This is a genomic window from Pseudomonas sp. 8209, from assembly GCF_028682105.1.
GTDB classification, from domain to species: Bacteria; Pseudomonadota; Gammaproteobacteria; order Pseudomonadales; family Pseudomonadaceae; genus Aquipseudomonas; species Aquipseudomonas palmensis.
The window spans coordinates 1-55,353 of sequence record NZ_JANIAH010000005.1 but is presented as its reverse complement, the minus strand read 5'-3'; the positions used below and the strand labels follow the sequence as shown (position 1 = coordinate 55,353).

52 protein-coding genes and 1 pseudogene (1 of these 53 only partly in view) are annotated in these 55,353 nt (G+C 64.3%); 31 read left to right on the top strand and 22 right to left on the bottom strand.

Going from position 1 to position 55,353, the window contains the following annotated elements; genetic code table 11:
• Positions 1–75, top strand: the end of a protein-coding gene (locus tag NP552_RS11880; protein ID WP_054914729.1) for an OmpA family protein. The gene continues 903 nt to the left of window position 1, outside the view; only the last 75 of its 978 coding nucleotides appear in the window; its start codon lies off the left edge, out of view; it ends in the stop codon at positions 73–75.
• A gap of 18 nt (positions 76–93) precedes the next feature.
• Positions 94–741 (top strand): pyridoxamine 5'-phosphate oxidase, encoded by a 648-nt coding sequence (gene pdxH / locus NP552_RS11875; RefSeq protein WP_043862620.1) that lies wholly within the window; start codon positions 94–96, stop codon positions 739–741.
• On the opposite strand, the gene NP552_RS11870 is transcribed toward pdxH, so the two are convergent.
• Positions 738–974: a hypothetical protein gene (locus tag NP552_RS11870; protein WP_043862619.1), complete on the bottom strand. Its 237-nt coding sequence runs from the start codon at positions 972–974 to the stop codon at positions 738–740. The two genes, pdxH and NP552_RS11870, sit on opposite strands and share 4 nt — an antisense overlap.
• A gap of 147 nt (positions 975–1,121) precedes the next feature.
• Between NP552_RS11870 and NP552_RS11865 the strand changes: the two genes are divergently transcribed.
• Entirely contained in the window at positions 1,122–1,586 is a 465-nt protein-coding gene (locus NP552_RS11865; protein ID WP_043862618.1) for a glycine zipper 2TM domain-containing protein, read from the top strand.
• Positions 1,587–1,677: 91 nt separating this feature from the next.
• On the opposite strand, the gene nhaA is transcribed toward NP552_RS11865, so the two are convergent.
• The 4 genes from nhaA to NP552_RS11845 all read right to left on the bottom strand — a co-directional run bounded on the left by nhaA (position 1,678) and on the right by NP552_RS11845 (position 6,098).
• Positions 1,678–2,859 (bottom strand): Na+/H+ antiporter NhaA, encoded by a 1,182-nt coding sequence (gene nhaA, locus NP552_RS11860; RefSeq protein ID WP_078480555.1) that lies wholly within the window; start codon positions 2,857–2,859, stop codon positions 1,678–1,680.
• 169 nt (positions 2,860–3,028) lie between these two features.
• Positions 3,029–4,648: an NAD(P)/FAD-dependent oxidoreductase gene (locus NP552_RS11855; protein ID WP_054914727.1), complete on the bottom strand. Its 1,620-nt coding sequence runs from the start codon at positions 4,646–4,648 to the stop codon at positions 3,029–3,031.
• A 105-nt stretch (positions 4,649–4,753) separates the two neighbouring features.
• Positions 4,754–5,428 (bottom strand): COG3650 family protein, encoded by a 675-nt coding sequence (locus NP552_RS11850; RefSeq protein WP_274096754.1) that lies wholly within the window; start codon positions 5,426–5,428, stop codon positions 4,754–4,756.
• Positions 5,429–5,498: 70 nt separating this feature from the next.
• Positions 5,499–6,098, bottom strand: coding sequence for a short chain dehydrogenase (locus NP552_RS11845; protein WP_043862614.1), 600 nt, complete (start codon positions 6,096–6,098; stop codon positions 5,499–5,501).
• 103 nt (positions 6,099–6,201) lie between these two features.
• Here NP552_RS11845 and NP552_RS11840 point away from each other — a divergent pair, with 103 nt between their 5' ends.
• The gene (locus NP552_RS11840; protein ID WP_274096753.1) at positions 6,202–7,152 is read left to right on the top strand and encodes a LysR family transcriptional regulator; all 951 of its coding nucleotides are present in this window, start codon (positions 6,202–6,204) and stop codon (positions 7,150–7,152) included.
• A gap of 33 nt (positions 7,153–7,185) precedes the next feature.
• On the opposite strand, the gene NP552_RS11835 is transcribed toward NP552_RS11840, so the two are convergent.
• The 5 genes from NP552_RS11835 to NP552_RS11815 form a co-directional block, all read right to left on the bottom strand.
• Positions 7,186–7,887: an ABC transporter ATP-binding protein gene (locus NP552_RS11835; RefSeq protein ID WP_043862612.1), complete on the bottom strand. Its 702-nt coding sequence runs from the start codon at positions 7,885–7,887 to the stop codon at positions 7,186–7,188.
• Entirely contained in the window at positions 7,888–8,655 is a 768-nt protein-coding gene (gene livG, locus NP552_RS11830) for a high-affinity branched-chain amino acid ABC transporter ATP-binding protein LivG (protein ID WP_054914726.1), read from the bottom strand.
• Entirely contained in the window at positions 8,652–9,908 is a 1,257-nt protein-coding gene (locus NP552_RS11825) for a high-affinity branched-chain amino acid ABC transporter permease LivM (RefSeq protein WP_043862610.1), read from the bottom strand. Before NP552_RS11825 ends, livG begins: the two co-directional genes overlap by 4 nt.
• Complete coding sequence (gene livH / locus NP552_RS11820) at positions 9,905–10,828, bottom strand: high-affinity branched-chain amino acid ABC transporter permease LivH (protein WP_043862609.1); 924 nt, start codon at positions 10,826–10,828, stop codon at positions 9,905–9,907. Before livH ends, NP552_RS11825 begins: the two co-directional genes overlap by 4 nt.
• A gap of 223 nt (positions 10,829–11,051) precedes the next feature.
• The gene (locus tag NP552_RS11815; RefSeq protein ID WP_043862608.1) at positions 11,052–12,170 is read right to left on the bottom strand and encodes a branched-chain amino acid ABC transporter substrate-binding protein; all 1,119 of its coding nucleotides are present in this window, start codon (positions 12,168–12,170) and stop codon (positions 11,052–11,054) included.
• Between the two features lie 355 nt (positions 12,171–12,525).
• On the opposite strand from NP552_RS11815, the gene NP552_RS11810 reads away from it, so the two are divergent.
• The gene (locus NP552_RS11810; protein ID WP_043862607.1) at positions 12,526–12,831 is read left to right on the top strand and encodes a DUF2288 domain-containing protein; all 306 of its coding nucleotides are present in this window, start codon (positions 12,526–12,528) and stop codon (positions 12,829–12,831) included.
• Between the two features lie 204 nt (positions 12,832–13,035).
• Here the strand turns inward: NP552_RS11810 and NP552_RS11805 are convergent, their stop codons facing one another.
• Positions 13,036–15,222 (bottom strand): hypothetical protein, encoded by a 2,187-nt coding sequence (locus NP552_RS11805; protein WP_054914724.1) that lies wholly within the window; start codon positions 15,220–15,222, stop codon positions 13,036–13,038.
• A gap of 198 nt (positions 15,223–15,420) precedes the next feature.
• On the opposite strand from NP552_RS11805, the gene NP552_RS11800 reads away from it, so the two are divergent.
• Positions 15,421–16,308: an NAD(P)-dependent oxidoreductase gene (locus tag NP552_RS11800; RefSeq protein ID WP_043862605.1), complete on the top strand. Its 888-nt coding sequence runs from the start codon at positions 15,421–15,423 to the stop codon at positions 16,306–16,308.
• Here the strand turns inward: NP552_RS11800 and NP552_RS11795 are convergent.
• Both NP552_RS11795 and rapA read right to left on the bottom strand, forming a co-directional pair.
• Positions 16,208–18,460, bottom strand: a complete 2,253-nt coding sequence (locus NP552_RS11795; RefSeq protein WP_100633621.1) for a putative bifunctional diguanylate cyclase/phosphodiesterase — start codon at positions 18,458–18,460, stop codon at positions 16,208–16,210. The genes NP552_RS11800 and NP552_RS11795 overlap by 101 nt on opposite strands.
• A 215-nt stretch (positions 18,461–18,675) precedes the next feature.
• A complete protein-coding gene (rapA, locus tag NP552_RS11790) occupies positions 18,676–21,522 on the bottom strand; it encodes an RNA polymerase-associated protein RapA (RefSeq protein ID WP_054914722.1) in 2,847 nt (948 codons plus the stop codon).
• Between the two features lie 116 nt (positions 21,523–21,638).
• On the opposite strand from rapA, the gene NP552_RS11785 reads away from it, so the two are divergent.
• Positions 21,639–22,337, top strand: coding sequence for a M949_RS01915 family surface polysaccharide biosynthesis protein (locus NP552_RS11785; protein ID WP_058540983.1), 699 nt, complete (start codon positions 21,639–21,641; stop codon positions 22,335–22,337).
• 6 nt (positions 22,338–22,343) lie between these two features.
• Here the strand turns inward: NP552_RS11785 and NP552_RS11780 are convergent, their stop codons facing one another.
• A complete protein-coding gene (locus NP552_RS11780; RefSeq protein ID WP_210015169.1) occupies positions 22,344–22,958 on the bottom strand; it encodes a hypothetical protein in 615 nt (204 codons plus the stop codon).
• A 152-nt stretch (positions 22,959–23,110) separates the two neighbouring features.
• On the opposite strand from NP552_RS11780, the gene NP552_RS11775 reads away from it, so the two are divergent.
• The 7 genes from NP552_RS11775 to NP552_RS11745 all read left to right on the top strand — a co-directional run bounded on the left by NP552_RS11775 (position 23,111) and on the right by NP552_RS11745 (position 27,688).
• Positions 23,111–23,440, top strand: a complete 330-nt coding sequence (locus NP552_RS11775; protein WP_043862600.1) for a hypothetical protein — start codon at positions 23,111–23,113, stop codon at positions 23,438–23,440.
• Positions 23,441–23,510: 70 nt separating this feature from the next.
• The gene (locus NP552_RS11770) at positions 23,511–23,672 is read left to right on the top strand and encodes a hypothetical protein (RefSeq protein ID WP_088513942.1); all 162 of its coding nucleotides are present in this window, start codon (positions 23,511–23,513) and stop codon (positions 23,670–23,672) included.
• 133 nt (positions 23,673–23,805) lie between these two features.
• Positions 23,806–23,922 carry a cytochrome c oxidase subunit CcoM gene (gene ccoM / locus NP552_RS11765; RefSeq protein WP_043862641.1) on the top strand — a complete coding sequence of 39 codons (117 nt, stop codon included), beginning with the start codon at positions 23,806–23,808 and terminating at the stop codon, positions 23,920–23,922.
• A 243-nt stretch (positions 23,923–24,165) separates the two neighbouring features.
• Positions 24,166–26,154: an FUSC family protein gene (locus NP552_RS11760; protein WP_043862599.1), complete on the top strand. Its 1,989-nt coding sequence runs from the start codon at positions 24,166–24,168 to the stop codon at positions 26,152–26,154.
• Positions 26,141–26,347, top strand: a complete 207-nt coding sequence (locus NP552_RS11755; RefSeq protein ID WP_043862598.1) for a DUF1656 domain-containing protein — start codon at positions 26,141–26,143, stop codon at positions 26,345–26,347. The genes NP552_RS11760 and NP552_RS11755 overlap by 14 nt, the downstream gene beginning before the upstream one ends.
• Before the next feature lie 11 nt (positions 26,348–26,358).
• A complete protein-coding gene (locus tag NP552_RS11750; protein WP_043862597.1) occupies positions 26,359–27,216 on the top strand; it encodes an efflux RND transporter periplasmic adaptor subunit in 858 nt (285 codons plus the stop codon).
• Between the two features lie 52 nt (positions 27,217–27,268).
• Complete coding sequence (locus NP552_RS11745; protein WP_274096752.1) at positions 27,269–27,688, top strand: DMP19 family protein; 420 nt, start codon at positions 27,269–27,271, stop codon at positions 27,686–27,688.
• Between the two features lie 4 nt (positions 27,689–27,692).
• Here the strand turns inward: NP552_RS11745 and NP552_RS11740 are convergent, their stop codons facing one another.
• Entirely contained in the window at positions 27,693–28,451 is a 759-nt protein-coding gene (locus NP552_RS11740) for an SDR family NAD(P)-dependent oxidoreductase (protein ID WP_078480543.1), read from the bottom strand.
• Positions 28,452–28,566: 115 nt separating this feature from the next.
• Here NP552_RS11740 and NP552_RS11735 point away from each other — a divergent pair, with 115 nt between their 5' ends.
• Positions 28,567–29,484 (top strand): LysR family transcriptional regulator, encoded by a 918-nt coding sequence (locus NP552_RS11735; RefSeq protein ID WP_274096751.1) that lies wholly within the window; start codon positions 28,567–28,569, stop codon positions 29,482–29,484.
• Here NP552_RS11735 and NP552_RS11730 read toward each other — a convergent pair.
• Positions 29,423–30,637 carry a GAF domain-containing sensor histidine kinase gene (locus NP552_RS11730; protein WP_229589994.1) on the bottom strand — a complete coding sequence of 405 codons (1,215 nt, stop codon included), beginning with the start codon at positions 30,635–30,637 and terminating at the stop codon, positions 29,423–29,425. The two genes, NP552_RS11735 and NP552_RS11730, sit on opposite strands and share 62 nt — an antisense overlap.
• A 192-nt stretch (positions 30,638–30,829) precedes the next feature.
• Between NP552_RS11730 and NP552_RS11725 the strand changes: the two genes are divergently transcribed.
• Positions 30,830–31,153, top strand: coding sequence for a DUF2025 family protein (locus NP552_RS11725; protein WP_043862592.1), 324 nt, complete (start codon positions 30,830–30,832; stop codon positions 31,151–31,153).
• Between the two features lie 71 nt (positions 31,154–31,224).
• Here NP552_RS11725 and NP552_RS11720 read toward each other — a convergent pair whose 3' ends face one another.
• On the bottom strand, positions 31,225–32,301 hold the full coding sequence (locus NP552_RS11720; RefSeq protein ID WP_078480541.1) for a diguanylate cyclase: 1,077 nt from the start codon (positions 32,299–32,301) through the stop codon (positions 31,225–31,227).
• 154 nt (positions 32,302–32,455) lie between these two features.
• On the opposite strand from NP552_RS11720, the gene NP552_RS11715 reads away from it, so the two are divergent.
• Positions 32,456–33,523: an MBL fold metallo-hydrolase gene (locus NP552_RS11715; RefSeq protein ID WP_274096750.1), complete on the top strand. Its 1,068-nt coding sequence runs from the start codon at positions 32,456–32,458 to the stop codon at positions 33,521–33,523.
• On the opposite strand, the gene NP552_RS11710 is transcribed toward NP552_RS11715, so the two are convergent.
• Positions 33,520–34,422, bottom strand: a complete 903-nt coding sequence (locus tag NP552_RS11710) for a formate/nitrite transporter family protein (protein ID WP_043862589.1) — start codon at positions 34,420–34,422, stop codon at positions 33,520–33,522. The two genes, NP552_RS11715 and NP552_RS11710, sit on opposite strands and share 4 nt — an antisense overlap.
• 116 nt (positions 34,423–34,538) lie before the next feature.
• Between NP552_RS11710 and NP552_RS11705 the strand changes: the two genes are divergently transcribed.
• The 6 genes from NP552_RS11705 to NP552_RS11680 all read left to right on the top strand — a co-directional run bounded on the left by NP552_RS11705 (position 34,539) and on the right by NP552_RS11680 (position 41,092).
• Positions 34,539–35,732: a hypothetical protein gene (locus NP552_RS11705; protein WP_274096749.1), complete on the top strand. Its 1,194-nt coding sequence runs from the start codon at positions 34,539–34,541 to the stop codon at positions 35,730–35,732.
• An 81-nt stretch (positions 35,733–35,813) separates the two neighbouring features.
• A complete protein-coding gene (locus tag NP552_RS11700; protein WP_274096748.1) occupies positions 35,814–37,763 on the top strand; it encodes a flavin monoamine oxidase family protein in 1,950 nt (649 codons plus the stop codon).
• 127 nt (positions 37,764–37,890) lie between these two features.
• Complete coding sequence (locus NP552_RS11695; protein ID WP_054914714.1) at positions 37,891–38,787, top strand: nitrilase family protein; 897 nt, start codon at positions 37,891–37,893, stop codon at positions 38,785–38,787.
• A 9-nt stretch (positions 38,788–38,796) separates the two neighbouring features.
• On the top strand, positions 38,797–39,993 hold the full coding sequence (locus tag NP552_RS11690) for a hypothetical protein (RefSeq protein WP_210015163.1): 1,197 nt from the start codon (positions 38,797–38,799) through the stop codon (positions 39,991–39,993).
• Positions 39,994–40,050: 57 nt separating this feature from the next.
• On the top strand, positions 40,051–40,614 hold the full coding sequence (locus tag NP552_RS11685) for a UPF0149 family protein (protein ID WP_054914713.1): 564 nt from the start codon (positions 40,051–40,053) through the stop codon (positions 40,612–40,614).
• Between the two features lie 142 nt (positions 40,615–40,756).
• On the top strand, positions 40,757–41,092 hold the full coding sequence (locus tag NP552_RS11680; protein WP_043862584.1) for a low molecular weight protein tyrosine phosphatase family protein: 336 nt from the start codon (positions 40,757–40,759) through the stop codon (positions 41,090–41,092).
• Positions 41,093–41,277: 185 nt separating this feature from the next.
• Here NP552_RS11680 and NP552_RS11675 read toward each other — a convergent pair whose 3' ends face one another.
• Together NP552_RS11675 and NP552_RS11670 are read right to left on the bottom strand one after the other, a co-directional pair.
• Positions 41,278–42,525 (bottom strand): ribonucleotide-diphosphate reductase subunit beta, encoded by a 1,248-nt coding sequence (locus tag NP552_RS11675; RefSeq protein ID WP_043862583.1) that lies wholly within the window; start codon positions 42,523–42,525, stop codon positions 41,278–41,280.
• 249 nt (positions 42,526–42,774) lie between these two features.
• The gene (locus tag NP552_RS11670) at positions 42,775–45,663 is read right to left on the bottom strand and encodes a ribonucleoside-diphosphate reductase subunit alpha (RefSeq protein ID WP_043862582.1); all 2,889 of its coding nucleotides are present in this window, start codon (positions 45,661–45,663) and stop codon (positions 42,775–42,777) included.
• A 728-nt stretch (positions 45,664–46,391) separates the two neighbouring features.
• Here NP552_RS11670 and NP552_RS11665 point away from each other — a divergent pair.
• The 4 genes and pseudogenes from NP552_RS11665 (at position 46,392) to NP552_RS11655 (ending at position 49,247) form a co-directional block, all read left to right on the top strand.
• Entirely contained in the window at positions 46,392–47,117 is a 726-nt protein-coding gene (locus NP552_RS11665; RefSeq protein WP_054914711.1) for a response regulator transcription factor, read from the top strand.
• A complete protein-coding gene (locus NP552_RS11660) occupies positions 47,114–48,745 on the top strand; it encodes an ATP-binding protein (protein ID WP_274096747.1) in 1,632 nt (543 codons plus the stop codon). Before NP552_RS11665 ends, NP552_RS11660 begins: the two co-directional genes overlap by 4 nt.
• Positions 48,738–48,855 (top strand): annotated as a pseudogene (locus NP552_RS26060) (siderophore-iron reductase FhuF); the annotation flags it as partial. The gene NP552_RS11660 and the pseudogene NP552_RS26060, both read left to right, overlap by 8 nt.
• On the top strand, positions 48,828–49,247 hold the full coding sequence (locus NP552_RS11655) for a (2Fe-2S)-binding protein (protein ID WP_443201036.1): 420 nt from the start codon (positions 48,828–48,830) through the stop codon (positions 49,245–49,247). The pseudogene NP552_RS26060 and the gene NP552_RS11655, both read left to right, overlap by 28 nt.
• Positions 49,248–49,256: 9 nt before the next feature.
• Here the strand turns inward: NP552_RS11655 and NP552_RS11650 are convergent, their stop codons facing one another.
• Positions 49,257–49,958 (bottom strand): 4'-phosphopantetheinyl transferase family protein, encoded by a 702-nt coding sequence (locus NP552_RS11650; protein WP_088514031.1) that lies wholly within the window; start codon positions 49,956–49,958, stop codon positions 49,257–49,259.
• 101 nt (positions 49,959–50,059) lie between these two features.
• Positions 50,060–50,851, bottom strand: a complete 792-nt coding sequence (locus NP552_RS11645) for a dienelactone hydrolase family protein (RefSeq protein WP_100633638.1) — start codon at positions 50,849–50,851, stop codon at positions 50,060–50,062.
• Between the two features lie 132 nt (positions 50,852–50,983).
• Here NP552_RS11645 and NP552_RS11640 point away from each other — a divergent pair, with 132 nt between their 5' ends.
• The 4 genes from NP552_RS11640 to NP552_RS11625 all read left to right on the top strand — a co-directional run bounded on the left by NP552_RS11640 (position 50,984) and on the right by NP552_RS11625 (position 55,345).
• Positions 50,984–51,586 (top strand): membrane protein, encoded by a 603-nt coding sequence (locus NP552_RS11640; RefSeq protein WP_043862576.1) that lies wholly within the window; start codon positions 50,984–50,986, stop codon positions 51,584–51,586.
• A 111-nt stretch (positions 51,587–51,697) separates the two neighbouring features.
• Complete coding sequence (locus tag NP552_RS11635; protein WP_043862575.1) at positions 51,698–52,375, top strand: response regulator; 678 nt, start codon at positions 51,698–51,700, stop codon at positions 52,373–52,375.
• Positions 52,372–53,718: an ATP-binding protein gene (locus NP552_RS11630; RefSeq protein WP_043862574.1), complete on the top strand. Its 1,347-nt coding sequence runs from the start codon at positions 52,372–52,374 to the stop codon at positions 53,716–53,718. Before NP552_RS11635 ends, NP552_RS11630 begins: the two co-directional genes overlap by 4 nt.
• A 298-nt stretch (positions 53,719–54,016) precedes the next feature.
• On the top strand, positions 54,017–55,345 hold the full coding sequence (locus tag NP552_RS11625; RefSeq protein ID WP_054914705.1) for a dicarboxylate/amino acid:cation symporter: 1,329 nt from the start codon (positions 54,017–54,019) through the stop codon (positions 55,343–55,345).
• The last annotated feature ends 8 nt before the right edge of the window (positions 55,346–55,353 follow it).

Sequence of the window (55,353 nt, the reverse complement as noted above, 5' to 3'; positions counted from 1 at the left end):
CCGGCCGCCAAGAAAGCCGCCCCGGCCGCGAAGAAAGTCGTTGCCAGCAGCACCAGCCCTGCGAAGACCAACTGATCGTCAAGGAAACGCAGCATGACCCAGACCCTGGCCGATATGCGCCGCGACTACACTCGCGACGGCCTGACCGAAACCCAGGCGCCGGCAGAGCCGTTCGCGTTGTTTCACCAATGGTTCGAGGATGCCGTCAAGACCGAGCAGCCGCCCGTCGAAGCCAACGCCATGACGTTGGCAACGGTGGACGGCGAGGGGCGTCCGCATTGCCGTATCCTGCTGCTCAAGGGGCTGGATGAGCAGGGCTTCACCTTCTTCACCAACTACGAAAGTGCCAAGGGCCATCACCTGCGCGCCAACCCGTTCGCCGCCATGACCTTCTTCTGGCCCACCCTGGAACGCCAGGTGCGCATCGAAGGCAAGGTGGTGAAGGTCACGGCGCAGGAATCCGATGCGTATTACCAGGTACGCCCGCTGGGTAGCCGCCTGGGCGCCTGGGCATCGCCGCAGAGCCGGGTGATCGCCAACCGTGAAGAGCTGCAGGATCTGGTCAAGGCCACCGAGCAGCGCTTCAGCGATACCCAGCCGCACTGCCCCGAGCACTGGGGTGGCTACCGCCTGCTGCCGGAACGCATCGAGTTCTGGCAGGGCCGCCCGAGCCGCCTGCATGATCGTCTCAACTACCGGCTCAAACAGGGTCTGTGGCTGCGCGAGCGCCTGGCCCCTTAACCGGCGCGGTATTCGGCGGCCGCGCGTTCCAGCCAGGCCGCCAATTCCTTGCGTTTGACCTTTTGCGCCCTGGCGCTGTCCAGACGTTGTAGCATGAAGACGCGTTTGTGCTCGTCGTCCCCGGCCAGCGACAGGGCCAGGTCGCGGTCCATCCAGCGCTTGATGCGTACATACAGCCACCCGTGAAAATACAGACCCGCCAGGGTGGTTACGGCGATGATGAAGTAATCCATGTCTATCCTTGCCTGTTGAGTGTTGGGGTCATGGCGGGGATCAAGTGCCTGTACCGACGCTGAATGGAAGCAATTTTATACACCGTGTGTCGTGACAGTGGTCAACGCGCGGAGTCTAATGACTACCTGTCTTCTGGAGATGATCCTATGCGTAAATCAGTTTTGTTGGTGGCGTCGTTCACCACGATGTCGCTGCTGCTTGGCGGCTGTACCTCCAACCTGACCGGCGATTCCTATTCCCGCGATGAAGCCCGTCGCGTGCAGCAAGTGCGCATGGGTACCATCGAATCGCTGCGTCCGGTCAAGATCGAAGGCACCAAGACCCCGATCGGCGGCGGCGCCGGTGCCATCGTGGGTGGCGTGGCCGGCAGCGCGGTAGGCGGCGGTCGTGGCAGTATCGTCGCGGCAGTCATCGGTGCGGTAGCCGGCGGCCTGGCAGGTTCTGCAGCCGAGGAAGGCCTGACCCGCACCCAGGGTGTGGAAATCACCGTGCGTGAAGACGATGGCAGCATGCGCGCCTATGTCCAGCAGGTTCAGCAGAACGAAATCTTCCGGGTGGGCGAGCGCGTTCGCATCATGACCGTGGATGGCACCAGCCGGGTTTCTCACTGAACCTTGTCCTGCAGCCCTCTGGCTATGAGGGCGTGCAAACAAAACCCCGACTCGGCACCGCCGGTCGGGGTTTTTCATTGCCGGTTCGGCATCAACTGCCGACGGCCTTGCGGCTGGCCATGGCGGTTACCGCGTAGCCGATCACCGCTGCCAGGATGGAACCGGTGAGAATGCCCATGCGGTCCATGCCGGCGTACTCGCTGCTGCCCGGCACGAAGGCCAGCGAGCCGACGAACAGGCTCATGGTGAAGCCGATGCCGCACAGGATCGCCACACCCAGCACCTGGCCCCAGTTGGCGCCACTGGGCAGGGCGGCCAGGCCCAGCTTGATCGCCAGCCAGGTCAGGCCGAACACCCCGACGGTCTTGCCCAGCAGCAGGCCGACCGCGATGCCCATCGGCACATGGTGGGTAAAGCTCTCGGCGGTGACGCCGGCCAGCGACACGCCGGCATTGGCGAAGGCGAACAGAGGCAGGATACCGAACGCCACCCAGGGGTGAAGGGCGTGCTCCAGCGCCAGCAGGGGCGACGGCTCGGCGTTGCGAGTGCGCAGCGGGATGGTCAGCGCCAGGGTGACACCGGCCAGCGTGGCATGCACGCCGCTCTTGAGTACGCACACCCACAGGATCAACCCGATCACCATGTACGGCCCCAGCTTCACCACACCCATCCGGTTCATCGCCACCAGCGCTACCAGGCAGGCGGCGGCCAGCATCAGCGACAGGCTGGACAGGGCGCCGGAGTAGAATAGGGCGATGACGATGATCGCGCCCAGGTCGTCGATGATCGCCAGGGTCATCAGGAACAGCTTGAGCGACACCGGTACACGCTTGCCGAGCAGGGCCAGCACGCCGAGGGCGAAGGCGATGTCGGTGGCGGTGGGGATCGCCCAGCCGGCCACGGCGGCGGGGTTGTCCTTGTTGAGGAAGTAGTAGATCAGTGCCGGTACCACCATGCCGCCGATGGCGGCTGCGCCGGGCAGCACGATCTGCGAGGGCCTGGACAGGTGGCCGTCGATGATCTCGCGCTTGACCTCCAGGCCGATGAGCAGAAAGAACAGTGCCATCAGGCCGTCGTTGATCCACAGCAGCAGGGGCTTGGCGATTTGCAGCGCGCCCACCTGGGCCACCACGGGCACGTCGAGCAGGCCGTTGTAGAGGTAGGAGAGGGGGGAGTTGTTGATGATCAGCGCAAGGGCAGCCGCGGCAATCAGCAGCAGGCCGCTGGCTGATTCGAGCTGGAAGAAACGCGTGAATGTGCTGCGTAGAGGCAAGGGTGCTCCTCCATCCTGAAATTCGAAGAGGAACACCCTACCCTGTGGGGATATGCTTTAGAACAAAAACTATATTCTTTTTTGTTATATGCTATTGCGGCTTTTCCGCCGGCAAGGCCAACCCCTGCAGGGGCCGATCTTGCCGGCGAAACGGCCCGCAAGCCCTACCTCACGCTTCCAGGTCCAGCCCCAGCATGCTGCGCGCCACCGCCTCGGCCACACGAATTCCGTCCACGCCCGCCGACAGAATCCCGCCTGCATACCCAGCCCCCTCACCGGCGGGGAACAACCCCTTCAGGTTCAGGCTCTGCAAGCTGGCATCGCGGGTGATGCGCAGCGGCGAGGAGGTACGCGTCTCGATGCCGGTCAACACCGCATCGGGCAGGTTGTAACCCTTGATCTGGCGGTCGAACGCCGGCAGTGCCTCACGGATCGCCTCGATGGCAAAGGCCGGCAGGCTCAGCGCCAGGTCGCCCAGGCTCACGCCCGGCTTGTACGAGGGTTCCACGCTGCCCAGGGCGGTGGATGGCTTGCCGGCGACAAAGTCGCCCACCAGTTGCGCCGGTGCCTGGTAGTTGCTGCCACCCAGCTCATAGGCCAGGCTCTCCAGGCGTTCCTGCAGTTCGATGCCGGCCAGCGGGCCGCCCGGGTAGTCCTGCTCGGGGGTGATGCCGACCACGATGCCAGAGTTGGCATTGCGCTCGTTGCGCGAGTACTGGCTCATGCCGTTGGTCACCACGCGTCCCGGTTCGCTGGTGGCAGCTACCACCGTGCCGCCCGGGCACATGCAGAAGCTGTATACCGAACGTCCGTTCTTGGCGTGGTACACCAGCTTGTAGTCGGCCGCGCCGAGTTTCGGGTGTCCGGCATACTTGCCCAGGCGGGCCTTGTCGATCAGGGTCTGCGGGTGCTCGATGCGAAAGCCGATGGAGAACGGCTTGGCTTCCATGAACACGCCCCGCGCATGCAGCATGCGGAAGGTGTCGCGGGCGCTGTGCCCCAGGGCCAGGATCACGTGGCGCGAATGCAGCTGTTCGCCACTTTCGAGTACCACGCCGGTCAGTTGCTCGCCCTCGCTGATCAGGTCGATGACCTTCTGCTCGAAACGCACCTCGCCGCCCATGGCTTCGATCTGCTGGCGCATGTTCTCGACCATGCCGGTCAGGCGGAAGGTACCGATGTGCGGCTTGTTGACGTACAGGATCTCGTCCGGCGCACCGGCCTTGACGAACTCGTGCAGCACCTTGCGGCCGTGATGCTTCGGGTCCTTGATCTGGCTGTACAGCTTGCCGTCGGAGAAGGTGCCGGCACCGCCTTCGCCAAACTGCACGTTGGACTCGGGGTTGAGCACGCTCTTGCGCCACAGGCCCCAGGTGTCCTTGGTGCGTTGGCGCACCTCCTTGCCGCGTTCGAGGATGATCGGCTTGAAGCCCATCTGTGCCAGCAGCAGGCCGGCGAAGATCCCGCACGGGCCGAAGCCGACCACGATCGGGCGTTCGGCAAGCTCGGCCGGTGCCTGGCCAACCGGCTTGTAGCTGACGTCCGGGGCCGGGGTGATGTTGTGATCGTCGGCGAACTTCTGCAGCAGCTCAGCTTCGTTGCTGGCTGTCAGGTCGATGGTGTAGATGAACAGCAGTTCGGTGTTCTTCTTGCGCGCATCGTAGCTGCGCTTGAACAGCGTGAAGTCCAGCAGCTGGTCGTCGCTGATCCCCAGGCGCTGCACGATGGCTTCGCGCAGGGCTTCGTCCGGGTGATCCAGCGGCAACTTCAGTTCAGTGATTCGTAGCATGACAGGGTCCAGTATCCCGGCCATCAAAGGGCCGGCGGCTTTGCACAAACCGCCAAGTATAAGCTGTTCGCAGGCGCTTAAGGCAGCTTAAACGCGTGCGGCCGGTCAGTCGTTGCGCGAGCCGCCGTAGTAGCCGCAGCCACGCAGGGTCTGGCCATCGATGCGCAGTTCGGCGCTCAGGTGGCTGACCGCGCCGGTGGCGATGTCCACGCAGCGCTGCGGGGCGACCCACAGGTCGATGCGCTGGCCGTTGGCTTCGGTGCTCAGTGACAGGCGCCCGTCGGGCATCTGTTCTTCCAGGTACGGCACCGCCAACGAGGGCTGGCCAGGGCGGTCGAGCACCATGCCCTGGCCGCTGGCCTTGATGTTCCAGTCCGGCTCATGGCCGTTGGCGCGCAGGATCAGGCGCTTGAAGTTCGGGTCGCTGCAGGCGCTGGAGGAGTGCTCGACGCGGTACAGCTGTTGCACGTCGAGCTGGCCATCGTTGCCGGCCTGCTGGCTGCCGGCCAGCTTGCCGCGCACGTCGGCGAACAGGGTGCCGGGGGTTGCCGCCAGTGCCGAAGCTTCCTGCAGCAGGCCGGTGTTGCCGGTGTCGCGGACCACGAAGCGGCGGCTCTCCTCGCACGGCTTGAACAGCAACTGGCCGCCAGCGGCGGACAGCTCGCCCTGCAGGCGAGTCATGCCGACGGTGGACACCGTCTCGGGTTTGTCTGCCAGCATCTGGCAACCGGCGAACAGGGGCAGCAGGGCGGCTAACAGCAGCGAAGGGGCGGCACGCATCGGGGGGCTCCAGCATCGGGTCCAGAAAAGTGCCGTCACGTTACGCAGCCTGGGGCGCAATCACAAGGCCCTAGCCCACGTGATAGGTCTGCCCGGTCTGCAGCCCCTCCACGCTCTTGGCGTAGGCCAGCGCCACGTCGGCCGCCGGTACCGGCTTGAAGCCGCGAAAGTAGGGGGCATAGTCGGGCATGGCCTCGAGCAGCACGGTCGGACTGATGGCGTTGACCCGCAGCCCGCGTGGCAGCTCGATGGCGGCGGCGCGCACGAAGGCGTCGATGGCACCGTTGACCAGGCTGGCCGAGGTGCCGGTACGGATCGGGTCGTGGCTGGTGACGCCGGTGGTGAAGGTGAACGAGCCGCCGTCATTGATGAACTCGCGACCGATCAGCAGCAGGTTGACCTGGCCCATCAGCTTGTCGTTCAGGCCCAGGGCAAACCCCTGTTCGTCCAGTTCGTCCAGGGGCGCGAACACCACGTTGCCGGCGGCGCACACCAGGGCATCGAAGCGCCCGGTCTGCTCGAACAGGCGGCGAATAGAGGCACTGTCGCTGATATCGGCCTGCAGGTCGCCGCTGTTGCGACCGACCCGGATCACCTCGTGGCGCTGTTCCAGTTCACGGGCCACGGCCGAACCGATGGTACCGCCGGCGCCGATCAGAATGATTTTCATGGGGCTGTTCCTCGCGTGTGGGGTGAGGTTTCAGTCTAGGGTGGATTTTTGCGTGAATAAGCCTGCTAATAGGCAACCTTTGGTTTTCATGCGGAAACAATCCATGAGCGAGCTGGACGATCTGGCGGCCTTTGCGGTGTTGATGGATGCGGGCAGTTTTACCCTGGCCGCGGAGCAGCTGGGCTGGAGCAAGGGGCAGTTGTCCAAGCGCATCAGCCAGCTGGAGAGCAGCCATTCGGTCAAGCTGCTGCACCGCACCACGCGGCGCCTGAGCCTGACCGCCGCGGGCGCAGCGCTGCTGCCCCAGGCCCAGGCGCTGGTGCGCCAGGTGATCCAGGCGCGCCAGGCGCTGTCGCGGCTCAAGGATGACCTGTCGGGCCCGGTGCGGGTGACGGTGCCGGTGTCGCTGGGTGAAACCTTCTTCGAAGGCCTGCTGCTGGAGCTGGGCAACCAGTACCCGCAGTTGCAGATCGAACTGGAACTGGACAATGCCTACCGCGACCTTCTGCGCGACGGCTTCGACCTGGCCATCCGACAGATCCCGGGCAATGACGAGCGCCTGGTGGCGCGGCCGCTGCTGGCCATGCAGGAGCTGACCTGCGCCAGCCCGGCGTACCTGGAGCGCCACGGCACGCCGACCACGCCGCAGGCGCTGGCCGAGCATCGCTGCCTGCTCAACAGTCATTACAGCGGACGCGAGGAATGGCTGTACCACCAGCAGCATGAATTGCTGCGGGTGCAGGTGGCGGGGAATTTTGCCAGCAATCACTACAGCCTGTTGAAGAAGGCGGTGCTGGTGGGGGCGGGGGTGGCGCGGCTGCCGTCCTACATGTTGCATGCCGAGCTGGCGGACGGACGCTTGTGCTGGTTGCTGCGCGATTACCAGACACGCAGTACGCCGTTGTTCCTGGTGCACCCGTATCAGGGCGGGATGCCCAAACGCGTGCAGGTGGTGGCCGATTACCTGGTGCGCTGGTTCAAGCGTGGCAGCCAGGCGCTGGGTGCGTTGCCGGTACCGGCCCCTTCACCGACAACGCCGGCTCCTGCACTGTAGGAGCCGGCGTTGCCGGCGAAGGGGCCGTCTGGTTCAGCCCCCCAGGTACGCGTCGCGTACTTTCGGGTCGGTCAGCAGCGCTTCACCGGTGCCCTGCATCACCACCCGGCCGTTCTCCAGCACATAGGCACGGTCGGCGATCTTCAGGGCCTGGTTGGCGTTCTGCTCCACCAGGAACACCGTTACACCATCCTTGCGCAGCTGTTCGATGATGTCGAAGATCTGCTGGATGATGATCGGCGCCAGCCCCAGTGACGGTTCGTCGAGCAGCAACAGCTTGGGCTTGCTCATCAGCGCACGGCCGATGGCGAGCATCTGCTGCTCGCCCCCGGACATGGTGCCGCCACGCTGGCTGAAGCGCTCCTTGAGCCGCGGGAACAGGTGCAGCACCTTGTCCATCTGCTCTTGGTAGTCGCCCTTGTCGGTGAAGAACCCGCCCATGGCCAGGTTCTCCTCCACGGTCAGGCGTGCGAACACGCGCCGACCCTCGGGCACCACGGCAATGCTCTTGCGCATGATCTGCGCCGAACTTTGCCCCACCAGCTCCTCGCCCATGTAGCGGATGCTGCCGCTGTGGGCCTGGGGCGACCCGCACAGGGTCATCAGCAGGGTCGACTTGCCCGCGCCGTTGGCGCCGATCAGGGTGACGATCTCGCCCTGGCGAATCTCCACGTTGACGCTGTGCAGCGCCTGGATCTTGCCGTAGAAGGTGGAAACGTTTTCGAACTGCAGCATTTACGCTTCCCCCAGGTAGGCTTTGATCACTTCAGGGTTGTCCCGGATCTGTTGCGGGGTGCCATCGGCCAGCGGCGTGCCCTGGTTGATCACCACGATATGGTCGGAAATGCTCATGACCAGCTTCATGTCGTGCTCGATCAGCAGCACGGTCACCCCGTGTTCCTCACGCAAGGTGCCGATCAGCGCCTTGAGGTCTTCGGTCTCTTTCGGGTTCAGGCCTGCCGCCGGCTCGTCGAGCATGAGGATCCGCGGGCGGGTCATCATGCAGCGGGCGATTTCCAGCCGGCGTTGCTGACCATAGGCCAGGGTGCCGGCGTTACGGTTGGCGAACTCGACCAGGTCGACCTTTTCCAGCCAGTACTGCGCGTACTCCATCGCCTCGTGCTCGCTGCGACGAAAGCCCGGGGTCTTGAACAGGCCGGCGAAGAAGTTGGTGTTCAGGTGACGGTGCTGGGCGATCAGCAGGTTTTCCAGCGCGGTCATTTCCTTGAACAGGCGCACGTTCTGGAAGGTACGCACCACGCCCTTGCGGGCGATCTCGTGGCCGGCCAGGCCCTGGATGGGCTGGCCGTCGAGCAGGATGCTGCCGCCACTGGGCTTGTAGAAGCCGGTCAGGCAGTTGAACACGGTGGTCTTGCCGGCGCCGTTGGGGCCGATCAGTGCCACCACTTGTTTTTCCTTGACGGACAGGGCCACGCCGTTGACCGCCAACAGGCCGCCGAAGCGCATGCTCAGGCCGCTCACTTGCAGAATTTCGCGGCTCATCGACGCAGCTCCATGTGTGGACGTTGCATAGGCAGCAGGCCCTGCGGACGCCAGATCATCATCAATACCATCAGGGCACCGAACATCAGCATCCGGTATTCACTGAAGTCGCGCATCAGTTCGGGCAACAGGATCATCACGATGGCCGCGAGGATCACGCCCAGCTGAGAGCCCATGCCGCCGAGCACGACAATGGCGAGGATGATCGCCGACTCGATGAAGGTGAACGACTCCGGCGTCACCAGGCCCTGGCGCGCGGCGAAGAAGCTGCCGGCAAAACCGGCGAAGCAGGCACCGAGGGTGAAGGCCGAGAGCTTGATGATGGTCGGGTTCAGGCCCAGCGCACGGCAGGCGATCTCGTCTTCGCGCAGCGCTTCCCAGGCACGCCCGATCGGCATGCGCAGCAGGCGGTTGATCACGAACAGCGCCAGCAGGGCCAGCAGCAATGCCACCAGGTACAGGAAGATCACCTTGTTGATCGAGTTGTATTCCACCCCGAAGAACTCGTGGAAGGTCTGCATGCCTTCAGCCGCCCTGCGCTCGAAGCTCAGGCCGAAGAACGACGGCTTGGGAATGTTGCTGATGCCGTTCGGGCCGCCGGTGAGGTCGGTCAGGTTACGCAGGAACAGCCGGATGATCTCGCCGAAACCCAGGGTCACGATGGCCAGGTAGTCACCGCGCAGGCGCAGCACCGGGAAGCCCAGCAGGAAGCCGAACGTGGCCGCCATCATCCCCGCGATCGGCAGGCACACCCAGAAGCTCAGGCCGAAGTAGTGCGACAGCAGCGCATAGCTGTAGGCGCCCACGGCATAGAAGCCCACGTAGCCCAGGTCGAGCAGGCCCGCCAGGCCGACCACGATGTTCAGGCCAAGGCCCAGCATCACGTAGATCAGGATGAGCGTGGCGATGTCGACCGCACCGCGCGAACCGAAGAACGGCCACACCAGGGCAACCGCGATCAGGCCCAGGATGATGTAGCGCTGGGTGCGCGGCAGGGTCAGGAAGTTGCTGACCTTGGGCGATATCAGTGCACCCCGGGGGGCGGACCGCATCATCGCGCTCCATTGCTTGTCGAACAGCACGCGCAGGAACATCAGCACCGAGCACACCACAATCACGCTCAGGGCCAGGGGCCCCTGGCCATGCACCTGCAGGCTGATACCGACGATGCTGAGTTTCAGGCCCAGTACCGGGAATGCCACGGCCCAGACCAGCAAGGCGCTGAAAAACGCCGATTTGAGATTTCTGCTCATACTTTCTCGACCTCCGGACGGCCCAGGATGCCGGTCGGACGGAACAACAACACCAGAACCAGAAGACCGAATGCCACCACGTCCTTGTACTGGTCACCGAAGATATCGGCGCCAAAGGCCTCGGCCACGCCCAGCACCAGCCCGCCGAGCATGGCGCCCGGAATGCTGCCGATGCCGCCCAGCACCGCCGCGGTAAAGGCCTTCAGGCCCACCAGGAAGCCGGCGTTGGGGTTGATCACGCCGTACTGCATGCTCAGCAGTACCGCTGCCACGGCCGCCAGGGCCGCACCGATCACGAAGGTCAGGGCGATGATGTTGTTGGTGTTGATACCCAGCAGGTTGGCCATCTTGATGTCTTCGGCACAGGCGCGACAGGCGCGGCCCAGGCGTGAACGCGAGATGAACAGGGTCAGCCCGGTCATGGCCACCAGGGTGACGACGAAGACCAGGATCTGCATGTAGGAAATCAGGACTTCCTCGGCGCCGCCCGGCCCGAAGGAGATGCTCCCCGGAATCAGGTTGGGGATCGACTTGTCCTTGGAATCCTGGGCAAGCAAGACAGTGTTCTGCAGGAAAATCGACATGCCGATGGCAGAGATCAGCGGGATCAGCCGGTTGCTGTTGCGCAAGGGGCGGTAGGCGACCCGTTCGATGCTGTAGCCATAGGCGCTGGTGACCACGATGGTCGCGATGAACGCGGCGGTCATCAGTATCGGCAGTGAGTCGATGCCCATCATGGCCAGCCCGGCAAGGGCGATGAAGGCCACGTAGGAACCGATCATGTACACCTCGCCGTGGGCGAAGTTGATCATTCCAATGATGCCGTAAACCATTGTGTAGCCAATGGCTATCAAGGCATAGGTGCTGCCAATGGTCAGGCCATTAACCAGCTGTTGGAAGAAGTGATAGATCTCAGGCATTACAGCGCTCCTAAAAACCCGATACGCATTTCACTGGTGGGCTTGCGCCCGTCCCGGCTTGTGGTCTGAGGCCACTTCGCACGGGCACTGCCAGCGAACCGCTGGTGACGGTTTTAAGATTTTCAGGTGAACCTGCTCCCGGATCGCGGGAATCAGGCCCATGAACCTCGTAAAACAAAGCCCACTGCTCGCACAGTGGGCTTGTAGTCATGGAGTGACGGGATTACTGAGGGGAAACTTCGGTTTTAGGTTTGCCGAAATGCCATTCGTAGACGACGAACTTGAAGTCCTTCAGGTCGCCGTTCTTGTCATAGGACAAGTCGCCGGTAGGGGTCTTGAAGGTGCCGGTGTGCAGGGCCTGTGCGACCTTGTCGGTGTCTTCGCTCTTGGCCGCCTTGATGCCTTCGGCGATCAGCTCCACCGCCGAGTAGGCCGGGAACACGAACGGACCGCTCGGGTCCTTGCCGTCAGCCTTGATGGCGTCGACGATGGCCTTGTTCGCAGGGTCGGCGTCGAACGACTTGGGCAGGGTTACCAGCAGGCCTTCGGAAGCGCCCTGGGCGATCTGCGAGATCGAGTCGTTGCCCACGCCCTCTGGGCCCATGAACTTGGCCTTCAGGCCTTTTTCCTGAGCCTGGCGCAGGATCAGGCCCAGCTCTGGGTGGTAGCCGCCGTAGTACACGAAGTCGACGTTGGCTTGCTTGAGCTTCTGGATGATCGAGGAGAAGTCCTTGTCGCCGGCGTTCAGGCCTTCGAACACGGCAACCTTGGTGCCTTTGCCTTCCAGGGTCTGCTTGACCGCGGTGGCGATGCCTTCACCGTACTGCTGCTTGTCGTGCAGTACCGCAACCACCTTGGGCTTGACGTGGTCGGCGATGTAGTTGCCGGCGGCCGGGCCCTGGGCGCTGTCCAGGCCGATGGTACGGAAGATCAGCTTGTAGCCGCGGGAGGTGATTTCCGGGCTGGTGGCAGCCGGGGTGATCATGATCACGCCTTCATCTTCATAGATGTCGGACGCTGGTTGAGTGGAGCTGGAGCACAGGTGGCCGACCACGAACTTGACGCCATCGTTGACCACTTTGTTGGCGACTGCCACGGCCTGTTTAGGGTCGCAGGCGTCGTCGTATTCCTTGGCTTCGAGCATCTTGCCGTCAACGCCGCCCTTGGCGTTGATGTCCTTGATGGCCTGTTTTGCACCGATGAACTGCATGTCACCGTATTGAGTAACCGGACCGGTCTTCGGGCCGGCGATGCCGATCTTGATGGTATCGGCGGCAACTGCATGGCTGGCAACCCCGGCCAGAACCATTGCGGCGAACAGCTTGGAAATCTGCTTACTCATAGTGCTCCACTCATTCTGTTGTAATTTTTATAGTCCTGGTGCCCAGGGCTACGGACCGGGATACCGTGACGGCCACGCCGTCCCGCCTCTCCCGTGTTCCCCCGCAAAATGCCCTGGCAACTGTACCGGTACAGTGTAGAGCGCCGCTTGATCGATTGAAAAGCGGGCTTTTCGGGGCAAAATCCGGGGGTGTCGCCTAATCGACAGAAAGTTACATAAAGGCGCCGCCAATTTGCCAGCATGCTGCGGCGGGGCGTGATCTTCATGGCCTTGTCGATCAATTACTTATTTGAAACTGGGTTTTTCTGCAAAAATAGCGACCTTTCAGTGGTCGAATTATTTCTGGTAGGAACCCATGACAGATCAACCAAGCACCCTCTATGCCAAATTGCTCGGCGAGACTGCAATCATCGAGTGGAAAGCGCTGGAGCGTTTTTGGGCCAAGGGTGACCTGATTTGGGTCGACCCGTCGCTGGACCTGATCGAGGTGGCGTCGGCAATGGCCGAAAACCGCAGTGAAACCGTGGAAAAATGGCGAAATGATGGCACGGTCGTGCCGGTGACTGCCGAGCAGGCGCTAGACCTTTCGCACACGATTGCGCCGATCTGGGCAGTGGTGGTTTCGCCGTTTATCGTGATTCAGAAAAAGTCCGCGCCCTGATCTGGTGCGCAAAAACGAACAGCCGGAAGATTTTGGTGCGCGAGGGCGTTCAGGCGGGGTGGTTGTTGGTAACAGTGGGGCAGGGGTTAAAAAAACGCGGTAACAGTTCTTGCCTCATCGCGGGTCAAGCCCGCTCCCACAGGTTGGTGGAGACCTTGGTGGGAGCGGGCTTGACCCGCGATGGCCGCAAAGGCGCCGCGCAGATTACTCGTAGTCTGTCTTGCCCGTATGGCTGTTGAGCGAAATCACCCGCGTCTTGCCGATGCGGTGACGGTAGATCTCGCGCAGGTACTTCACCGCCTTCTTCACGCACTCGCGTGACAGGCGGATATCGTTGATCGACACGAACTTGCTCTTGTCGTTGATCAGCTCGCGGTACTTCTTCTCGTACATCGGCTTGATCGCGTACCAGTTGGTATCGAGGATCTTGGCCGGGTTCTCGAACTCGTTGAGCAGGTCGTCGATACGGTCCTCGTCGAACTCCTCACGGGTGATGAAGTCGAGGATGGCGTTGTCCAGCGTGTCGTCGAAACGGTACGGGGTGCGCGCGAAACAGCGCTTGATGAACGCCACAATCAGGGTCAGGAAGTCGTCCGACAGGCACGGGCTCTTGGCGATCAGGGTGGTCAGCGACAGGTTGGCCGAGGCGCCGATCACCAGCGCGTAGCGCTTGAGCGTGGTGTTGGGGAACAGGCTGTTGAGGTGGGTCTTGAGCCGGTTCAGGTCCATGTACGAGAGCTTGTAGTCCTTGGGCAGGGACACGATCGACACCACCGACGAGCAGTTCTTGAAGAAGTGCAGGTCATGCAGCGCCGCGGCGTCGTAGCCGGAGGTCTTGTACTGCTCCAGGGCCGCGCGATAGCGCTTGGACTCGATCGGCAGCAGGCTGATACCCTCGATCGCCTGGGTCACCTTGTTGAAGTGCGGCAGGTCGATGGAGCGGAAGAACAGGTCGTCGATGTTGAGCTGCGGCTTCTCTTTCTCGAACACCTTGAACTTGTCGTTGCCTGGCGTCGGCTGCTCGGGCACTACCGATTCGGCGTAGGCGATGGCCACCGGGCCGGCCAGGCTCATGAACAGGTCGTTGGCATCCAGGCGGATGGTCTCGCCGATGTCGATGCCGGCGCGCCGGAAGTAGTTCTGGTCGTAGTCGGTGGTCACCGCCTGGGCGGTGAGGATGTTGAAGATCTGCTGCGAGATGTACTGGTTGGCGTGCTTCTCCATGGCATTGACGTCAATGTCCTGGATGTTGCCGTCATCGTTCTCCTCGGCATAGCGCATGATGTCGTTGGAGATCAGCATCATCGCGTTCCACGGACGGATACGCCCCATCACGCTGGCTTCGCTGCTGTCCTCGTTGTCGAAGTTGTACGAGAAGTCCCATTCCTCCGACAGGTACTTGCACAGCAGGCGGCCGGCGTTGATGTGCAGTGCCTCGGACATCTCGCTGCGGTGGTCGGAGATGTTCGGCAGCACGCAGATGCCGCTGGTGAAGATCGGCTCGAAGACGAAGGAGTGCCCGCTCTTGGTGTCGTTCTCGTCGGCCGGCTTGGTGTCGAACGTCTTGTTCATGTACGAGAACTGCTGGGCCAGGCCGAACTCCGAAGCCATGCCCGAGCCGGTACCGCCACCGGCGCTGAAGATGTAGAAGTACAGGCGCGACTGGTTGGCCTTGATGCCGCACGAGTCGATCAGGTACGAGTGGATCAGCTTCCAGTCGGCACTGGAGAAGCGCTGGGTTTCCTTGTTGAGGATGATCTTGGCCAGGTACTGGCCCAGGATCGGCGCGTTGCCGGCGCCGCCCGCATGCACCTCGGACAGGTCCATGATCTTCATCTTGCTGTAGTCGCGCAGAAAGCCGCTCTTCTCGCCCTTGCGCGAAAAACGGATGCGCCCGGCGATGTCCTTGTCCAGGTCGCCCAGCATCACCAGCGGTTCCACCAGGAACACCGGCTTGGCGCCCTTGTTCTGCACCAGGCGCAGGTTGTTGCGGATCCAGCGGCCCGGGCTGTAGGGCTGCTCGCCGGCGTGGCGGTCTTCGTTGTTGAATTCGTTGAGGTAGAAGGTGCGGGCGTTGTACACCAGCTCCGCCACATCCAGGGCAATGTTCGAACCGCAACGACCCAGGCCGATCAGGCACACCGAAGGGAACTGCTGGTCCAGGCGCAACTGGGTGTCATCTTCGACATGCACACTGGGCGGGAACACCAGGTCGCGCAGGCCGTCGAGGTTGTCCAGGATGCGCTGGATATCGGTCTCGGTGTAATACAGGTACTGCTGCGGCGTAGCCGCGCGCGGGCTGTAGTATTCTCGAGGCGCCGGGGCGGTGAGCGCGGTGGAGGATGACATCAGCTCGGAAACCGCGGTGGCAGAAGTATTCTTTGAGGTCATTTTGCGCCATTTGCCTGGGTGGACGGCTGGTAAAAGTCGATATCATCGAGCCATCACGGGATAAGTTTCGCGACTGTATCAGTGCGCCTTTGGCGTGAGCGATAGGGTCCTGCCCTATAACCCTCTAAGGGTTTTCCTGTCACGTCTGAGAACTGAATCGTCCGCATCGCCAACTTCTTTAATTTGCCAGGAGCTGTCATGAGCATTGCACTACCTTCGCTGGGGTTCGCCGGTATCGGTCTGATGGGGTTGCCCATGTGTCGGCGCCTGCTGGCGGCCGGTTTTCCGTTGACCGTGTGGAACCGTTCATCGGACAAGTGCGCGCCACTGGTGGCCGCCGGGGCGAGCCAGGCGAACAGCCCGGCAGAGCTCTGCGCGGCGGCGGACGTGGTGATGCTGTGCCTGGCCGACACCCAGGTGGTGCACGAGGTGGTGTTCGGTGACGACGGTATCGCCGCAGGCGGCGCGGCCGGGCAGCTGCTGGTGGATTTTTCCAGCCTGGAGCCCGGCGCCACGCGGCAAATGGCCGCACAGCTGAGGCAGGCCTGCGGCATGCACTGGCTGGATGCACCGGTGTCGGGCGGCACCCCGGGCGCCGAGGCCGGCAGCCTGGCGATCATGGTCGGCGGCGAGGCGGCCGATCTTGAGCGGGTGCGCCCGGTGCTCCAGGTGCTGGGGCAGCGGGTCACGCACATGGGCGCGGTGGGGGCAGGGCAGGTGACCAAGGCCTGCAACCAGATGATCGTGGCCTGTAACGCACTGGTGATTGCCGAGGTGGTGGCCCTGGCCGAACAGTCAGGGGTGGATGCCAGCCTGATCGCCGAAGCCCTGGCGGGCGGTTTCGCCGATTCCAGGCCGCTGCAGATCCTGGCCCCGCAAATGGCCGAGCAGCGTTACGAGCCGGTTAAGTGGCACGTGCGCACCTTGCTCAAGGACCTGGATACGGCGGTCAAGTTTTCCCGCGAGCAGGGCTCGGCCACCCCGATCAGCGGCCTGGCGGCGCAGCTGATGCGCTTGCACGGCAGCCAGGGTTACCTGGAAAAGGATCCCGCAACCCTGGTCGAGCTGTTTCGCCGCAAGCCATAGGCAGGTCGCTGCACTGGTTGAGGCTGCCGAGCACCGCGTGCAGCTCGCCCATCGGTACCGGGCGGCTGAACAGGTAGCCCTGCAGAAAGTCGCAGCCCTGCTGGCGCAGGAACTGGTACTGCTCGACGGTTTCCACTCCCTCGGTCACCACCTTCAGGTGCAGGGTGTGGGCCATGATGATGATGGCCTGCACGATGTCCATGTCCTGCTCGGAGTGGGGGATGTCCTGGATGAACGAGCGGTCGATCTTCAGCGTGTCCAGCGGCAGGCGCTTGAGGTAGGCCAGCGATGAGTAGCCGGTGCCGAAGTCGTCGATCGAGAGTGAAACGCCCTTGGCCCGGATACGCTTGAGCAGGGCGATGGTGTTGTGGATGTTGCCCATCAGCGCGTTTTCGGTCACCTCCATTTCCAGGCGCCAGGCCGGCAGCCCCGCGCTGAACAGCGCATCTTCCACTTCGCTGACGAGTTCTTCGCGGCCCAGGGTCAGCGCCGAGCAGTTGACGGTGACCTTGAGTTGGTCGAAGCCATGGCGGCTCAACTGCGCCAGGTCCTGGCAGGCGCGGCGCAACACCCACAGGTCGAGCTCGCCGATCAGGCCGTTGGCTTCGGCAATGCCGATGAAGCGGTCGGGGCTGAGCAGGCCGTGCTGCGGGTGCTGCCAGCGGATCAGCGCTTCGAGCTTGGCCACCTGGCCGCTGGCCAGGTCGAAGATCGGCTGGTAGTGGATGCGCAGCCCGCGTTCTTCGAGCAGGGCCACGCGCAGCTCCTCCTCCAGTTGCAGCTCCAGGGTGGCGCGGGTTTTCAGGTTGCTGCTGAAGAAGTTCAGGTTGTTGCGCCCGCAGCCCTTGGACTGATACAGCGCCAGGTCCGCGTGCTTGAGCAGCTCGTCGCAGCTTTCGCCATCGTCGGGGAACACGCTGATGCCGATGCTGGTGGTCATCACCATGCGCCGGCCGCTCAGGTCGATCGGTTCCTTGACCTTGTGCATGATGCGCTGCGCCAGGTGGCGGGCCTCGTCGCGGTTGTGCAGGCCGATCAGAATGCAGAACTCGTCGCCGCCGAAGCGGGCCACCACGTCGTGGCTACGGGTGGCGCTCTTGATCTGCGCGGCGATCACCTGCAGCAGCTGATCCCCCGCGTCATGGCCCAGGCTGTCGTTGATGCGCTTGAAGTGATCGATGTCCAGGAACATCACCGCCAGCATCCCGCCGCTGGCCGCCTGTTCGGCCAGGCGCTCGGCGAACAGCTGGTTGAAACCGCGACGGTTGACCAGGTTGGTCAGTGCATCGTAGTGCGCCGCCTGTTGCAGCGAGACCCGTGCCTGGTCCAGCTGGCTGAGCAGCATGTTGACCCGGCGCAGGTCGTGCTCCTTGCTCTGCAGCTTCTTGTCCGACAGGGCGGCGCTGATGCAACTGGCGCTGATCAGCAGGGCGACGAAGGCGATGGCCAGGCTCAGGTGCAGGCTGTTGTCGGTGATCGGCAACTGCAGCGGCGCGTCCACGGGCAGTACCAGGGTCAAGGCCCACATGCCGGTGAAATGGGTAGCAATGATGCCGGTGGCCATCACCAGGCTGGCGACGTACCTGGGCCAGTTGCTGTGGGCCGGGCGGTAGCGGGTCAGCAGCAACGCCAGCAGGCTGACGCCGAAGGCGACCACCACCGAACTTGCCAGCAGGTCGGCGCGGTAGAACTGCGAGGCGTTGGAGCGCATGGCTGCCATGCCGGTGTAATGCATGGCGCCGATGCCCAGGCCGATGGCGATGGCCGCCAGCACATGCTGGTGCAGGCGCGGCTGGGGTGTGCCGAGCAGGTTCATCGCACTCCAGGCGGCGAGCAGCATCAGCAGCAGCGATACGGCCGTCAGGGCCAGGTCGTAGTGCACCTCGAGGGGGGCCTGGAAGGCGAGCATGCCGATGAAGTGCATGCCCCACACGCTGCAGGCCAGGCAGAAGGTGCCGAGCAGGCGCCATTGACGTTGGGCGGCGCTGTGCTCGGCATTGCCCACGCGTTCGATGATGTCGAGGGTGGCGAAACTGCCCGCGCAGGCGACCAGGTAGGCAAGTGCCACCAGGTAAGGGTTGTGCCGGCAATCGAGGAGCAATTGTCCGGTTGCGGGAAGTTCGGCGAGTACATGCAGCCCCTGCCACTCCATAGCATGCCTCTTGGTCCGGTGTGCACGCGGCCTCCAGCGGAGTGGAGACGGTTTTGGCTGAGTATAGGAAGAGAGCATTAACCCATCGGGATTAATGGCAGATTGACTTGTATGGATTGGAGATTGGGGCGATAGCGTTTGGTTCTAAAACCGAGTCGCGCCCTTCGCCGGCAAGGCCGGCTCCTGCATCGATCATGCAGGAGCCAGCCAGTGGGTCAGCCGGCGACCAGTACCCGAATTGCCTCAAGGCGCAGTGCGGCCTTCTCCAGCATGGCCAGGCCCTGCTCGCGTTGCGCACGCAAGGCCTGGATTTCGGTGTCGCGCACGGTCGGGTTGACCGCCTGCAACGCGGTCAGGCGCGCCAGTTCTTCATCGGTTTCGGCTGCCAGGCGGCGCTGCGCCTCGGCCACACGCTCGGCGTGGCGCGGCATGATCTTGGCCTCGCCGGCATTGATGCGCGGGGTCAGGACATCGCGCTGGGCCTGGATGAACTTGTTGGCGCTGGCCTTGGGCACGCTTTCGAGCTGGTCGTTGAGGGTCTCGAACGACACCCGCGCCGCCAGGTCGTTGCCGTTGGTGTCGAGCAGGCAGCGCAGCGCTGCCGGCGGCAGGTAGCGGCCCAGTTGCAGGGCGCGCGGGGCGACCACTTCGCTGACGTACAGCAGTTCGAGCAGCACGGTGCCCGGCTTGAGCGCCTTGTTCTTGATCAGCGCCACCGCGGTATTGCCCATCGAGCCGCTGAGCACCAGGTCCATGCCGCCCTGCACCATGGGGTGTTCCCAGGTGATGAACTGCATGTCCTCGCGCGACAGCGCCTGGTTGCGGTCGTAGGTGATGGTCACGCCTTCGTCGTCGCCCAGCGGGAAGCTGGCGTCGAGCATCTTCTCGCTCGGCTTGAGGATCAGGGCGTTTTCCGAGTGGTCCTCGCTGTCGATACCGAAGGCGTCGAACAGGGTTTCCATGTAGATCGGCAGCGCGAACTGGTCGTCCTGCTCGAGGATCGCCTCCACCAGCGCCTGGCCTTCGCCGGCACCACCGGAGTTGAGCTCCAGCAGGCGGTCGCGGCCGCTGTGCAGCTCCGACTCCAGGCGCTGGCGCTCGGCGCAGGCTTCGTTGACCAGCGCTTCCCACTCGCCGTCGTCGCCGCTTTCCAGCAGCGGCAGCAGGCGCGGGCCGAACTGGTGCTGCAGGGCGTTGCCGGTAGGGCAGGTATTGAGGAAGGCATTGAGTGCCTGGTGGTACCACTGGAACAGGCGCTCCTGCGGGCTGTTCTGCAGGTGCGGTACATGCAGCTCGATGGTGTGCTTCTGGCCGATACGGTCCAGGCGGCCGATGCGCTGTTCCAGCAGGTCGGGGTGGGCCGGCAGGTCGAACAGCACCAGGTGGTGGGCGAACTGGAAGTTGCGGCCTTCGCTGCCGATTTCCGAGCAGATCAGCACCTGCGCGCCGAACTCTTCGTCGGCAAAGTAGGCGGCGGCGCGGTCGCGCTCCAGGATGCTCATGCCCTCATGGAACACCGTGGCCGGAATGCCCGAGCGCACGCGCAGGGCGTCTTCCAGGTCCATCGCGGTTTCGGCGTGGGCGCAGATCACCAGCACCTTGACCCGCTTGAGCATCTTGAGGGTGTCGATCAGCCATTCGACCCGTGGGTCGAAGCGCCACCAGCGGCTCTCTTCGTCGCTGTCGCCCTGGGCCTGGAAGCTGACTTCCGGGTACAGGTCGGCATGCTCGCCCACCGGCAGTTCCATGTACTCGTCGGGGCACGGCAGCGGGTAGGCGTGCAGTTGGCGCTGCGGGAAGCCCTGCACCGCGGCGCGGGTGTTGCGAAACAGCACGCGGCCGGTGCCGTGGCGATCCAGCAGCTCGCGGATCAGGCGTGCGCTGGCCTGGGTGTCGCCATCGTTGACTGCGGCCAGCAGCGCCTCGCCTTCGGCACCCAGGAAGCCCTGGATGGTGGCGTGGGCCTTGGGCGACAGGCGGCCTTCATCGAGCAGCTCCTGCACCGCCTCGGCCACCGGGCGATAATTGTCGCTCTCGGCGCGGAACGCGGCCAGGTCATGGAAACGGTTGGGGTCGAGCAGGCGCAGGCGTGCGAAGTGGCTGTCCTGGCCCAGTTGCTCGGGGGTGGCGGTCAGCAGCAGTACGCCGGGGATGACCTCGGCCAGTTGCTCGACCAGCGCGTACTCCGGGCTGACCTGGTCTTCGTGCCACACCAGGTGGTGCGCCTCGTCGACCACCAGCAGGTCCCAGCCGGCGGCGAACAGCGCGTCCTGGGCCTTTTCATCCTCGGTCAGCCACTCCAGCGCCACCAGCGCCAGTTGCGCATCCTCGAACGGGTTGCTGGCATCGCTTTCGATGAAGCGCTCGGCGTCGAACAGAGCCACCTGCAGGTTGAAGCGGCGGCGCATTTCCACCAGCCACTGGTGCTGCAGGTTCTCCGGCACCAGGATCAGCACGCGGCTGGCGCGACCCGTGAGCAGCTGGCGATGGATCACCAGGCCGGCTTCGATGGTCTTGCCCAGGCCCACTTCGTCGGCCAGCAGTACGCGCGGGGCGATACGGTCGGCCACTTCGCGGGCAATGTGCAACTGGTGGGCGATCGGCTGGGCACGGGTGCCGCCCAGGCCCCACAGCGACGACTGCAACTGGCGGCTGGTGTGTTCCAGGGTGTTGTAGCGCAGCGAGAACCACGCCAGCGGGTCGATCTGCCCGGCGAACAGGCGGTCGCTGGCCAGGCGGAACTGGATGAAGTTCGACAGCTGGGTTTCAGGCAGGGTGCAGGCCTGGTTCTGGGCATCGAGGCCGTGGTAGACCATCAGGCCGTCGATGACCTCGACTTCGCGCACGGTCAGCTTCCAGCCTTCGAAGTGAGTGATCTGGTCGCCCGGCGAGAAACGCACGCGGGTCAGGGGCGCATTGCGCAGGGAGTACTGGCGGGTGTCGCCAGTGGCCGGGTAGAGCACGGTCAACAAGCGGCCGTCCTGTGCCAGAACGGTCCCTAGACCCAGCTCGGCTTCGCTGTCGCTGATCCAGCGTTGCCCCGGTTGATACTGCTGCGCCATACTGCCTGACTCCCGCCATTCAAAAGGCGACTATCTTAACGGATAGGGCTGCACAGACCAAAGCGTCTGGCGATTTCATCGACGAAAGCCGTCTTTGCCACCACAGGCCTCGACCCATGCTCCGACACCCTCTGCTGTCCCTCCCGTTACGCCACTGCATCGTACTGGCCAGCCTGGCCTCGCTCGGCGCCTGCGACCAGCAGGGTTTCGAACTGCTGCCACCACTGGAGCCCCCGGCGCTGGCGGCGCTGGGCGTGCAGGTGCCGGTGCAGAACGTGCACTTTCGCGACCGCGACGGCGAGGCGGTGCTGGTGCTCAGCCGTCTGGACGACCAGGTCAGCGACGAGGAAACCCAGCAGGAGGTCGACCGGGTGGTGCTCACCGCCACCCTGTATGGCCGCAGCCACGACGCCCAAACCTACAAGGCGCGCTGGACCATCGAGAATGAAACCACCTGCCCGGGGCTGGACCTGGACGTGGGCTTCTATACCGACGTCAGCGGCGCCAGCGACCTGAACAACGATGGTGTGGCCGAACTGACCGTTGCCAGCCATTCCTTTTGCGGCGGCGGTGTCGACCCGCAGGACCTGCATGTGGAACTGCGCGAAGGGGCCGCCAGCTACGTGATCAACGGCCAGTCGTTGATCGCCCCGGAAGGCGAGGATGCCTTTGGTGGTGAACGCGAAGACGGCCCCACCCTCAAGGACGCACCGCCGGTGCTGCGCGAACACCTGGAGAAGGTCTGGAACAGCGTGCTCAAGCGCCCGTGGAGCGAAGCGGCGCCCGAACCGGACGATGACGACCCCGATCAGTAGGGCACGTCAGTAGGTGGCGACGGGGACTTCCACCGTATAGCGGTGCTGCGGGTTGCGTGTGTCAGTCAGGGTGTACCGGCTCATCGAGCCGTTGTCGTTGGCCATCGGCTGGGTATCGATGTCGACGGTGAACGTCTGGCCACCGGTGTGCAGCGTGCCCTGGGGTGTGATTCGCGCATCGGCCGGGACGAGCAGGCCCCCCAGGTGGCCGTAGCCATTTTCATCGAAGTGATAGTCGACCAGGGCGTCGCGTCGTTGCAGGGCGAACACCTCGGGCAGGTAGGGCCGGTGGTCGATGTTCCAGTCATTGCGCAGGTCGCTCACCCAGACGCCCGGCAGGTCGAAACGGTGGCGCAGCAGGCTGTCTTCAAGCGGCACGCTGACCACCTCCAGGCAACACACGGTCTGCTTGCGCTGCTCGTCCAGCACGGCCATGCGCGTGCCGCGGGCAACCACTGCCGGCAGCATGGCGAATGCCATGTTCTCTTCGACATACCCGGCATCGGCCGCCGTGGCGAGGTTGCGCCAGCCACCGAACAGCACCGGAGCCGGGTCGGCCATGGCCGCAAGGCCGGCCGTGGCCAGGCCGATACTCGCCAGGAGGCGATAGGGGATGCGCATCGTAGGCTCCTGCCTTAATAGGGCGAAAAACGGGAAGCGCAGCGTACTATACTCAGGCACACCCCTGGCTGTGACGGGTGCCACACTTTTGCCATCGGCGCTCAAGGCTGCCGTTTGGCAGCCGACACATTGGCGACAGGAGAACAACAACCATGCTGCCGCCCATCATTCCCCTCAGTGCCGCCCCGGTCACCACGCAACACGACCCGGTCAAGCAGCCGCCGACCATCGCCCCCGTGGTGCCGGCCCAGCCCAGCGCCACCGACAGCAATATCGATTTCAAGAAGCGCGACCCGCAGGAGTCGGGGGTACTGCTGCGTGACGAGCAGCGCCGCCGCCAGGGTAAACGCCGCAAGGCCCCGGACGAAGAGCTGTACCAGGCCCTGCCGGGCGACGAGGTCAACGCCGACAACACCGTGCCGGTGGCGCCGTTGATGGGCGAACAGCCGCGCCAGGGCCTGCTGGTGGACATCGAAGTCTGAGCGGGGCTGTTCAGTGCGGGCGCGAGCCCTCATCATGGCGACTTCCGCAGTCCGTTCCACGAGCCTGAACATGAGCCAAGACGACAACCTGATCGATTTCGGCGCCGAGCGCGCCCGTCGCGTGCACGACCTCAAGGAAAAGCGCCTGAACGAAGTGCGTCAGGCGTTCGAGCAGGCAATGCCCCTGGGCAAGGGCAAGAAAAAGCCCAAGGGCAAGCCGAAGAAGCGCTGATTCTTGATGCAGGTCAACCCTGCACCCGCCTCGCGCGTCCGTTGATGGGCGCCATTGACCTCGGTCAATTTCCTCTCCCGCCCCATTCGCTACTGTTACCCCATCAGACAGGTGCAGGCGAATGGAGGCCGATATGTTCTTCGATAATGTGGTTATCGCTGGCGTTGTGACAGTCGGCCTGATGCTGCTGTTTTTCGCAGGCCTGGGTATTTTCATCTGGAAGGACTCGAACAAGCGCAAGCAGGGCTGATCCTTTCCGATACACGAGCACGCAAGGCATTTAGGGCAACTTCGGTTGCCCATTTTTTTTGCCTGGAATTTGGGGTGGCAGTACCGGAGCCTGCCGGGATGGGCCCTGTAGGCACCGGCCTTGCCGGCGCGGGAAGGCAGAAAAATTCTGGACTATAAGTAGTTAGCTAGCTAATAATTCGCATCTGACCTTTCCCGCGTATCTGTGTCTATCTTTACTTCATCGCTTCCCAAGGTTCGATCCGTGCCCATCACTCTGCAGGCCCTGCTGGCGCCCAACCGACTCGCTGTGCAATTTGCCGTGAAAACCCTGCTTGGCGGCGGGTTGGCGCTGTGGCTGGCGTTGCGCTGGGGGCTGGAGCAACCGGCCTGGGCGTTGATGACGGCCTTCATCGTGGCCCAGCCGCTGTCAGGCATGGTGCTGCAGAAGGGCCTGGCACGGCTGTTCGGCACGCTGGTCGGCACGATCATGTCAGTGGTGTTCATGGGCCTGTTCGCCCAGACGCCGTGGCTGTTTCTGCTGGCGCTGGCCCTGTGGCTGGCGCTGTGCACGGCCTGCTCGACCCTGCTGCGCAGCGCCTGGGCGTATTCCTTCGTGCTGGCCGGCTACACCGTGGCGATCATCGCCTTGCCGGCCATCAATCACCCGCTGCTGGTGTTCGACCAGGCGGTGGCACGCTGCACCGAGATCAGCCTGGGTATCATCTGCGCCACCTTGGTCAGCGCCTTGCTCTGGCCGATGCGGGTCGAGCAGCAGCTCAGCGGGCAGGCTCGCCAGGCCTGGCAAAGCGGCCTGCAGGCGGCCAGTGCGACCCTGACCGGCGAGGAGCAGGGGCGCAAGGGCCTTCTGGAGATTCTGGGGCGCATCGTCGCGGTGGATGCCCAGCGCGAACACGCCTGGTTCGAAGGCAGCCTGGGTCGCCAGCGTGCCCGGGCGATTCGCGGGCTCAGCCAGAAGCTGCTGATCCTGTTGCGCATCGCCCGTTCTGTACGCCGTCAGTGGCGCCAGCTCGACGACGAACAGGCGCAGCACATGGCCCCGTGGTTGAGCGAGGTGCAGGCCGCCCTGGCCGAGCCCGATCAGGCCGCACTGCTGGTGCTGCGCCAGCGCGTGTGGGATGCCGCCCATGACGAGCACAACAGCCCCGCGCAGCATTACTGCCTGGCGCGTCTTACCTTGCTGCTGGACAACGCCATGGCGGCGACCCTGGCCCTGCGCGCGGTGGAGGAGGGCAAGGCACCGGCCGACCTGCCCGACAGCCTGGCGGTGCACCGCGACGTGCCGCTGGCACTGCTGTTCGGCTCGCGCAGTGCGCTGGCGTTCCTGGCCATGGCCAGCTTCTGGCTGGCCACCGCCTGGTCGGCGGCGCCCGGCGGCCTGGTGCTCACCTGCGTGGTGTGCAGCCTGTTCGCCAGTCGCGAGAACGGCGCGCAGATCGGCATGAGTTTTTTGCGCGGCATCCTGCTGGCGGTGCCCGTGGCGTTCTTCGTCGGGCAGATCCTGCTGCCGCAGTGGAGCGGTTTTGCCTTGCTGTGCATGGGCATGGGGGTGCCGCTGTTCCTGGGCGCGCTGGGCATGGCCAACCCGAAAATCGGCGCCACAGCCACTTCGTACTGCCTGCACTTCATCGTGCTGGTGGCACCGCTCAATACCATGACGTTCGATGTGGCCAACTTTCTCAACAGTGCCCAGGCCATGCTGCTGGGGGTGGGCGCAGCGGTGCTGGCGTTCAAGCTGCTGGTGTTGCGCAACCCCGCATGGCACGGCCGGCGCCTGCGCGCCGCCACCCAGAACGACCTGGTACGCCTGACCCGGCGCGACCTGCGCGGCGCCGAAACCTGGTTTGGCGGACGCATGGCCGACCGCTTGCTGCAGCTGGCGCGCCATTACACCGCGCTGCCCGAGCAGGAGCGCGGCCACTGGGACGATGGCCTGCACGGGCTGGACATCGGCGACGAACTGCTGCACCTGCGCATGTGCCTGGCGGTGGCCCAGGTGCCACCGGACGCGGCGCAGCGTGCGTATTTCCAGCAGCTGGAAAACGTGCTGGCACAGGGCCCGGGTGCCGGGCGCGGGCAGCGCCTGGATGCTGCCAGCGAAGCCTTCATCGCGGCGTTGCAGCAACGCCCCGACAGCGACCCGCTACGTCTTGCCGTGGGCGCGGTACTGCAACTTCGACACAGCTGGGCCAAATGGTGCCGGCGACAGGAGGAACTCCATGGGGTTGCGTGAGTGGGCAATGGGCGGGGTACTGCTCAGCCCGTTTCTGATCTATGCGGTGCTGGCGCTGCTGCTGACCTTCGCGGTGCGGCTGCTGCTGCGTCTGACCCCGCTGGGGCGCTGGGTGTGGCATGAAGCCCTGTTCGACACTGCACTGTTCGTTTGTATTCTGGCCCTGGTCACCCGCGTACTGGGGCCCCTGTAAGGAGTTTGACCATGCGTACCTATGTGCGTGTTGCCGTAACCCTGTGCCTGGTGGTGGTGGCGGTGTTCGCCGGCCTCGAACTGTGGCGCTACTACATGCTCACCCCCTGGACCCGCGACGCGAAGATCCGCGCCGACGTGGTGATCGTCGCCCCGGATGTGTCGGGCTGGGTGCGCGAGCTCAAGGTGCACGACAACCAGGAGGTCAAGGCGGGGGACTTGCTGATGTCCATCGACAAGGACCGCTTCGAGGCCGCGCTGGAAAAAGCCAATGCCGTGGCCGAGACCCGCCAGCAGCAACTGCGCCTGCGCGAACACGAGGCCTCGCGCCGCGCTGCACTGGGCCCGCAGGCGATCAGCGCCGAGTTGCGCGAAAATGCCCAGATCAACGCCGCCGTGGCCCGTGGCGAGCTGCGCCAGGCCCTGGCCGAGGTCAAGGTGGCCGCGCTCAACCTGGCGCGCAGCCAGGTCAAGGCACCGCGGGACGGGCACATCACCAACCTGCGCCTGGCCGAGGGCAATTATGTGAATGCCGGGCAGCCGGTGATGGCGCTGGTGGACGACTCGACCTTCTATGTGCAGGCCTATTTCGAAGAAACCAAGCTGCCGCGCATCAAGGTCGGTGCGCCGGTCAAGGTGTGGCTGATGAGCGCCGGCGAGCCGATGCAGGGCCATGTGCAGAGCATCAGCCGCGGCATCACCGATCGCAACGCCACCCCCGACAGCCAGTTGCTGGCCGAAGTGGAGCCGACCTTCAACTGGGTGCGCCTGGCCCAGCGCATTCCGGTACGCATCCGGCTCGACGAGGTGCCGGCGGGGGTCAACCTCAGTGCAGGCATGACCGCCAGCGTGCAGGTGCGCGAGGACTGAGGCGGCGCCTATAATCGCGCCCATCGATTCGGCACGTGGGCGAGGGAAGTACATGAGCATCACCAACAGCCCCACCTGGGCGCAACTCGAAGCACGCTGGGGTCACGGTTTCGACACCTTGCTGGCGCAGGAGCAGGAAGCCATCGCGCTGTGGTGGCTGGAGGCCGAAACCATGAACGGGCGGCTGGACCAGTATTTCTGGAACAGTGCCGGCGACCAGGCCCTGATCGCCTTGCGCGGCCTGCATGCCCTGCACATGCCGGTCACTGCCAAGGCGTTCGGTGATGCCCTGGCGCTGTTCGGCCCGCACTACCCCGAGCGTCGTGACGCGCGCATGGAAGTGCTCGAGGCGCTTGAGGCAGCGCACGGCGAGGACCTGTTCGAGGCCCAGTCGCGATTGATCCAGAACCTGCCCGAGGACTTCGTGCAGGCCGCGCTGGACCGCCTCACCGAGCTGTACAGGCACCTCTGAGGTTTCACAGGAACATCCCGCCCGACACCTCCACCCGCTGGCCGTTGATCCAGCTGCCACCGTCGCCGAGCAGCACAGCCACCGCCGCGCCGATATCATCCGGCAGGCCGACGCGGCCCAGGGCGGTGTTGCTGGCGATAAAGCCGTTCACCTGGTCATTGTCGCGTACCACACCGCCACCAAAGTCGGTCTCGATGGCACCGGGGGCCAGGATGTTCACGCGAATGCCACGCGCACCGAGCTCCTTGGCCTGGTAGCGGGTCAGCACCTCCATTGCCCCCTTCATCGCCGCGTAGGCGGCAAAGCCGGGCAGGGCGAAGCGGGTCAGCCCGGTGGAGATATTGACGATGCGGCCCTGGTCGGCAAGCAGCGGCAGCAGCCGCTGGGTGAGAAAGAACGGGCCCTTGAGCTGGATGTTGAGCAGGGTATCGAACTGCGCTTCGGTGGTTTCGCTGAAGCTTGCGTTGATGCCGATGCCGGCGTTGTTCACCAGAAAGTCGAACTGCCGACGGCCGAAGGTACGCTGCAAGGTGTCATCGAGGGTGGCGGCGAACGCCTCGAAGCTGGCGCTGTTGCTCACGTCCAGTTGCAACATGGTGGCGCGCACGCCTTTTTGCTCAAGCTCGGCCACCAGCGCGTGGGCCTCGTCGGCCTTGCTGTGGTAGGTGCCGATGATGTCGATGCCCTGGGCTGCCAGGTGCAACGCGGTGTTCCTGCCCAGGCCACGGCTGGCGCCGGTAATCAGTGCGATCTTGCGGGTCATGGTCGGTTCCTCGGGGTGGCTGAAGTCGAGCACAGTCTATTGGTCGCTCCGGTACTGATAAATCCGCTGGATTCGGAAATACTGTTCGGCAGGGTCGAACAATGGAGGGGGCTGGATGAACACGCTGGAGCTGTTGCGCACCTTTGTGCGGGTTGCCGAACTGTCGAGCTTCACCCTGGCCGGTGAGAGCCTGGGGCTGCCGCGTTCTACCGTCTCGGAACAGGTGCGCCTGCTTGAGAGGCACCTGGGCACGCGCCTGCTCAACCGCACCACGCGGCGTGTACAGGCCACCCAGGATGGCCTGCAACTGTACGAGCGTAGCAAAGACCTGCTGTCGCGAATGGACGAGCTCGAAGGGCTGTTTCGGCCAGACCCGGCCCAGTTGCACGGTCGCCTGCGCATCGACCTGCCGACGCTGATGGCACGGCGCATCATTCTGCCGGCCTTGCCGGCGTTCATGCAGCAGCACCCGGGGCTGGCGCTGGAGATCAGTTGCACCGATCGCCAGGTCGACCTGGTGCGCGAGGGCTTCGACTGCGTGCTGCGCATCGGTGCGCTCAGCGATCTTGCGCTGGTCGCCCGGCCCCTGGGCAGCCTGCGCATGGTCAACTGCGCCAGCCCTGCCTACCTGCAGCGCATGGGGGTGCCGACACGGCTGGAGGCCCTGCGCGACCACCAGTTGATCCACTACGTACAGAACCTGGGGGCGCGCTGCCCGGGGTTCGAGTACCGACAGGGCGCCACGACGCGGTATCAGCCCATGGGCGGCGCAGTCACGGTGAACAATACCGATGCCTACGAAAGCGCCTGCCTGGCCGGGTTGGGCATCATCCAGGCGCCCTTTGCCGGTGTGCGCGAGTACCTGGAGAGCGGGCAACTGGTCAGCGTGCTGGACCAGCAGGTGCCCGAGCCGATGCCGGTGTCATTGCTGTTCGCTCGGCAGGTGCACCTGCCGTTGCGGGTGGCGGCGTTCATGGGTTGGCTGGAGCAGGCTCTGGCGGGGCAACTCGATCCAGTGGCAGACGCAGGCTGAACAGCGTGCCGGCCTCGCGGCTGGACACCACTTCCATGCGCCCGCCATGGGCCAGGGCAATCTGGTTGGCGATGTACAGGCCCAGCCCCAGGCCGCTTTGCGGGGTGCCGTCGAGCGGGCGCGAAAACGGCTGGAACAGTTGCGCCATCACCGCCGGGGCAATCGGCGCGCCCTGGTTGTGCACGCCCAGGGTGAACACCTGCTGCTCGATACGCGCCGATACATCTACCGGGCTGTTGGCGTCGCCATGGTTCAGGGCGTTGGCCAGCAGGTTGGAGAGCAGCTGGGTGATCCGCTCGCGGTCGCAGCACATGCCGCTGAGGTCATCGATATGCAGGCGTATCACCCGCTGCGGGTAGACCCGTTGCAGCTCGGAGGCCACCTGACGCAAGGCGGTGTCCAGGTCGGGGCAGGGCTGGATGTTCACCATGATGCCGTTGCCCAGGCGCCCGCGGGCGAAGTCCAGCACATCGCGCACCAGTTCGGTGGCACGGCGCCCGGAGGCGAGGATGTGCTCGGCGATGGTTCGCGAGCGTGCATCGCCCAGGCGCTTGACCAGCAGCTCGGCGCCGGCGGTGATGGCGAACAGCGGGTTGCGCAGGTCGTGGCCGAGCACCGCGATGAACTGTTCGCGCAGCTCGGCGATGGCCAGCTCCTTCTTCAGCGCCGCCTCGGTCTGCTGGGCGGCTTCCTCGCTCTCGATCTGGATCGTCAACAGCCGCGCGAAGGACTCCATCATCGGCTGGATGGCACTGCCGGTGAGGGCGGCCGGGGCCGGATCGAGCGCGCAGATGGTGCCGAAAAAGCTGCCGTTGGTACGGAACACCGGCACCGAGATATAGCTTTCGAAGCGGTACAGGCGCGGGGTGGGGTGGTGGCAGTAGCGGGCGTCCTCGCTGGCCTTGTCGATCACGATGGTCTGGTGGCTGCCGCGAATCTCGTGGCATAGCGTGGTGGCCACGTCCAGCTCGCCGCCCACTCCCAGGCCAAAGCCCAGGTTGTCGAGCACGGCGCAGGCGGTCCAGTTGTTCTCGGTGACACGGGCCACGGCCGCAAAGCGCATGCCGGTGGTTTCGCAGATCACCTGGAGGATGGCCGGCACGGCGTTGATCCGCGCAATCGTGGCAAGGTCGGCGGTGATGGCAGTACTCATGGAACGTCCACGTGGCTGGCGGCAAGGTGAGGATGTCTGGCAGTTTAGCGAAAAAAAGGGTGTCAGGCGCAGGCGGGTTTTTAGTAACCTCTGCCTGTCGAGCTTCTCCGTCAGAGAGGGCCGCAGACGACCCGCCCCGCGTGCCAATTCCATTCACCCCGCATCTTCGACGATGCTTCAGTGAGGTTTGACATGCACATCACTTCCCAGGATATCTGCGCCGCGGCCGACCAGCTCAAGGGCTTCGTAGGCTTCAACCACAAGCTGGGCCGGCATATCGTGCGCTTCAGCGAAGACTCGTTCGGCATGGACGTGGCCGACGACAGCATCATCCCCAGCCATGAATTCGTGTGGCAGGCGAGCGGCGGCGAGGTGATGACCTTGCGCCGCGAACTGATCGAGGTGCTGCTGGCGCAGAATGTCGACGAGCGGTTGAACATCACCGAGCCGTTGCGGGTGTACCTGCGTCGCAACGACCTGCCGGAGATCGCGGCCCAGCGCCGCTTGCGGGCGTGACACAGGGCCGCAAGCCCTCGCTGCAGGAGCCGGCCATGCCGGCGAAGGCGCCGGAACGTGGTGCCTGCATTTCAGTCCGGGTAGGCCAGGCGTAGCGGCACCACCTCGCCGCGGGCCACATTGACCTTGTTGCGGCCACTCTGCTTGGCCGCATACAGCGCCTTGTCCGCCTCGTTCAGCCACACCATGGAGTCTGCGAAGCCTGGCTGGAAGCTGGCCAGGCCGATGCTCAGGCTGATGCGCAATTGCGGGAGCTGCTCGTTGCGGTACTCGTTGACCCGCTGGCGCAGGCGCTCCATGACCTGGCTGGCATGCTCCAGGCTGCACCCGGGCAGGATCACGCCGAATTCATCCCCGCCGTAGCGCCCCGGCACGTCGTCCTCGCGCAGGTTGCGCTTGAGCTCGACGCTCAGCTGGCGCAGCACGCAGTCACCCACCACATGGCCATACACATCGTTGATGGTCTTGAAGTGGTCGATGTCGATGATCGCGATCACGGCCTGGGCCGGGGCCTGCTGGCACAGCTGAAAGCGCAGTTGCAGCAGGTCTTTCCATGAGCCGTGGTTGAACAGGCCGGTGAGGCTGTCGGTGCGGCTCAGCGCACTGAGGCTGCGCTTGTGCTCGGCCAGCTTGATCGCCAGGCGGTAGCACACCCAGCCCAGCGCCAGCGGATAGAGGGTCAGCATCGGCAGGCAGGCGTACACCTGCACGGTGCTGACCTCCAGTTGCAGGCTCGGCCCGAACAGCGCCACCGCCGCCACCATGCCCAGCCCCATGGCCAGCAGCCCTTGCACGAACAGGCGCTGACCACCGGCGGCGACGTTGTTCATGCCCATCATGGCCAGGATGGTGACGCTGATCAGCGGGTTGAACTGCACGGTGCCGGCCCAGAAGCCGCCCATCAGCGAGTCGACCATCAGGTTGCGCTGTTCGGCGCGATAGGGGGCTTGCGAGCGCAGGCCGAGCTGGTAGGCCAGGTGCGGCCAGCCCAGGCCGTTGAACACCAGCAGCGCTACGACCCAGTACGGCAGCTGCAGGGGCAGCACGCCTGAGAGCACGCTGAACAGGCCGATACCCGAGCCGATGATACGCGGCAGGTAAATTCTTCTGACAAATGATAGTCCCTTGCCGTTGCTGATTTGAGTCATGATTTGCCGATCTGCCTGACGCCGTTCATCGCATAATTTGCGTGAATATTGTTGAACAAAGCCGGGCTGTTCAAGAATGGCCTTGCAGGCCATTTCACAGTTGGTACGGGCAATGGGCATGCACCTGAAACGGTTAGTCGGAGTATTTGCATTCATGGCTTCCCTTGCAGCACAAGCCACCGAAACCCCCGCGCAGCCGTCGCTGCAGCAGGATGGGCGGTACCGCAACCAGGCGCAGTTGCCCCGCGACGGGGTGCTGAAAAAACTGCGCATCGGTTTCAAGTTCCTGTTTCTGAGCAAGCCGGCCGACACCCGGCCAACCCTGCCGATACCGGTGCACCCCCTGAGCCAGGCCCAGGTGCTGGCCGCGCCGGACCGCAGCCTGTGGCGCCTGGGCCATTCCACGGTGCTGCTCAAGCTGCGCGATCGTTTCTTCATCACCGACCCGGTGTTCGCCGAGCGCGCCTCGCCGGTGCAGTGGGCCGGCCCGCAGCGCTTTCACCAGCCGCCGCTGGCGCTGGAGCAACTGCCGCCGATCACGGCGGTGATACTGTCCCACGACCATTACGACCATCTGGATGAACGGGCGGTGCTGGCCCTGGCCGAGCGCACCGAGGTGTTCCTTGCCCCGCTTGGGGTGGGCGACACCCTGGTCGGTTGGGGCGTGCCTGCGGCCAAGGTGCGCCAGCTCGACTGGTGGCAGGCCACGGAGGTTGCGGGCATCCAGTTCGTCGCCACCCCGGCGCAGCACTTCTCCGGGCGCGGGCTGTTCGACAGCAACCGCACCCTGTGGGCGTCATGGGTGGTGCTCGATGAGGACCTGCGCCTGTTCTTCAGCGGCGATACCGGCTATTTCGAGGGCTTCAGGCAGATCGGCGAACGCTACGGGCCATTCGACGTGACCCTGATGGAAACCGGCGCCTACAACGTCAACTGGCCCAATGTGCACATGCAGCCCGAGCAGAGCCTGCAGGCGCACCTGGACCTGCGCGGGCGCTGGTTGCTGCCGATCCACAACGGCACCTTCGACCTGTCCACCCACGCCTGGCATGAACCCTTCGACCGCATCATGGCCCTGGCGGCCAACGCACGGGTACCGCTGAGCACCCCGCAGATGGGGGAGCGGGTCAGCCTGGTGCAACCGCAGCGGGGTACCGCGTGGTGGCTTCCACTGGAGCAACAGCAGGCTCAGGCGGGCGTGTTGGCCACCGGGCAGCGTTAAGGTGCGTCGCTAGGGTCGCGCCGGCCGGGCAAGGGGCGCTCGCGGCCCTTGCTCAGGGTTTCATCGGGCAGGCCGGCGTCGCTGCGAATCTGCGCATGGCTGATCAGCGCGAAGATGAAGCTGCCGCCCACGATGTTGCCCGCCAGGGTCGGCGCGGCAAAGTGCAGCCAGAACTGCTGCCAGCTCACTTCCCCGGCCCACACCAGGTACGACACCTCGACCGAGCCGACCACGATATGGGTGAAGTCACCCAGCGCCATGAGATAGGTGATCAGCAGGATGATCCAGATCTTGGCGTTCTCCATCGACGGGATCATCCACACCATGGTCGCGATCATCCAGCCCGAGATGATGCCCTTGGCAAACATCTGGCCCACCTCGTTTTCCATGACCTTGCGCCCCACTTCAAGAAAGGCGAGATCGGTCTTGGTGTCGAAGATCGGCAGGTGCAGCATCACGTATGACACCAGCACGGTGCCCACCAGGTTGCCGAACAGCACCACGCCCCACAGGCGCAACAGGCGCCCCACATTGTTGAACGTGGGTTTGGTCATCACCGGCAGCACGGCGGTCAGGGTATTTTCGGTAAACAGTTGCTGGCGCGCGAGAATCACCGCCAGAAAGCCCGCCGAGTAGCCCAGGCTGGCGATCACCTGGCTGCTGTCGCCCTCGGGCAGGCGGGAATAGAACAGCCCCATCGCCATCAGCGACAGGCCCATGCTCAAGCCGGCCGCCAGTGCCGACCACCACAGCGCCGCGATGGTGCGCTGCAGTTCCTTGTCGCCCTGGGCGCGGATGATCTCGTGGAGCACAGCGGCACGTGGCGGCTGGTTGTGGCTGACCTCCTGCTCTTCGTCCGCTGACAGGCCCGGGGTCTTGCCGCTTTTCTGCTCGTTCATGGGGGAGGTTTCCGTGGGGGGCTCTGAGTAAAGATCCGCCGCCGTTCAATTAGTTGCCTTGTGCCGCAGGCTTTGTCGGCATAATTCACCCCTCTTGAATAGCGGACGTTTTTCCCATGAAACATGGATGTTGCGTCGCACTGCTGGCCGCGCAGGCCTTGACCGCAGCCATGCCCGCCCAGGCGGGCTTGGACAGCGACGTGTTCACCGGTACCCTGGGTACCCAGTCGATCGTGCTGGAGCTCGACCGCGCCGTGCCCGAGGATGTCAGCGGGCGTTACTTCTACGTGAAGCATCACCACGACCTGCAGCTCACCGGCAGCATCCAGGGCACGCGGATTCAACTGGTGGAGGGGCATGAGCCGGCCCCGGAGGCAGGCATCGACTCGCTGCCAACACTCGCGCTGTGGCCGGCTGCCCAGGGCGGCCTGCAAGGTGAGTGGCAAAGCCCCCAGGGCAAACGCCTGCCGATCACGCTGCTGCCGGCACGACTGCCGCAGGTACCGTCGGGTGCCGATCCGTTCCTGGCCCGCCAGTACACCGACTCACCCTATGAATACCTGAGGCTGATGCAACTGCCGTTGAAGCCGGGCGAGCTTGAACACTTTCAAGGCTACCCGCTGCGCTGGCTGAGCGAGCCGTCCTCGGGGATAAGCCTGTTCGTGATCGAGGACGGTTACCCTGCGCAGCAGCTCACACGCCTCAACCAGTTGCTGCGCGCGCGCCTGTCCAGTGATGTGGTGGCCTACCACCAGTGCATGCTGCTGGGGCGCCCTGGCGGGTACTACCGGCAGACGGTGACGCCGCGGTTCATGAGCAATGCGCTGCTCAGTGTCAGCATCGTGCAGGACTACAGCTGCGACGGCACGCCGATGCTGCCCACCGATGCGCCGCTCAACCTGGCGGTGGAGTCGGGCAAGGAGCTGACCCTGGACGATGTGCTGTGGGTGGGCGAGGGCAAGCCGTTTCACTACGAGTACCAGCCTGGCCCCAACCCCGAGCAGTTCGCCACCGTGAGTTTCGGTGCCTATGTGGACTACCGTTCGCGCACCTTTGCGCCGTGGTTGCTGGCGCAGCTCAAGCAGCTTTATCCGCAGCACATGTTGGGCGAGGTGGGCGAGGACGGCTGCGATTATGCACAGGCGCAGGTGTGGCAGATGCCCACATGGCGCTTTACCCCCGAAGGCATCCAGTTCGACCCGGTGTTCGACAGCGTGCAGCGCCATTGCCGTGGGGTGGGCTGGGCGGTGCTGCCGTATCGGATCGTGAGGCAGCATGCAGGTGGAGTGGCGCTCGAACTGCCGGAGTGAGGGCGTTCAACTATGTAGCACCGCTGCAGCCGGCAGCGACTTCAAGCTCTCTGCTCCGCCACTTCAAGCAGAGAGCAGCCCATGACTATCGGTTCCACCTACAACCATCCCGCTGATGTTGCGACCCCCTTGGCGGGTAATGCCGAAGGCTGGTCGGCGCGGTTCCCCAACCCGCCCGATCTGTGTTTCGACTACCGCAGGTTGCTCGAGCAGGTCGGTGGTATCGCCCAAGCCCGTCGCGCCGAGCACCGCATTTGCATCATCGGTGCCGGCGTTACCGGTTTGACTGCCGCCCGCGAGCTGCTGCGTTGCGGCTTCCAGCACATCACCCTGATCGAAAAGTCGCAACGGATCGGCGGTCGGCACATGACCATCGTCGACCCTGGCCCAGGCGACAGGGAGCCTTCGACGCCGTTCGAAATGGGCGCCATGCGCATGCCGTTGTTCAATCGCAGTGGCGAAGCGCCGAAAGAGGGGCGCTCGTTGATGGCGTACTACGCTAGTCAGTTCGATCTGCGCTTGTCCGACTTTCCCAACCCGGGTACGCCTGCCGTACGCTCGACAGGCATCTACCTGCGTGAAGGTCTGCTGGACGGCGAGGGCGAGCCGACGCTGTTGATCTGGGACAACGCTGGCGGCCGGACACCGCCACCTACGGCCACCTTGCAACAGGTACATGAAAAGTGGCGGGTGTTTGCCGACCGGATGACCGAAACCGTGGCGCAAGCCTATGGCGGCGAGCAGTGGGAAGACCTGTGGGCCGCCATTGTTGAACGCTATCAGGCAATGTCGTTTCGGGACCTGGTCAGGTTGCCGGCAATTGATGTGTGGAACCCCGAAACGCCCGGCGACTTCGGCGGCCTGGGCATGAGCGCGGCAGAGTCCGCGGTGTTCTATGCCATCGGTATCGGCGACGGCAGTTGGGGAGCTTTCTATGATGTCTGCAGCCTGTATCCGCTGCGAACGGCGATCTTCGGCTTCAGCAGCCACCTGCAACTGGTGCATGGCCGCGTGGACGAGCAGGGTGACCCGCTGGACGCGCCGCTGGTTGCCAATCAGCCTGTATACGACAGCAGAGGTCTGCCGTTCGCGTCACCTACCTACCTGGGGCTGGCCGCTCTGGATGAATGCCTGTTGTTCATGCCGGTGGCGCCAACCGGTGCATCTCCCTACCAGCACCACAGTGCCCTGCCCAACGGGCTGCTCACCGACAGCCCGGTTACTGGCCTGCGCAAGCTGGCGAACCAGCAGATTCGCGTGCAGTACCAGTGGCATGCCAGCGACCTGCAGTCGAGCACGTTGCAGAGCGAAGACTTCGACGCAGTGATCGTCACCTTGCCTTCCTGGCTGATCGAGACATCGGTGCGTCTTGAAGGCTTCACTGCGGCAATGCTGCCTCAGCAGATCATCGATGCGTACAAGACGGCGCACTGGGAAACCAGCTGCAAGGTGTATGCGCCATTGCAGAAAAGTTTTTTGCAACGTAATCAGGCCATCCCGCAAATTCTCGTTACTGACAGCTTTATCCACGATGTTTATGCCTATCGCTACAACGACCGCTATGCCAGCGACTGCATCCTGCTCAGCTACACCTGGGAGGACGACGCGACCAAACTGGCCGCGTTCAGCGATGAGCAACTGGTGGAAAAGTGCGTGCAGGAGCTGGACCGGATCCTGTTGCGGTGCAGCAATGTGCAGGCACCGCTATCGCCGTATGTCGATACCCGCAATGCGCGGGTGCAGCGTTGGGTCACCGACCGCAATGCCCTGGGCTGCGCCAGGCTCTACCGGGCCGGCACCTACTACGATGCGCTGAGCCTGATGCGATACAGCCGTGAGCATGCCCGTCACAGCGGGTTGTACCTGGCAGGCGAGTCGTTCTCGGTGGATGCAGGCTGGACCGAGCCCTGCCTGCGTACCGCGATCGACGCCGTGATCAACCTGTGCAACGACACCGGGGCACTGTTCAACGGCGGTTTCAGCATGGCGGTCTATCCGCACTATCGCATTCAGCCCCAGGCGTCCCGGTAGGCCTTTCCTACAGGCGCAGAGCGGCCTTGCAGCATTGTCGGAAGGGGCCGACTTGTCCCTCTTGAGGGTTGTTTTGTCCACTGGAAAGCCTCCAAACGACAACTCGAACAACAAAAAGGACACTTCCATGCCTGCACCCTCTGTCCCGGTCAGCCCCGTGCGTATTGCCGTGATCCAGTTCGACCCTCAGGTCGGGCTGGACCAGTGCGACAACAACTTGTGCAAAGGTCTGCAGCTCGCCGAAGAGGCGGTGCATGACGGCGCCAACCTGATCGTGCTGCCCGAGCTTGCCAACACCGGCTACACCTTCGAGACCCGAGCAGAAGCCTATGCGCATGCCGAAACCCTCGATGAAGGTCCCAGTATCAAGACCTGGCGTGCCTTCGCCCGGGAGCATCAGGTGTACCTGGTGGCAGGATTTGCCGAGCGCGATGGCCTCAAGCTGTATGACAGCGCGGTGCTGTTCGGCCCCGACGGCCTGCTGGGGCATTACCGCAAGGCACACCTGTGGAACCAGGAAAAGCTCTGGTTCAGCCCCGGTGATCTGGGCTTTCCGGTGTTTGAAACCCCGATCGGGCGGATCGGCCTGATGATCTGCTGGGACGTATGGTTTCCCGAGGTGCCACGCCTGCTTGCGTTGCAGGGTGCAGACATCATCTGCAGCCTGAACAACTGGGTGTGGACACCGCCCCCGCTGTTCGATGCCAGCGGCAGGTGCATGGCCTCGTACCTCACCATCACTGCGGCCCACGTCAACAATGTCTACATTGCCGCCGCCAACCGCATCGGCAGCGAGCGTGGCGGGCGTTTTCTGGGGTGTTCGCTGATCGCGGGCACCAATGGCTGGCCGTTGGGCAAGGTGGGGGGCGCCGAGGACGAGTGCATCCTGTATGCCGATGTCGACCTCAGCACTGCACGCAGCGCGCCGGTCTGGAACAGCCTGAATGACCTGCCACGGGACCGTCGCACCGATTGCTATGGCGCGATGCTGGGTTATGACCAGCATCCAGCGCTGCCGCGCTGAGGAGTCGCCATGGACAAGTCAATCGACAAGGTGGAGGCAGGCTTTCTGCCTTTGCTGCTGATGTGCGTGTGTGTGTCGCTGGGCACCGGGGTGTTCATCGAGGTCATCAGCGGGCGTGCGGCATCCTGGGTCGGGGTATGGCCCGATTACGCGCACATGGTCGCCAACCTGCACGAGCCGCTGGCGCGGTTGCGCTGGATCGTCGGCGATATCAGCGAGGTAGCGTTTTACAAGCATGAGCTGCCGGCGATCGGGTTGCTGCTGGGCGCCGCGCTGGCCCATTGGGCACACCGCACGGGCCGGGCATGGCAGGGCTTTGCGATCTGCTATGGCACCGGGTTGTGGCCCTGGCTGGTGACCAGTTCGCTGCTGGGGCTGGTGTTCAGCCATGTGCTGTGGGGCTGGACGCTCAGCGCCAGCACCTGGCAACCCACCTTCGTCGCGTTCGTCTCGCTGCCGGCGGCGATGGTGCTGCTGTTCGGCGGCGGCTGGAAGGTCGCGATCAATGGCGCGTTGCTGGGTGCACTGCTGGTGACGCCAGCGAGCCTGCTGCTGGTCAACTACCTGTGCTACCCACTGGGCTTGCCGGTGGTGATCGGCAATGTTGGCGGCATGGCCGTGGCGAGCGTGCTGGCGTTCATGCTGTGCCGGCGGTTTGCAGGCCTGGTGCGCTCGACGCCGCCTGTCGATGCGCCGCCACCGGCACCGGTCGTCGAGAGAGCGACACCGCACCACGGCGTTGGCTGGACGCTGCGACGGGTGCTGGCCGACTTCAGCGAGGCGCCGTTCTTCGGCAATGAGCTGGCCAGCCTGGGCTTGTTGCTCGGCGTGCTGGCGGCCTACCTGCTGTCGCCGGCCGGGCCGGCCTACGGCTCCCAGCTGGTGCTGGAGATGGTGGGCGGGCAGGCGCTGGCGTCGCTGATCGGCGTGCTGTTGTGGCGCAGGCAATGGATACAGCGGGGGTGGTACCCGACCTACATCCCGATCGTGTCCGTGGTGCCGGCGGCGGTGCTGACATTGGGTGGCACGTGGGAGGTGGTGGTGCTCAGTGCCGGCCTGGGCGCGGTGATGGCACCGCCATTGGCGGTCGCAATCAGCCAGCGCCTGCCCAGCCATCTGCATGGGTACATTGGCAACGTGCTGTCGATGGCTGCCTGCACGCTGATGATCCTGCCACTTGTGGGGTGGCTGACGGGCGCCGGGTAAGCGCTGAAGGGCGGGGTGATGTAGTGTTACGGCAGGATCCCGCCTTGAGGCTATGCCATGACAGCTTTTGTACAGCCTTTGAACGATAAGGAAATGACCCGTCTTGATGGTTTTCTGCTCAAGTACGGTAACGATGAAGCCATCCTCACGCTCTCGGAGCTGGATGGCTTTCTGGTGGCGCTGGCCAGTTCGCCCGTGTTGTTGACGCCCAACGAATGGCTGCCCGAAGTGACCGGCGGCAGAGCGCCGCGGTTCAAGAAGCCGGCCGAGGCCGAGGCGTTTTCGGCATTGTTGATGCGCTACATGAACAACGTGGCGGGCGAGCTCAGTGAGGCGTGTGATGCCTTCGAGCCGTTGTTTCTCGAAGACGAGTCCGAGCCTGATCCGCAGCTGGTGGTCGAGGAGTGGTGCTTCGGCTATTTGCGGGGTGTGCAGGTAGCGCGCTGGCCGGCGCTGCCGCCGGTGCAGGTACGGCACCTGGAGGCGATTGCGCTGCATGGGCTGGACGAGAACATCGAAAAAGTCGAGGCGTTGCAGCCGCAGGAGCATGCGGCTTCGGTCGAGGCCGTCGTGATCGGTTTGCGGGCGTTGTATCGGTTTTTCGATTCGCAACGCGGGTAGCCATCGCGCGACCCTCTGATTTGCCGACGCCATCGCGGGTCAAGCCCGCTCCCACAAAGTGTTCGCGCCCTCCTGTGGGAGCGGGCTTGCCCCGCGATGGGCTGTCTGCCAACCCTAATCTTGTTGTAATTCCAGGTAATCAATGACACTGCATGTACTGTTCGTGTGTACTCAGAACCGCTTGCGCAGCCCCACGGCTGAACAGGTGTTTGCCGACTGGCCGGGGGTGGAGACGGCCTCTGCCGGTGTGGGCAATGATGCGGACGTGCCGGTGGGCAACGAGTTGCTGGCGTGGGCAGACCTGGTGATCGTGATGGAACAGGCGCACCGCAAGAAACTGTCGGCGCGATTCCGCTCGGTGCTGGGCGACAAGCGCATCGTTTGCCTGGGCATCCCGGACGACTATGGGTTCATGGCGCCGGAGTTGGTTGAACTGTTGAAGGCCAGGGTGCCGCAGTTTTTGCCGGATCAACTGTAGTAGTGCGCAAGGTCTGCTGGCCTCTTCGCCAGCAAGGCTGGCTCCTACCGGGTTCCAGCGTGACCCTGGCTGACTGACGCCAGCAGGCGCAGCGACCAACAGCATGCGAAAACCTCTGAAAAAAGCCAGGCACAAAAAAGGCCGCCTTGCGGCAGCCTCTTTTTGCAGCATCCACGCGCGGGAAATCAATCCCAGCTCAACGCGCCGCCAGTCTGATACTCGATAACCCGCGTCTCGAAGAAGTTCTTCTCTTTCTTCAAGTCCATGATTTCGCTCATCCATGGGAACGGGTTGGTGGTACCTGGGTACTCTTCCTTCAGGCCGATCTGCGACAGGCGACGGTTGGCGATGAACTTGAGGTAGTCCTCCATCATCGCCGCGTTCATGCCCAGCACGCCGCGTGGCATGGTGTCGCGTGCGTATTCGATTTCCAGCTGAGTACCCTGCAGGATCATCTGCGAGGCCTCTTCCTTCATCTCGGCATCCCACAGGTGCGGGTTTTCGATCTTGATCTGGTTGATCACGTCGATACCGAAGTTCAGGTGCATCGACTCGTCACGCAGGATGTACTGGAACTGCTCGGCAACGCCGGTCATCTTGTTGCGACGACCCATCGACAGGATCTGGGTGAAGCCGCAGTAGAAGAAGATGCCTTCGAGTACGCAGTAGTAGGCGATCAGGTTGCGCAGCAGCTCCTTGTCGGTCTCGACGGTGCCGGTGTCGAACTCCGGGTCCGAGATGGCACGGGTGTAGCGCAGGCCCCAGGCGGCCTTTTTCGCGACCGAAGGGATCTCGTGGTACATGTTGAAGATCTCGCCTTCATCCATGCCCAGCGATTCGATGCAGTACTGGTACGCGTGGGTGTGGATCGCCTCTTCGAACGCCTGGCGCAGGATGTACTGGCGGCACTCGGGGTTGGTGATCAAGCGGTACACGGCCAGTGCCAGGTTGTTGGCAACCAGCGAGTCGGCGGTGGAGAAGAAGCCCAGGTTGCGCATGACGATGCGACGCTCGTCGTCGGTCAGGCCTTCGGGGGTCTTCCACAGGGCGATGTCCGCGGTCATGTTGACCTCTTGCGGCATCCAGTGGTTGGCACAGCCATCCAGGTACTTCTGCCAGGCCCAGTCGTACTTGAACGGTACCAGCTGGTTGAGGTCGGCGCGGCAGTTGATCATGCGCTTCTCGTCGACCGCTACACGGGCAGCTGAGCCTTCCAGCTCGGCCAGGCCTTCGGCGATGTCGAGATCGTCCAGGGCCGCCTTGGCGCGCTTGACCGCGTCGGAGTCGGCGGCGGTCACTGCACGGGCTTCCTGCGCGGCCACACCGCCAGCGCTGTCGAGCTTGTCGATGCCCGCTTCAGCCACCTGAGAGGCGGTTTGACCTTTGGCGGCGACTTCGCCGTCTTCGTTTTCGAATTCGTCCCAGCTCAGCATGATGGGTCTCCTGCTTGAGGGCCATGAAAGAGTATGGCCGGTTGGATCTAGGGTTGCGCTGCTCGCGGTTAAGGTGTGCACGCAAAATCTTGGAATGCTTCCGGGGGCGCAGCCCCTCGGGGAGGGCGGGGTGACCCGCACCTGGGTGTTCGGCGATAGAGGCCGGTGGTTGTGCCGACCTCTTCGCTGGCAAGGCCAGCGCCTACAGGGTAGGCGCAAGGCGCCGCTTGCAAGCGGCGCCTTCAGGCCTTACTGGCAGGCTTCGCAGTCTGGCTCGTCGATCGCGCAGGCTTTTGGTACTGGGGCAGGGCCGGCTGGCGCTGCTGCCTGGACCGGGGCGCTGTCGCCACCGCTGGACACGGCGTTGAGCTTGCCGGTGCTGATGGTCGACTTCTCGGTGCTGGTGGCGGCCAGGGCACGGAGGTAGTAGGTGGTTTTCAGGCCACGGTACCAGGCCATGCGGTAGGTCACGTCCAGCTTCTTGCCCGAGGCGCCGGCAATGTACAGGTTCAGCGACTGGGCCTGGTCGATCCACTTCTGGCGACGGCTGGCTGCATCGACGATCCATTTGGTCTCGACTTCGAACGCGGTGGCGTACAGGTCCTTGAGCTCCTGCGGAATACGCTCGATCTGCTGCACCGAACCATCGTAGTACTTCAGGTCGTTGATCATGACCGAGTCCCACAGGCCGCGGGCCTTCAGGTCGTGGACCAGGTACGGATTGATCACGGTGAACTCGCCCGACAGGTTCGATTTCACGTACAGGTTCTGGTAGGTCGGCTCGATCGACTGCGAAACGCCGGTGATGTTGGCGATGGTCGCGGTCGGTGCGATGGCCATGATGTTCGAGTTGCGAATGCCTTTCTGCACACGGGCACGTACCGGTGCCCAGTCCAGGCTCTCGTTCAGGTCGACATCGATGTACTGCTGGCCACGTTGCTCGATCAGGATCTGTTGCGAGTCCAGTGGCAGGATGCCCTTGGACCACAGCGAGCCCTGGAACGTCTCGTAGGCGCCACGCTCATCGGCCAGGTCGCAGGAGGCCTGGATCGCGTAGTAGCTGACCGCTTCCATCGACTTGTCGGCGAACTCGACCGCAGCGTCCGAACCGTACGGGATGTGCTGCAGGTACAGCGCGTCCTGGAAGCCCATGATGCCCAGGCCCACAGGGCGGTGCTTGAGGTTCGAGTTGCGCGCCTGCGGCACGGAGTAGTAGTTGATGTCGATCACGTTGTCGAGCATGCGCACGGCAGTGTTCACGGTGCGTTGCAGCTTGGCGGTGTCCAGCTTGCCGTCGACGATGTGGTTCGGCAGGTTGATCGAGCCCAGGTTGCAGACCGCGATCTCGTCCTTGTTGGTGTTCAGGGTGATCTCGGTGCACAGGTTCGAGCTGTGGACCACGCCCACGTGCTGCTGCGGCGAACGCAGGTTGCACGGGTCCTTGAAGGTCAGCCACGGGTGGCCGGTCTCGAACAGCATCGACAGCATCTTGCGCCACAGGTCTTTGGCCTGGACGGTCTTGAACACCTTGATCTTGTTGTACTCGGTCAGGGCTTCGTAGTACTCGTAGCGCTCTTCGAAGGCCTTGCCGGTCAGGTCGTGCAGATCTGGTACTTCGCTTGGCGAGAACAGGGTCCACTTGCCGTCATCGAAGACACGCTTCATGAACAGGTCGGGGATCCAGTTGGCGGTGTTCATGTCGTGGGTACGACGACGGTCATCACCGGTGTTCTTGCGCAGCTCGATGAATTCTTCGATATCCAGGTGCCAGGTTTCCAGGTAGGCACAGACCGCGCCCTTGCGCTTGCCGCCCTGGTTGACCGCAACAGCGGTGTCGTTGACCACCTTGAGGAAGGGCACGACGCCCTGGGACTTGCCGTTGGTGCCCTTGATGTAGGAGCCCAGTGCACGCACAGGGGTCCAGTCGTTGCCCAGGCCACCGGCGAATTTCGACAGCATGGCGTTGTCGTGGATCGCGTGGTAGATGCCCGACAGGTCGTCCGGCACGGTGGTCAGGTAGCAGCTCGACAGCTGCGGACGCAGGGTGCCGGCGTTGAACAGGGTCGGGGTCGAGGCCATGTAGTCGAACGACGACAACAGGTTGTAGAACTCGATCGCACGGGCTTCCTTGTCTTTCTCTTCCAGCGCCAGGCCCATGGCCACGCGCATGAAGAACACCTGTGGCAGCTCGAAGCGCACGCCATCCTTGTGGATGAAGTAGCGGTCGTAGAGGGTCTGCAGGCCCAGGTAGGTGAACTGCTGGTCGCGCTCGTGGTTGATCGCCTTGCCCAGACGCTCCAGGTCGAAGTCGGCCAGGGCAGGGTTGAGCAGTTCGAACTGCACGCCCTTGGCCACGTAGGCAGGCAGCGCCTTGGCGTACAGCTCGGCCATTTCGTGGTGGGTGGCGCTGTCGGCCACTTCGAGGAAGCTCAGGCCTTCGGCACGCAGGGTGTCCATCAGCAGGCGGGCGGTGACGAACGAGTAGTTCGGCTCGCGCTCTACCAGGGTACGGGCGGTCATCACCAGGGCGGTGTTGACGTCCTTGATGGCCACGCCGTCGTACAGGTTCTTCAGGGTTTCGCGCTGGATCAGCTCGCCATCGACTTCGGCCAGGCCTTCGCAGGCCTCGGTGATGATGGTGTTCAGGCGGTTCATGTCCAGCGGCGCGAAGCTGCCGTCGGCCAGGCTGATGCGGATGCTCGGGTGCGGCTGTACCGAGGCGTCGGCCGGAGTGCGGGTGGCACGCTCCTTGGCACGCTGGTCACGGTAGATCACGTAGTCACGGGCGACTTTCTGCTCGCCGGCACGCATCAGGGCCAGTTCGACCTGGTCCTGGATCTCTTCGATATGGATGGTGCCGCCCGAAGGCATGCGACGCTTGAAGGTGGCGGTGACCTGCTCGGTCAGGCGGGCGACGGTGTCGTGGATGCGCGACGAGGCGGCAGCGGTGCCGCCTTCAACTGCGAGGAACGCTTTGGTGATGGCCACGGTGATCTTGTCGTCGGTGTAGGCGACGACAGTGCCGTTACGCTTGATCACGCGCAGTTGGCCGGGGGCGGTGGCAGCCAGATCCTGGTTCGAATCAGCGGCCTGCGGCGCCAGCGCCTGCGGGTTCTCGCGAGTTGTGTCGGTTTGCATGGGTGTCTCCACGTTCTCTATGTTTGTTCAGATGCCTTTTGGGCACCTACCGTTCCGTCCGAAAGCTCGCCAACTTGCCCACCGGCGCATGCGCGCCTGGCCGGGCAGGGTCTACCGACTTCGGGACAGATCAGGAAAAAAAGGGGCAATCGCTTGCCGCTCCCTGGCCGAAGTCAAAGGTTCTGGGCCACGGCCCAAAAACTGTTGCTGACGGGGTTGCACTTGCAACACCCGTACCCGAAACAAGGCCCGTCGCGGGCTTGCACCGGTCGCCTTCCGCAGGAGCGGTTTGGCTGCGAATTTCAATCAAAGTTCAAGCAAAAAAAGCGCCTCTGAAGGCTTGAGTTCTCTGCTCCACTTGTGCTTGGATTTTTGTTCAAAACCCAACATGTAGTGTTTTGTCGCGCTGGGGATACAAGATAATGCGGTATCGGGGGTATTGCAAGGCAGTGGCCTGTGGATAACGTGTGGGTAGATTGTGCGTGATTATGGGCAAAGCCTTGTAGGCCGCGTCCCACCGCCATTCCACCGCTCGTCACTCTTTTTTTGCCCGGGCAAAGCGTCGCAGGGGCATTTTTGAGGGCGCGAACCCTATCACAAAAAACACACTTGTCCAGCGACTTTGGCGCGGCTTTTTCCGGCGCCCGGCAGTGGTAGTATCGCGGGCCAATGTTGCCCTTTATTGAAGGGCTTCACTCCAACAATAAAAAGCCCAGCCGAGGTGATCCGTGCAGCAGCCCAACAGTCAGGTGTTGATCGTCGAGGATGACGAGCGTCTAGCCGAGCTGACCCGTGACTACCTGCAAGCCAATGGCTTCGACGTGGCGGTGGAGGGCGATGGGGCGAAGGCGGCGGCGCGCATCGTGGCCGAGCAGCCAGACCTGGTGATCCTCGACCTGATGCTGCCCGGCGAGGACGGCCTGAGCATCTGCCGCAAGGTGCGCACGCAGTACAACGGGGTCATCCTGATGCTCACCGCGCGCAGCGAGGACCTGGACCAGGTGCAGGGCCTGGACCTGGGCGCCGACGATTACGTGTGCAAGCCGGTGCGCCCGCGCCTGTTGCTGGCGCGGATCAACGCCTTGCTGCGTCGCACCGAGGTGCCGGCCACCACGGGCGAGCGCCAGAGCCTGCAGTTCGGCCCGCTGCGGGTGGACAACACCCTGCGCGAAGCCTGGCTCGGCGACAACGGCATCGAGCTGACCGCTGCCGAGTTCGACCTGCTGTGGCTGCTGGTGAGCAACGCGGGGCGCATCCTGTCCCGCGAAGAGATCTTTACCTCCCTGCGCGGGGTGGGCTATGACGGCCAGGACCGCTCCATCGATGTGCGCATTTCGCGCATCCGCCCCAAGATAGGCGACGACCCCGACCACCCGCGCATGATCAAGACGGTGCGCAGCAAAGGCTACCTGTTCGTGGGCGAGGCTGCCCAGGCGCTGGGCCTGGTTGAATGAACTCGATCTTCCTGCGCATCTACGGCGGCATGCTGGCCGCCCTGGTGCTGGTGGCGTTGCTGGGCGCGCTCAGCCTGCACCTGCTCAACGAGGTGCGTGCCGAGCAGTACCGCGAGCACCTGGCCCACGGCACCTTTACCCTGATGGCCGACAACCTGGCCCCCATGAGCGATGTGGAGCGTACCCGGGCGCTGGCGATATGGGGGCGCCTACTGGGCATTCCGCTGGCCCTCACCTCGATCGATCAGGCCGCCCTCGACGGCAGCCAGCGCACCCGCCTGCAACGCGGGCATGTGCTGGTGCAGCGCACCGGCCCCCATGCGGCGCGAGTGCTGCGCCAGGTGCGCGGGCAGAACCTGTTGCTGACCGGCGAGGTGCAGCAGATCAGCGAGCAACTGGCCCGCGCCACCATCTACCTGCTGGCCGACGAACTGGTGCGCTACCCGGTGGGCGAGCAGCCGCAGCGCCTGGCCGAACTCAAGCAGAGCAAGGGGTTCGGCTTCGACCTGCGCCTGCTCAGCCTCGACCAGACCGACATGGACGGCGACCAGCGCCGTCGCGTCGACGAAGGCGACACCGTGATGGCGCTGGGCAAGGACGGCAACTCGATCCGCGTGTTCGCCGGCATGGTTGCCACGCCCTGGGTGCTGGAGATCGGGCCGCTGTATCAGATGAACCCGTATCCACCGCAGATGCTGCTGGTGATCGCGGCGCTGGGGCTGTGCCTGATCGGCCTGATCGTGTACCTGCTGGTGCGCCAGCTGGAGCGGCGTCTGTCGGGCCTGGAGGCGGCAGCCACGCAGATTGCCCAGGGTAGCCTGGACGTGCGGGTGGCAGCGGACGACGCCGACTCGGTGGGGCGCCTGGCCGCGGCGTTCAACCATATGGCCGGGCACCTGCAGCAATCGCTGAACATGCAGCGCGAACTGGTGCGGGCGGTGTCCCATGAGCTGCGCACCCCGGTGGCGCGCCTGCGCTTTGGCCTGGAGATGGTCGAGAACGCCAGCAGCGAGCACGCCCGCGAGAAATACCTGCTGGGCATGGACAACGACATTCAGGACCTCGACCGACTGGTCGACGAGATGCTCACCTACGCACGCCTTGAGCAAGGGGCGCCGGCCCTGAACTTCCAGCGTATCGACCTGGATGCCTTGCTCGACCAGGTGATTGCCGAACTGGCGCCGCTGCGCCGCGAGGTGCGGGTGCTGCGCGGGCCGTGCCAGGGTGGCGAGCAGGGGGCGTGGGTCGAGGCCGAGCCGCGCTACCTGCACCGCGCCCTGCAGAACCTGGTGAGCAATGCGATGCGCCACGCCGAGTCGCAGGTCAGCCTGAGCTATCAACTGGGCGCCCAGCGCTGTCGCATCGACGTCGAGGACGATGGGCCGGGGGTGCCGCAAAGCGCCTGGTCGCGCATCTTCACGCCCTTTACCCGCCTGGACGACAGCCGTACCCGCGCCTCCGGCGGGCACGGGCTGGGCTTGTCGATCGTGCGGCGGATCATCTACTGGCATGCCGGGCGCGCCCTGATCGGCAAGAGCGAGCGCCTGGGTGGTGCCTGCTTCAGCCTGAGCTGGCCACGCGCGCATGACGCGGAGCAGGCGCAGGAGGACGGCCTTGAGGCTCGCTGAGCTGTTGCGCCCCGACGCCTTCGATGCCCTGCTGCTGGGGCTGTACGGCCCCGAGCTGATGCCGGCGCAACGGCCGGTGCTGGTGTCGCAATGGTCCAAGTACTATTTCGCCGTGCTGTGGCGTGCGGCCCTGGTCGGGCGCGCCCCGTTGCAGGTTCAGGCGCTGGCGGTGACGCTGGATGGGCGCGGCCTGCCAACCGACCTGTCGACGTCCGCGGCGGTGGGCGGTGTGGTGGCGGTACTGGAACGGCACCTGCCAGCCATCGTCGAGCAACTGGCCGTGCTGGGCAGCGTGCCGGCGGCGGTGTTGTGGGGCAATGCCGGTGACTGCCTGGAGCAGATTGCAAGTGAGCGGCCCGAGGTCCAGCGGTTGCTGGAGACGCCCGGCAACCCGCTGTACGGCGCGGTGCGCTACACCCCTGACGGGCGGCGGGTCAGGCGCACCTGTTGCCTGAGCTACAAGGTCGAGTGGGTAGGGCGCTGCGCGCAGTGCCCGCTGTAAGCCTGCGGCTCACACGCTGACCAGGCTCAGCAACTGATCGCCCTGCAGGCTGAACTGCCCCTGGATTTCACGGCCGTGGCACCACAGCGGCGACAGGTCGGTGAGCAGGCGCAGGCGGGCGTGGCCATCGGCGGACCATTCCAGCAGTTCGGCGTGCTCGAAATAGAAGCGCTTGTGCACGATGGGGTACAGCGCCTTGAACAGGCTTTCCTTGAGGGAGAAGGTCAGCGTGGTGGTCAGGCTCAGCTGGCTGCGGTCCATGCGCTGCAGCTCATCGGCAGTGAGGATTTCGCCCATCAGGCGTTCGGCGCGTTCGGTCTCCAGCAGGTTTTCCTGGTCCAGGCCCAGGCCCTGGCAGTCGCTGCTGCGGGCCACCACGGCGGCCGCCCAACCCTTGCCGTGGGTGATCGAGCCGCTGATGCCGGCGGGCCATAGGGGGGCGCGGTCGTCGCCGGTGGCGGGCAGGTAGTCGCGCCCGTCCAGGCGCTGCAGGGCGGCGCGGGCGCACACGCGGCCGGCCAGGTACTCGGCCTGGCGCTTGGCCACCGAGCGTTGCAGGCTGGGGGTGGGTTCGATGGCGGCGCGCCGGAAATCATCGGCCGCGAGGTTGGCCGGGTCGAAGGCGCAGCTGACCAGCACCGCACCGGGGACCGGGTGGGGCAGGGGCCAGTGGTGCTGGAGCGGGGCGCAGCAGTGCGGGAGTCGATTCATGGGCGCTATTGTGCCGTGGCCCACGAGCCTTCGCCAGCAACGCTGGCGCCTACAGGTTCACGCGGCCTGCCGCAGGAGCCAGCGTTGCCGCCAGGCGGGCTTCAGTCAAACACCTTCTTCAAGAACACCTGCAGGTCTGCCCACGAGCTTTCATCGGCGGCCTTGTCATAGCCGATATCCGGCCCGCCGTGCTCGCCGTGGCTCAGGCGGTCGGCATCCGGGTTGGTGAAACCATGCTTGGCCCCCGGGATGCTCACGAACTTCAGGTCGGCGCCGGCTGCCTCCATCTCCTTCCTGAACGCAGCCACCTGCTCGGGCGTGACCATGCTGTCGCTGGCGCCATGCTCCACCAGCAACGGCGCCTTCACACTGCCGCTGGTTGCCGGCGTGGCCGTCACCAGCGCTCCGTGAAAGCTCGCCACCCCCGCCAGCGGCTCACTGCGCCGCGCAGCGTCCAGCACCACCTTGCCGCCGAAGCAGTAGCCGATGGCGGCGATCTTGTCGGGGTTGGTCTGCGGCTGGATCTTCAGCAACTCGACCCCGGCATCGAAGCGTGTTGCCGCCGTCTTCGGGTTTTTCAGGGCCGCCGCCATGAACGCCTGCGCATCGGCCGGGTGCTCGGTGTTCTTGCCGTCGCCATACATGTCGATGGCCAGCGCGCTGTAGCCCAGCCCGGCCAGGTCGCGGGCGCGGCGCTTGGCATAGTCGTTCAGCCCCCACCATTCGTGCACCACCACCACCCCGGGACGTTCGCCCTTCACGGCGTCGTCATAGGCGTAGTAGCCCACCAGGCGCTTGCCGTCGGCGTCCTGGTAGTCGATCTGGCGGGTTTGCACCGCAGCCTGGGCCAGGCCAGTGGCGCCGATCAGGGCAAGTGCGAGCAGGTAACGCATGGTCAGTCTCCTTTTTTCCGTTGATGCCCGCTCGTTCAGCCGGGGTTCAGCCAGCATTCAGCGGCGGTTCAGGGCGCCCTGCTTACTCTAGCTCCCACACAAACACCGCGCATCACTCTGGAGTACACACTCATGAAAAGCCTCAATACCGTACTGATCGCCATCACCATGCTGGGTGCCAGCTCCCTGGTACAGGCTGCCGACACCACCTTCGCCGGCCTCACCTACGGCCAGACCAGCGACAAGATCAAGAAGTCCGGCCTGCTCAGCAGCAACACCGACCACCTCAACACCGACGGCATCATCAGCAAGGACGGCACCTGGGGTGCGCGCATTGGTCAGCAGAACGACCAGGGCCGCTACTACCTCACCTATGACAACGTCTCCAACAACCACAGCGGCCTGAAAATGCGCCAGGAAAACCTGCTGGGCAGCTACGACGTGTTCTATCCGCTGGGTAGCAGCACCAAGGCATTCGGCGGTGCGAGCCTGGGCGTGACCAAGCTCAGCCAGGAATCCTCCGGCTACAGCCGCGACACCGACACCGGCTACGCCTACGGCCTGCAGGCTGGCGTACTGCAACAGGTCAGCAGCAATGCTTCGGTCGAACTGGGCTACCGCTACCTGCGCAGCAACGCCACCACCGAACTGTCCGAGCACGACGGCGACAAGCTCGGTGCCCTGCGCCTGAAAAGCAGCGCGCAAACCTACCTGTCGGCCAACTACCTGTTCTGAACCCCCGCGCAATACCCGAACCGGCCTTCACTCTGGCCGGTTCGCTGTTATTCTGCCGTTATGTAGCGAGATGCCCGGCCAAGCAGGCCGGGCCTGGTTATGGAGGAGCGTATGAAACTGCTGGTGGTCGAGGATGAAGCCCTGTTGCGGCATCACCTGTTCAGCCGTCTGAGCGAAAGCGGGCATGTGGTCGAAGCGGTGGCCAATGCCGAGGAGGCGCTGTACCAGGCCGAACAGTTCAATCACGACCTGGCCATCGTCGACCTGGGCCTGCCGGGCATGAGCGGGCTGGACCTGATCCGCCAACTGCGCAGCCAGGGCAAGACATTTCCTATCCTGATTCTCACCGCCCGTGGCAACTGGCAGGACAAGGTCGAAGGCCTGGCCGCCGGTGCCGACGACTACGTGGTCAAGCCGTTCCAGTTCGAAGAGCTGGAGGCGCGCCTGAATGCGCTGCTGCGCCGCTCCAGCGGCTTCACCCAGTCGACCATCATCGCAGGCCCCCTGCGCCTGGACCTCAACCGCAAGCAGGCGCTGCTCGATGACCAGCCCCTAGCATTGACTGCCTACGAATACCGCATCCTCGAATACCTGATGCGCCATCACCAGCAGGTGGTGGCCAAGGACCGTCTGATGGAGCAGCTGTACCCCGACGACGGCGAGCGTGACCCCAACGTGATAGAAGTGCTGATCGGCCGCCTGCGCCGCAAGCTCGAGGGCGACAACGGCTTCAAGCCCATCGACACGGTACGTGGCCTGGGCTACCTGTTCACCGAGCGCTGCCTGTGATTCGTTCGCTGCGCCTGCGTCTGATGCTGGCCGCAGCGGTGCTGGCGCTGCTGTTCATGCTGGCCCTGTTGCCGGCCCTGCAGAAGGCCTTCAGCCTGGCCCTGCAGGAGTCCATCGAGCAGCGCCTGGCCTCGGACGTGACCACGCTGATCTCGGCGGCGCGCATAGACGGCGGCAAGCTGCAGATGCCCGATCTGCTGCCGGACGAGAAATTCAACCTGCCCGACAGCCGCCTGCTCGGCTACATCTACGACCGCCAGGGCAACCTGGTGTGGCGTTCGCGTGCCACCAACGACGAGAACATCAACTACACACCCCGCTACGACGGGCGCGGCAACGAGTTCGCGCGCATCCGCCAGGACCACGGCGAGGAGTTCTTCGTCTATGACGTGGAGGTCAAGCTGCTGGGTGGCAAGAGCGCGGCCTTCAGCATCGTTGCCCTGCAACCGGTGCGCGAGTACCAGCAAACCCTCAACGGCCTGCAAGAGAAGCTCTACCTGGGCTTTGGCGCGGCGCTGCTGGCCCTGATGCTGCTGCTCTGGGCCGGGCTGACCTGGGGCCTGCGCTCGCTGCGGCGCATGAGCGTGGAGCTGGACGACGTGGAGTCCGGCGCCCGCGAGGGCCTCAGTGCCGAACACCCGCGCGAGCTGTTGCGTCTGACCGGCTCGCTCAACCGCCTGCTGCGCAGCGAGCGCGAGCAGCGCGGGCGCTACCGCGACTCGCTGGATGACCTGGCGCACAGCCTCAAGACCCCGCTGGCGGTGCTGCAAGGGGTCAGCGAAAGCATGGCCCAGCGCGAAGGCGAGCGCGAGCAGGCGCGGGTGCTGCAGAGCCAGATCGAGCGCATGAGCCAGCAGATCGACTACCAGTTGCAGCGCGCCAGCCTGCGCAAGAGCGGCCTGGTGCGCCACCAGGTGGCCTTGCACCCGCTGCTCGACAGCCTGTGCAGCACCCTGGCCAAGGTCTACCGCGACAAGCAGGTGCACATCACCTATGCAGTGCCCGACCAGGCACTGGTACCCATGGAGCAGGGCGCATTGCTCGAACTGCTCGGCAACCTGCTGGAAAACGCCTACCGTCTGTGCCTGGGGCAGATCCGCATCAGCCTGCGGGTCAGCGACACGGCGCTGGAGCTGTGTGTCGAGGACGACGGCCCGGGCGTACCGGTGCACCAGCGCGAACGTATCCTGCAGCGGGGCGAGCGCCTCGATCGCCAGTACCCGGGGCAGGGCATCGGCCTGGCGGTGGTCAAGGACATCATCGAGAGCTACGACGCCACCCTCACTCTCGACGATTCGCCCCTGGGCGGCGCTGCCTTCCGTATCCGCTTTCCGCTCGACTGAGCGCCTGCCACATTCCGCCCAGTGGGCGGATTACCGCCATCATCGGGTCTATTCTTTGAGTGCCGGGCGGAAATCCGCCAACTGGCGCGTCCTGCCTTGCTGCCTTGCGGTGCACGAAATGCCCTGAAACAGGGTGTTTGCACCGCCTTGGCACATCCTGGCATCAGCCTTGCTATTGACTCCGCAGAGCATTGCCACGCAGCTCGACACAACAAATCCCTCCAATGCAGGAGGGTTCGCGCTTTAGGTGCCGATCGCCTCCTGGGAAGGATGGGCCGGCACATTGAGGAAAATAGCCATGACGACGCGTCAGCCGCTGTACAAATCGCTGTATATCCAGGTGATCATCGCCATCACCATCGGTATCTTGCTGGGTCACTTCTATCCCGACACCGGTGTGGCGCTCAAGCCGCTGGGTGACGGTTTCGTCAAACTGATCAAGATGGTCATCGCCCCCATCATCTTCTGCACCGTGGTCAGCGGCATCGCCGGCATGCAGAGCATGAAATCGGTCGGCAAGACCGGCGGCTACGCGCTGCTCTACTTCGAAATCGTCTCGACCATCGCGCTGATCATCGGCCTGGTCGTGGTCAACGTGGTCAAGCCGGGTGCCGGCATGCACATCGACGTGACCACCCTCAACGCCAGCAGCGTGGCTGCCTATGCCGCCGCCGGTGCGCAGCAGACCACCGTCGGCTTCCTGCTCAACATCATCCCCAACACCGTGGTCGGTGCCTTCGCCAACGGCGACATCCTGCAGGTGCTGATGTTCTCGGTGATCTTCGGTTTCGCCCTGCACCGCCTGGGTGCCTACGGCAAGCCGCTGCTGGACCTGATCGACCGCTTCGCCCACGTCATGTTCAACATCATCAACATGATCATGAAGCTGGCCCCGATCGGTGCCTTCGGTGCCATGGCCTTCACCATCGGCCAGTACGGCGTGGGTTCGCTGGTGCAGCTGGGCTACCTGATGGCCTGCTTCTACATCACCTGCCTGCTGTTCATCCTGGTGATTCTGGGCGGTATCGCCCGTGCCCACGGCTTCAGCGTACTCAAGCTGATCCGCTACATCCGTGAAGAGCTGATGATCGTGCTCGGCACCTCGTCGTCCGAGTCGGCCCTGCCGCGCATGCTGGCCAAGATGGAGCGTCTGGGCGCGAAGAAATCGGTGGTTGGCCTGGTGATCCCGACCGGCTACTCGTTCAACCTGGACGGCACCTCGATCTACCTGACCATGGCTGCGGTGTTCATCGCCCAGGCCACCGACACCACCATGGACATCACCCACCAGATCACCCTGCTGCTGGTGCTGCTGGTGGCCTCCAAGGGTGCTGCAGGCGTTACCGGCAGCGGCTTCATCGTGCTGGCCGCGACCCTGTCGGCGGTCGGCCACCTGCCGGTTGCCGGCCTGGCGCTGATCCTGGGTATCGACCGCTTCATGTCCGAAGCCCGCGCCCTGACCAACCTGATCGGCAACGCGGTGGCAACCGTGGTGGTGGCCAAGTGGGTCAACGAACTGGACGAAGACAAGCTGCAAGCTGAGCTGGCTTCGGGTGGTTCGCCGCTGGTCGACACCCGTCCTACCGACGACCTGGGTGTCGCCGAAGGTGCGGTACGCCAGGGCTGAGGTTAGCC

What these genes read in the sequence shown, in the direction of transcription:
- pdxH (WP_043862620.1), top strand. Translation starts at nt 94, where the DNA reads ATGACCCAGACCCTGGCCGATATGCGCCGCGACTACACTCGCGACGGC.
- NP552_RS11870 (WP_043862619.1), bottom strand. Translation starts at nt 974, where the DNA reads ATGGATTACTTCATCATCGCCGTAACCACCCTGGCGGGTCTGTATTTT.
- NP552_RS11865 (WP_043862618.1), top strand. Translation starts at nt 1,122, where the DNA reads ATGCGTAAATCAGTTTTGTTGGTGGCGTCGTTCACCACGATGTCGCTG.
- NP552_RS11855 (WP_054914727.1), bottom strand. Translation starts at nt 4,648, where the DNA reads ATGCTACGAATCACTGAACTGAAGTTGCCGCTGGATCACCCGGACGAA.
- NP552_RS11850 (WP_274096754.1), bottom strand. Translation starts at nt 5,428, where the DNA reads ATGCGTGCCGCCCCTTCGCTGCTGTTAGCCGCCCTGCTGCCCCTGTTC.
- NP552_RS11845 (WP_043862614.1), bottom strand. Translation starts at nt 6,098, where the DNA reads ATGAAAATCATTCTGATCGGCGCCGGCGGTACCATCGGTTCGGCCGTG.
- NP552_RS11840 (WP_274096753.1), top strand. Translation starts at nt 6,202, where the DNA reads ATGAGCGAGCTGGACGATCTGGCGGCCTTTGCGGTGTTGATGGATGCG.
- NP552_RS11835 (WP_043862612.1), bottom strand. Translation starts at nt 7,887, where the DNA reads ATGCTGCAGTTCGAAAACGTTTCCACCTTCTACGGCAAGATCCAGGCG.
- livG (WP_054914726.1), bottom strand. Translation starts at nt 8,655, where the DNA reads ATGAGCCGCGAAATTCTGCAAGTGAGCGGCCTGAGCATGCGCTTCGGC.
- NP552_RS11825 (WP_043862610.1), bottom strand. Translation starts at nt 9,908, where the DNA reads ATGAGCAGAAATCTCAAATCGGCGTTTTTCAGCGCCTTGCTGGTCTGG.
- livH (WP_043862609.1), bottom strand. Translation starts at nt 10,828, where the DNA reads ATGCCTGAGATCTATCACTTCTTCCAACAGCTGGTTAATGGCCTGACC.
- NP552_RS11815 (WP_043862608.1), bottom strand. Translation starts at nt 12,170, where the DNA reads ATGAGTAAGCAGATTTCCAAGCTGTTCGCCGCAATGGTTCTGGCCGGG.
- NP552_RS11810 (WP_043862607.1), top strand. Translation starts at nt 12,526, where the DNA reads ATGACAGATCAACCAAGCACCCTCTATGCCAAATTGCTCGGCGAGACT.
- NP552_RS11805 (WP_054914724.1), bottom strand. Translation starts at nt 15,222, where the DNA reads ATGACCTCAAAGAATACTTCTGCCACCGCGGTTTCCGAGCTGATGTCA.
- NP552_RS11800 (WP_043862605.1), top strand. Translation starts at nt 15,421, where the DNA reads ATGAGCATTGCACTACCTTCGCTGGGGTTCGCCGGTATCGGTCTGATG.
- NP552_RS11795 (WP_100633621.1), bottom strand. Translation starts at nt 18,460, where the DNA reads ATGGAGTGGCAGGGGCTGCATGTACTCGCCGAACTTCCCGCAACCGGA.
- rapA (WP_054914722.1), bottom strand. Translation starts at nt 21,522, where the DNA reads ATGGCGCAGCAGTATCAACCGGGGCAACGCTGGATCAGCGACAGCGAA.
- NP552_RS11785 (WP_058540983.1), top strand. Translation starts at nt 21,639, where the DNA reads ATGCTCCGACACCCTCTGCTGTCCCTCCCGTTACGCCACTGCATCGTA.
- NP552_RS11780 (WP_210015169.1), bottom strand. Translation starts at nt 22,958, where the DNA reads ATGCGCATCCCCTATCGCCTCCTGGCGAGTATCGGCCTGGCCACGGCC.
- NP552_RS11775 (WP_043862600.1), top strand. Translation starts at nt 23,111, where the DNA reads ATGCTGCCGCCCATCATTCCCCTCAGTGCCGCCCCGGTCACCACGCAA.
- NP552_RS11770 (WP_088513942.1), top strand. Translation starts at nt 23,511, where the DNA reads ATGAGCCAAGACGACAACCTGATCGATTTCGGCGCCGAGCGCGCCCGT.
- ccoM (WP_043862641.1), top strand. Translation starts at nt 23,806, where the DNA reads ATGTTCTTCGATAATGTGGTTATCGCTGGCGTTGTGACAGTCGGCCTG.
- NP552_RS11755 (WP_043862598.1), top strand. Translation starts at nt 26,141, where the DNA reads ATGGGGTTGCGTGAGTGGGCAATGGGCGGGGTACTGCTCAGCCCGTTT.
- NP552_RS11750 (WP_043862597.1), top strand. Translation starts at nt 26,359, where the DNA reads ATGCGTACCTATGTGCGTGTTGCCGTAACCCTGTGCCTGGTGGTGGTG.
- NP552_RS11745 (WP_274096752.1), top strand. Translation starts at nt 27,269, where the DNA reads ATGAGCATCACCAACAGCCCCACCTGGGCGCAACTCGAAGCACGCTGG.
- NP552_RS11740 (WP_078480543.1), bottom strand. Translation starts at nt 28,451, where the DNA reads ATGACCCGCAAGATCGCACTGATTACCGGCGCCAGCCGTGGCCTGGGC.
- NP552_RS11735 (WP_274096751.1), top strand. Translation starts at nt 28,567, where the DNA reads ATGAACACGCTGGAGCTGTTGCGCACCTTTGTGCGGGTTGCCGAACTG.
- NP552_RS11730 (WP_229589994.1), bottom strand. Translation starts at nt 30,637, where the DNA reads ATGAGTACTGCCATCACCGCCGACCTTGCCACGATTGCGCGGATCAAC.
- NP552_RS11725 (WP_043862592.1), top strand. Translation starts at nt 30,830, where the DNA reads ATGCACATCACTTCCCAGGATATCTGCGCCGCGGCCGACCAGCTCAAG.
- NP552_RS11720 (WP_078480541.1), bottom strand. Translation starts at nt 32,301, where the DNA reads ATGACTCAAATCAGCAACGGCAAGGGACTATCATTTGTCAGAAGAATT.
- NP552_RS11715 (WP_274096750.1), top strand. Translation starts at nt 32,456, where the DNA reads ATGGCTTCCCTTGCAGCACAAGCCACCGAAACCCCCGCGCAGCCGTCG.
- NP552_RS11710 (WP_043862589.1), bottom strand. Translation starts at nt 34,422, where the DNA reads ATGAACGAGCAGAAAAGCGGCAAGACCCCGGGCCTGTCAGCGGACGAA.
- NP552_RS11705 (WP_274096749.1), top strand. Translation starts at nt 34,539, where the DNA reads ATGAAACATGGATGTTGCGTCGCACTGCTGGCCGCGCAGGCCTTGACC.
- NP552_RS11700 (WP_274096748.1), top strand. Translation starts at nt 35,814, where the DNA reads ATGACTATCGGTTCCACCTACAACCATCCCGCTGATGTTGCGACCCCC.
- NP552_RS11695 (WP_054914714.1), top strand. Translation starts at nt 37,891, where the DNA reads ATGCCTGCACCCTCTGTCCCGGTCAGCCCCGTGCGTATTGCCGTGATC.
- NP552_RS11690 (WP_210015163.1), top strand. Translation starts at nt 38,797, where the DNA reads ATGGACAAGTCAATCGACAAGGTGGAGGCAGGCTTTCTGCCTTTGCTG.
- NP552_RS11685 (WP_054914713.1), top strand. Translation starts at nt 40,051, where the DNA reads ATGACAGCTTTTGTACAGCCTTTGAACGATAAGGAAATGACCCGTCTT.
- NP552_RS11680 (WP_043862584.1), top strand. Translation starts at nt 40,757, where the DNA reads ATGACACTGCATGTACTGTTCGTGTGTACTCAGAACCGCTTGCGCAGC.
- NP552_RS11675 (WP_043862583.1), bottom strand. Translation starts at nt 42,525, where the DNA reads ATGCTGAGCTGGGACGAATTCGAAAACGAAGACGGCGAAGTCGCCGCC.
- NP552_RS11670 (WP_043862582.1), bottom strand. Translation starts at nt 45,663, where the DNA reads ATGCAAACCGACACAACTCGCGAGAACCCGCAGGCGCTGGCGCCGCAG.
- NP552_RS11660 (WP_274096747.1), top strand. Translation starts at nt 47,114, where the DNA reads ATGAACTCGATCTTCCTGCGCATCTACGGCGGCATGCTGGCCGCCCTG.
- NP552_RS11650 (WP_088514031.1), bottom strand. Translation starts at nt 49,958, where the DNA reads ATGAATCGACTCCCGCACTGCTGCGCCCCGCTCCAGCACCACTGGCCC.
- NP552_RS11645 (WP_100633638.1), bottom strand. Translation starts at nt 50,851, where the DNA reads ATGCGTTACCTGCTCGCACTTGCCCTGATCGGCGCCACTGGCCTGGCC.
- NP552_RS11640 (WP_043862576.1), top strand. Translation starts at nt 50,984, where the DNA reads ATGAAAAGCCTCAATACCGTACTGATCGCCATCACCATGCTGGGTGCC.
- NP552_RS11635 (WP_043862575.1), top strand. Translation starts at nt 51,698, where the DNA reads ATGAAACTGCTGGTGGTCGAGGATGAAGCCCTGTTGCGGCATCACCTG.
- NP552_RS11625 (WP_054914705.1), top strand. Translation starts at nt 54,017, where the DNA reads ATGACGACGCGTCAGCCGCTGTACAAATCGCTGTATATCCAGGTGATC.